45 protein-coding genes, 1 other RNA gene and 1 pseudogene (1 of these 47 running past the window's edge) are annotated in these 45511 nt (G+C 42.5%); 17 read left to right on the forward strand and 30 right to left on the reverse strand.

Features of this window, described 5'->3' with window-relative positions; translation table 11 throughout:
• The 3 genes from IQ230_RS06635 to def all read right to left on the reverse strand — a co-directional run.
• On the reverse strand, nucleotides 1–860 hold the 5' portion of the coding sequence (locus IQ230_RS06635) for a PrsW family glutamic-type intramembrane protease (protein ID WP_193931251.1). Its footprint begins 496 nt before the window's first position; 860 of the gene's 1356 nt are visible here — the first part of the coding sequence; its start codon is at nucleotides 858–860; its stop codon lies beyond the left edge, outside the window.
• A 135-nt stretch (nucleotides 861–995) separates the two neighbouring features.
• The gene (locus tag IQ230_RS06640; protein WP_228054651.1) at nucleotides 996–1196 is read right to left on the reverse strand and encodes a hypothetical protein; all 201 of its coding nucleotides are present in this window, start codon (nucleotides 1194–1196) and stop codon (nucleotides 996–998) included.
• 21 nt (nucleotides 1197–1217) lie between these two features.
• Nucleotides 1218–1781: a peptide deformylase gene (gene def / locus IQ230_RS06645; RefSeq protein WP_193931253.1), complete on the reverse strand. Its 564-nt coding sequence runs from the start codon at nucleotides 1779–1781 to the stop codon at nucleotides 1218–1220.
• A gap of 303 nt (nucleotides 1782–2084) precedes the next feature.
• Between def and IQ230_RS06650 the strand changes: the two genes are divergently transcribed.
• Both IQ230_RS06650 and IQ230_RS06655 read left to right on the forward strand, forming a co-directional pair.
• Nucleotides 2085–2720: a HEAT repeat domain-containing protein gene (locus tag IQ230_RS06650; protein WP_193931254.1), complete on the forward strand. Its 636-nt coding sequence runs from the start codon at nucleotides 2085–2087 to the stop codon at nucleotides 2718–2720.
• A gap of 147 nt (nucleotides 2721–2867) precedes the next feature.
• Nucleotides 2868–3698 (forward strand): DUF3598 family protein, encoded by an 831-nt coding sequence (locus tag IQ230_RS06655; RefSeq protein ID WP_193931255.1) that lies wholly within the window; start codon nucleotides 2868–2870, stop codon nucleotides 3696–3698.
• Here the strand turns inward: IQ230_RS06655 and IQ230_RS06660 are convergent.
• Complete coding sequence (locus tag IQ230_RS06660; RefSeq protein WP_193931256.1) at nucleotides 3695–4588, reverse strand: phosphatase PAP2 family protein; 894 nt, start codon at nucleotides 4586–4588, stop codon at nucleotides 3695–3697. The two genes, IQ230_RS06655 and IQ230_RS06660, sit on opposite strands and share 4 nt — an antisense overlap.
• Nucleotides 4589–4661: 73 nt before the next feature.
• On the reverse strand, nucleotides 4662–5237 hold the full coding sequence (gene aat / locus IQ230_RS06665) for a leucyl/phenylalanyl-tRNA--protein transferase (protein WP_193931257.1): 576 nt from the start codon (nucleotides 5235–5237) through the stop codon (nucleotides 4662–4664).
• Nucleotides 5238–5434: 197 nt separating this feature from the next.
• Between aat and IQ230_RS06670 the strand changes: the two genes are divergently transcribed.
• Entirely contained in the window at nucleotides 5435–5764 is a 330-nt protein-coding gene (locus IQ230_RS06670; RefSeq protein WP_193931258.1) for a hypothetical protein, read from the forward strand.
• 87 nt (nucleotides 5765–5851) lie between these two features.
• Here IQ230_RS06670 and rpsN read toward each other — a convergent pair whose 3' ends face one another.
• Nucleotides 5852–6154 carry a 30S ribosomal protein S14 gene (gene rpsN, locus IQ230_RS06675; protein ID WP_015189741.1) on the reverse strand — a complete coding sequence of 101 codons (303 nt, stop codon included), beginning with the start codon at nucleotides 6152–6154 and terminating at the stop codon, nucleotides 5852–5854.
• A gap of 193 nt (nucleotides 6155–6347) precedes the next feature.
• Between rpsN and IQ230_RS06680 the strand changes: the two genes are divergently transcribed.
• Entirely contained in the window at nucleotides 6348–6884 is a 537-nt protein-coding gene (locus IQ230_RS06680) for a hypothetical protein (protein WP_228054644.1), read from the forward strand.
• A gap of 154 nt (nucleotides 6885–7038) precedes the next feature.
• Here the strand turns inward: IQ230_RS06680 and IQ230_RS06685 are convergent, their stop codons facing one another.
• The 6 genes from IQ230_RS06685 to IQ230_RS06710 all read right to left on the reverse strand — a co-directional run bounded on the left by IQ230_RS06685 (nucleotide 7039) and on the right by IQ230_RS06710 (nucleotide 12330).
• Nucleotides 7039–7782: an anti-sigma factor gene (locus IQ230_RS06685; protein WP_193931260.1), complete on the reverse strand. Its 744-nt coding sequence runs from the start codon at nucleotides 7780–7782 to the stop codon at nucleotides 7039–7041.
• Between the two features lie 8 nt (nucleotides 7783–7790).
• Nucleotides 7791–8372: a sigma-70 family RNA polymerase sigma factor gene (locus IQ230_RS06690; protein ID WP_193931261.1), complete on the reverse strand. Its 582-nt coding sequence runs from the start codon at nucleotides 8370–8372 to the stop codon at nucleotides 7791–7793.
• Nucleotides 8373–8470: 98 nt separating this feature from the next.
• Entirely contained in the window at nucleotides 8471–8830 is a 360-nt protein-coding gene (locus tag IQ230_RS06695) for a hypothetical protein (protein WP_193931262.1), read from the reverse strand.
• A 746-nt stretch (nucleotides 8831–9576) separates the two neighbouring features.
• Complete coding sequence (locus IQ230_RS06700) at nucleotides 9577–10455, reverse strand: DUF4394 domain-containing protein (RefSeq protein WP_322742301.1); 879 nt, start codon at nucleotides 10453–10455, stop codon at nucleotides 9577–9579.
• Between the two features lie 89 nt (nucleotides 10456–10544).
• Nucleotides 10545–11678: an extracellular solute-binding protein gene (locus tag IQ230_RS06705; protein ID WP_193931263.1), complete on the reverse strand. Its 1134-nt coding sequence runs from the start codon at nucleotides 11676–11678 to the stop codon at nucleotides 10545–10547.
• 10 nt (nucleotides 11679–11688) lie between these two features.
• Nucleotides 11689–12330 (reverse strand): phycobiliprotein lyase, encoded by a 642-nt coding sequence (locus IQ230_RS06710; RefSeq protein ID WP_193931264.1) that lies wholly within the window; start codon nucleotides 12328–12330, stop codon nucleotides 11689–11691.
• A 437-nt stretch (nucleotides 12331–12767) separates the two neighbouring features.
• Between IQ230_RS06710 and IQ230_RS06715 the strand changes: the two genes are divergently transcribed.
• Complete coding sequence (locus tag IQ230_RS06715; protein ID WP_099699319.1) at nucleotides 12768–13139, forward strand: hypothetical protein; 372 nt, start codon at nucleotides 12768–12770, stop codon at nucleotides 13137–13139.
• A 22-nt stretch (nucleotides 13140–13161) separates the two neighbouring features.
• On the opposite strand, the gene cobT is transcribed toward IQ230_RS06715, so the two are convergent.
• The 4 genes from cobT to surE form a co-directional block, all read right to left on the reverse strand.
• Nucleotides 13162–14271 (reverse strand): nicotinate mononucleotide-dependent phosphoribosyltransferase CobT, encoded by a 1110-nt coding sequence (gene cobT / locus IQ230_RS06720; RefSeq protein ID WP_193931265.1) that lies wholly within the window; start codon nucleotides 14269–14271, stop codon nucleotides 13162–13164.
• A 34-nt stretch (nucleotides 14272–14305) separates the two neighbouring features.
• Entirely contained in the window at nucleotides 14306–15010 is a 705-nt protein-coding gene (locus IQ230_RS06725) for a DUF2232 domain-containing protein (RefSeq protein ID WP_193931266.1), read from the reverse strand.
• 106 nt (nucleotides 15011–15116) lie between these two features.
• Entirely contained in the window at nucleotides 15117–15815 is a 699-nt protein-coding gene (locus IQ230_RS06730) for a Crp/Fnr family transcriptional regulator (protein WP_193931267.1), read from the reverse strand.
• 56 nt (nucleotides 15816–15871) lie between these two features.
• Entirely contained in the window at nucleotides 15872–16549 is a 678-nt protein-coding gene (gene surE / locus IQ230_RS06735; protein WP_193931268.1) for a 5'/3'-nucleotidase SurE, read from the reverse strand.
• Between the two features lie 480 nt (nucleotides 16550–17029).
• On the opposite strand from surE, the gene psb32 reads away from it, so the two are divergent.
• The gene (psb32, locus tag IQ230_RS06740) at nucleotides 17030–17677 is read left to right on the forward strand and encodes a photosystem II repair protein Psb32 (RefSeq protein WP_322742302.1); all 648 of its coding nucleotides are present in this window, start codon (nucleotides 17030–17032) and stop codon (nucleotides 17675–17677) included.
• Here psb32 and IQ230_RS06745 read toward each other — a convergent pair whose 3' ends face one another.
• Nucleotides 17678–18061: a DUF4346 domain-containing protein gene (locus tag IQ230_RS06745; RefSeq protein ID WP_193931270.1), complete on the reverse strand. Its 384-nt coding sequence runs from the start codon at nucleotides 18059–18061 to the stop codon at nucleotides 17678–17680.
• 277 nt (nucleotides 18062–18338) lie between these two features.
• On the opposite strand from IQ230_RS06745, the gene IQ230_RS06750 reads away from it, so the two are divergent.
• The 3 genes from IQ230_RS06750 to IQ230_RS06760 all read left to right on the forward strand — a co-directional run bounded on the left by IQ230_RS06750 (nucleotide 18339) and on the right by IQ230_RS06760 (nucleotide 23102).
• Complete coding sequence (locus tag IQ230_RS06750; protein ID WP_193931271.1) at nucleotides 18339–19334, forward strand: helix-turn-helix domain-containing protein; 996 nt, start codon at nucleotides 18339–18341, stop codon at nucleotides 19332–19334.
• A 182-nt stretch (nucleotides 19335–19516) separates the two neighbouring features.
• Nucleotides 19517–22066: a TonB-dependent receptor gene (locus IQ230_RS06755; RefSeq protein WP_228054645.1), complete on the forward strand. Its 2550-nt coding sequence runs from the start codon at nucleotides 19517–19519 to the stop codon at nucleotides 22064–22066.
• A 31-nt stretch (nucleotides 22067–22097) separates the two neighbouring features.
• Nucleotides 22098–23102, forward strand: a complete 1005-nt coding sequence (locus tag IQ230_RS06760) for an ABC transporter substrate-binding protein (protein ID WP_193931273.1) — start codon at nucleotides 22098–22100, stop codon at nucleotides 23100–23102.
• 368 nt (nucleotides 23103–23470) lie between these two features.
• Here IQ230_RS06760 and IQ230_RS06765 read toward each other — a convergent pair whose 3' ends face one another.
• Nucleotides 23471–24649: a GNAT family N-acetyltransferase gene (locus IQ230_RS06765; protein ID WP_193931274.1), complete on the reverse strand. Its 1179-nt coding sequence runs from the start codon at nucleotides 24647–24649 to the stop codon at nucleotides 23471–23473.
• Between the two features lie 126 nt (nucleotides 24650–24775).
• The gene (locus IQ230_RS06770) at nucleotides 24776–25483 is read right to left on the reverse strand and encodes a RibD family protein (protein ID WP_193931275.1); all 708 of its coding nucleotides are present in this window, start codon (nucleotides 25481–25483) and stop codon (nucleotides 24776–24778) included.
• A gap of 381 nt (nucleotides 25484–25864) precedes the next feature.
• Between IQ230_RS06770 and IQ230_RS06775 the strand changes: the two genes are divergently transcribed.
• A complete protein-coding gene (locus IQ230_RS06775) occupies nucleotides 25865–27832 on the forward strand; it encodes a sensor histidine kinase (protein ID WP_193931276.1) in 1968 nt (655 codons plus the stop codon).
• Here IQ230_RS06775 and rnc read toward each other — a convergent pair.
• The 5 genes from rnc to IQ230_RS06800 form a co-directional block, all read right to left on the reverse strand.
• Entirely contained in the window at nucleotides 27822–28553 is a 732-nt protein-coding gene (rnc, locus tag IQ230_RS06780) for a ribonuclease III (protein WP_193931277.1), read from the reverse strand. The two genes, IQ230_RS06775 and rnc, sit on opposite strands and share 11 nt — an antisense overlap.
• A gap of 148 nt (nucleotides 28554–28701) precedes the next feature.
• Nucleotides 28702–29192: RNase P RNA component class A (gene rnpB / locus IQ230_RS06785), an RNA gene on the reverse strand.
• A 34-nt stretch (nucleotides 29193–29226) separates the two neighbouring features.
• On the reverse strand, nucleotides 29227–30420 hold the full coding sequence (gene corA, locus IQ230_RS06790; RefSeq protein ID WP_193931278.1) for a magnesium/cobalt transporter CorA: 1194 nt from the start codon (nucleotides 30418–30420) through the stop codon (nucleotides 29227–29229).
• 177 nt (nucleotides 30421–30597) lie between these two features.
• Nucleotides 30598–32256 carry a chaperonin GroEL gene (gene groL, locus IQ230_RS06795; RefSeq protein ID WP_193931279.1) on the reverse strand — a complete coding sequence of 553 codons (1659 nt, stop codon included), beginning with the start codon at nucleotides 32254–32256 and terminating at the stop codon, nucleotides 30598–30600.
• A gap of 388 nt (nucleotides 32257–32644) precedes the next feature.
• On the reverse strand, nucleotides 32645–33304 hold the full coding sequence (locus tag IQ230_RS06800; RefSeq protein ID WP_193931280.1) for an L-threonylcarbamoyladenylate synthase: 660 nt from the start codon (nucleotides 33302–33304) through the stop codon (nucleotides 32645–32647).
• A gap of 77 nt (nucleotides 33305–33381) precedes the next feature.
• Here IQ230_RS06800 and larC point away from each other — a divergent pair, with 77 nt between their 5' ends.
• On the forward strand, nucleotides 33382–34605 hold the full coding sequence (larC, locus tag IQ230_RS06805; RefSeq protein ID WP_193931281.1) for a nickel pincer cofactor biosynthesis protein LarC: 1224 nt from the start codon (nucleotides 33382–33384) through the stop codon (nucleotides 34603–34605).
• A 143-nt stretch (nucleotides 34606–34748) separates the two neighbouring features.
• Here the strand turns inward: larC and IQ230_RS06810 are convergent, their stop codons facing one another.
• Together IQ230_RS06810 and IQ230_RS06815 are read right to left on the reverse strand one after the other, a co-directional pair.
• Nucleotides 34749–35555 (reverse strand): hypothetical protein, encoded by an 807-nt coding sequence (locus IQ230_RS06810; RefSeq protein ID WP_193931282.1) that lies wholly within the window; start codon nucleotides 35553–35555, stop codon nucleotides 34749–34751.
• 133 nt (nucleotides 35556–35688) lie between these two features.
• Nucleotides 35689–36252 carry a DUF6658 family protein gene (locus IQ230_RS06815; protein WP_193931283.1) on the reverse strand — a complete coding sequence of 188 codons (564 nt, stop codon included), beginning with the start codon at nucleotides 36250–36252 and terminating at the stop codon, nucleotides 35689–35691.
• A 462-nt stretch (nucleotides 36253–36714) separates the two neighbouring features.
• Here IQ230_RS06815 and IQ230_RS06820 point away from each other — a divergent pair, with 462 nt between their 5' ends.
• A complete protein-coding gene (locus tag IQ230_RS06820; RefSeq protein WP_228054646.1) occupies nucleotides 36715–37644 on the forward strand; it encodes a lysylphosphatidylglycerol synthase domain-containing protein in 930 nt (309 codons plus the stop codon).
• On the opposite strand, the gene IQ230_RS06825 is transcribed toward IQ230_RS06820, so the two are convergent.
• Entirely contained in the window at nucleotides 37637–38866 is a 1230-nt protein-coding gene (locus IQ230_RS06825) for a hypothetical protein (protein WP_193931284.1), read from the reverse strand. The two genes, IQ230_RS06820 and IQ230_RS06825, sit on opposite strands and share 8 nt — an antisense overlap.
• Nucleotides 38867–40046: 1180 nt before the next feature.
• On the opposite strand from IQ230_RS06825, the gene ndhL reads away from it, so the two are divergent.
• The 3 genes from ndhL to trpA are packed head-to-tail and all read left to right on the forward strand — an operon-like array spanning nucleotide 40047 to nucleotide 41470.
• Nucleotides 40047–40298 (forward strand): NAD(P)H-quinone oxidoreductase subunit L, encoded by a 252-nt coding sequence (ndhL, locus tag IQ230_RS06830; RefSeq protein ID WP_193931285.1) that lies wholly within the window; start codon nucleotides 40047–40049, stop codon nucleotides 40296–40298.
• 3 nt (nucleotides 40299–40301) lie between these two features.
• A complete protein-coding gene (locus tag IQ230_RS06835) occupies nucleotides 40302–40628 on the forward strand; it encodes a DUF3007 family protein (protein ID WP_099699341.1) in 327 nt (108 codons plus the stop codon).
• Nucleotides 40629–40672: 44 nt separating this feature from the next.
• On the forward strand, nucleotides 40673–41470 hold the full coding sequence (gene trpA / locus IQ230_RS06840) for a tryptophan synthase subunit alpha (protein ID WP_193931286.1): 798 nt from the start codon (nucleotides 40673–40675) through the stop codon (nucleotides 41468–41470).
• Here trpA and IQ230_RS06845 read toward each other — a convergent pair.
• Complete coding sequence (locus IQ230_RS06845; RefSeq protein ID WP_193931287.1) at nucleotides 41460–42440, reverse strand: aldo/keto reductase; 981 nt, start codon at nucleotides 42438–42440, stop codon at nucleotides 41460–41462. The two genes, trpA and IQ230_RS06845, sit on opposite strands and share 11 nt — an antisense overlap.
• A gap of 167 nt (nucleotides 42441–42607) precedes the next feature.
• Nucleotides 42608–43003, reverse strand: a complete 396-nt coding sequence (locus tag IQ230_RS06850) for a MerR family transcriptional regulator (RefSeq protein WP_193931288.1) — start codon at nucleotides 43001–43003, stop codon at nucleotides 42608–42610.
• 193 nt (nucleotides 43004–43196) lie between these two features.
• Here IQ230_RS06850 and IQ230_RS06855 point away from each other — a divergent pair, with 193 nt between their 5' ends.
• A complete protein-coding gene (locus tag IQ230_RS06855; protein WP_193931289.1) occupies nucleotides 43197–44468 on the forward strand; it encodes an MFS transporter in 1272 nt (423 codons plus the stop codon).
• 18 nt (nucleotides 44469–44486) lie between these two features.
• Here the strand turns inward: IQ230_RS06855 and IQ230_RS06860 are convergent, their stop codons facing one another.
• Nucleotides 44487–44978: a DinB family protein gene (locus tag IQ230_RS06860; RefSeq protein ID WP_193931290.1), complete on the reverse strand. Its 492-nt coding sequence runs from the start codon at nucleotides 44976–44978 to the stop codon at nucleotides 44487–44489.
• Nucleotides 44979–45123: 145 nt separating this feature from the next.
• Between IQ230_RS06860 and IQ230_RS06865 the strand changes: the two are divergent.
• A pseudogene (locus IQ230_RS06865) lies at nucleotides 45124–45384 on the forward strand (DUF29 family protein); the annotation flags it as partial.
• Between the last annotated feature and the right edge of the window lie 127 nt (nucleotides 45385–45511).

A 45511-nucleotide genomic window follows, 5' to 3' on the forward strand; every position in this document is an offset into this window, starting at 1 on the left:
GCCCAAAGTACTGGTAACGCTTTAAGCAGTTCTTCCATCAACCCAGCACCAAAAAACATCCGTATCAATAGTTCAGGGAAACTTACGGATTCAGCAGTTAAAGGAATCTGACCAGGAAGTAGTCTACGAAAAACAAAAATAAATAACGGTAAAATAGGACTTAGTAAAATTAGAAGAGAAGCGATTGCGACTCCTAAAATTGCCCACCAAGGCTTACGCTTACCACAAAGCTGATAAATGAAGTAATACGCAGCACCCGCAAGGTAGATTGCAACAAGTATCTGATTAAAATATGCTGTTTCAGGTCTGCCTACCGTGGCAAACATCAAAACAACAAAGATAACCGTTAGTACTCCTGGAATGAGATATGCCTTACTTGTTAAGTCCTTTGCCGTAGTTGCAATGGGAAATAGCTGAGTAAAACTGACTGAGTGCTCTGAGGATGACGTCTCAATGAGTTGCGGTGTTTCTTCTGGTGCAGATTGTAGTGTGTGTTGTATGTGAGTTGTATACTCAAAAACAAATTCAGCACCGTTATATCCCAGCGTAATGCGATCGCCTGCGCGTAACTCCTGACATCGCTCCAAACGACGCCCATTGACGTAAGTACCATTAGCACTATTCAAGTCACAGACAAGCCAACGTCGCTGAATGCCACTATTCAACATTGGTCGGAAAACTACATGACGGCGAGATACCATGCCATAAATACTAGAATCTAGTATGATTTGACAACTATGGTCGCGCCCAACAACAACCTCTTGAGTTCTAGAGAGGGGATAGCGGCGATCAATATCTGTTTCCCCTACACTATTACGAGGTAATTGCTGCAAAAATCCCTCAGTGTCTTGTCCGGTCATGAGTTGGAATACGGTGTTGGCAACAGCATACAGCAGTTATGACTGACTGCGATCAAAATTGCCATAGTTGACTCACTACTACATCAGTAGTGAGCTTATCTATATTGAGGATGCTACCTAAATTGCCTAAGGCTTCTACTTACCGTTTGCAGCATTGGTATCACGCACCGCTGCATAAAACAAAAAGCCAGTTAGAGGAATACTCATTGCTAGAATAACACTTGTCACAGTTACTCCTAAATCTGGCTGCCCAGAAGAAAGTTCAAACACTGAACCTACTGCCGCGATCGCTGCTATACATGAGCCACCAAGAAACAGCCCACTTTTAGGGGTCATTGTATTCATTTTGTAATTTTCCTAAGCGAATGGTTTAACAGCTTTTGCTGAGAAGCCGTGCTTTGATAGCTCAGCATTCAGTGCGATTTGATTTTCTACTCGATCAACAAATAATACTCCATTGAGGTGATCGATTTCATGTTGAATGCAACGCGCTAGTAACTCATTAGCTTGTAATGTCCGAGGACGCCCGTTTTCATCCTTGTAGCTAATCTCAACAACTTGAGGACGTACAACATCCAAATAAACGCCAGGAATACTCAAACATCCCTCTTGCATCACGCACAGTTCTGGGCTTAGTTTTTTAATCGCTGGATTCACTAAAATTAGTGGTGGATTAGCTGGGTTGTCTGGTTCGCAATCGATAACAATGACTTGTTTTTGGAGTGCTACTTGCGGTGCTGCTAAACCAATACCATCTGCACTGTACATTGTTTGCAGCATTTCTTTAGCAAGTTCTCGGAGTTCTTGATCGACTTTCGCAACTCGCTTAGCTGACTGGCGTAAAGCGCGATCGCCTAAGTATCGAATATCTAACGGAGGATTTTTTAATTTTTGTTTTTCAACAACAACTTCAGAAGGCATGGAATTATAACTCGCTTTTTTCCGCTAACTTTCTCATTTTCATTTTATCAAGCCTCGATTCTCTCTATTCTCGCTTGTTCTCAAGATAAATATCATTTGGATAATAGAGTTTCGCTCAATTGCTTTCTATTGGGATGGGATCTTGGTTGATACACAGTCGTGCTACAAGGCAATGGATAGAAGCACTACACTAATACACTAAAGTTATCGGCTGATGTTCAAGCTTAAGCAACAATTCGGGGTTTAACTAGGCAGTATTTCCAAATTGTCGGTGAAGCAAAGGCAAATCAATTCCAAATTGTGATGAAACAACTCGATTGGCAAAATCTTCTTGAGAAATTGAGCCAAGCCTCTGATGAAGATGCTGTCGAGGCTGCTAAGTTACTTTCCCAACAATACCACGAACAGAGCATTCTATCTCTGATTCAGTTTGCGAGATCAAAACAGCCGCCACATAGGAGAGAACTTGCGCTTTATGCTTTGGCTTGGATGCATAACCCTCAGTTTGTTGACACCTTTATTCAAATACTAGGAGATCTTAGCGAGGTGGAGAATGTGCGTGGTCAGGCGGCAGAGGCACTTGGAATGTTATTTGATCAAAATTCTGGACAGATATACTACCACAAAGCCGAAAGTGCATTGCTTGAGCATGTTTCGGACTTATCCCCTGTTGTTCGATTTTGGTGCTGTTATGGATTAGGGAATATGAGGTCACATCGTGCTGTTGAGCAACTTAAAGCGATTCAAGCACAAGATCATGTGCTGTGTCCTGGGTGGTGGTACGTGTCTAAGGAAGCTGAGGATGCTTTAGCGCGTATTGTGGGGCAAGGCAATAATGACCCCACTTTGGCTAACCTTGCGACTTTTGCTGAGGAAGATCGTGTACTTGCTGAATTAGGAATGAGTGATTATACAGCAATGCTTGAGCAAGAAGACTAGCTTTGAACAGAGCACTGTGTTAGTTGGTATGGTTTGAGTAGCTATCTGGAGTGATGTTATTTTGTAGCTATCAAACTTAAGTTGAATTTCAGGAAGATTACGACTAAAGATAACATGATGAAGGAAAAGCAATCATCAAGTTGAAGTATGCGATCGCAGTGGGAATGTTTACTACAAAACGTTGGTGAATGGCAGGGTTCATTTACTCGTTTTTCACCCAAAGGAGATTTACTTGAAGATACTCCGACTGTCGTTTCCTTGGAGGGGATCGACAATAATCAGGTAATGCGCCAAATTATTCGGCGTACTTTACCCAATCAAACTGTAGACGAGAAAGTTTTACAATACAGCACATTAGGGAAGCAGATTTTATTTTTTGAAAATGGGGCTTTTTCTCAAGGTTCGATCCAACTTGCTCCCTATGCAGAGTTTGGTGCAGAACACGGTTTGATTGTTGACGATCGCCGCTTACGCTTAGTACAGTTGTTTGATAAAACTGGAAACCTCGATAGAATTACCTTAATTCGCGAGAAACTTCCTGATGCGACAACACCAGAACGCCCAGTGCTGAAGGTTGAGGACTTAGTTGGAGAATGGCATGGTGAAGCTGTAACGCGATATCCAGACGGGCTTGCTGATACTTATCCCACCAAGTTACGTGTAGAAAAAACAAGCGACACCCAACTTGTGCAACACCTGAGTATTATTCAGCAAGGTTCGCAGCATACCATCAGTTCGACTGGAAAAATTTCAGGCTCAATTTTATCGTTTGAAACAGGTTCGCAGTGGAATCAAGTATTACTTCTTCCCGATGGCGCTTCTGCTGCTTCTCCTCAACACGTCCGCATTGGACAAGCCTTTTTTTTGGAACTCGGTTGGCTAATTGATTCAGGTCGGCGTCAAAGAATTATCCGTCGTTACAACGAAAAAGGTGAATGGTACAGCTTGACGTTAGTAACAGAGACGAAAGTCAGTTAGCGCACGCGCCTACTTGTTAAAGGTGTAGCTGAAAGTCGCATCCAAGCAAATACTATTGGTGCAAACAGCAAAGTCCATAATGCAGCAGCAAAGAACAGTAACCCTTCTAGCACCAGCTGATCGTCAACTAATAGTGGAACTAATAAAAGTGGAATCAACACACCTAGTCCAATCAATAGCTTAAATGATTGTCCAGTACGCGAAATTGGTGTAGGAGAAAATCGAATATAACGATATTCAGTCAAGCCACCAACAATAAAACCCGCAACCGTTCCCATTACGTGCCAAACTCTTGCTGAATCTCCGGCAAAGGGAATTGCTACAAGCACTGCAACAAATATTAAACCTCCCCAAAATTGAAAAAATTTGAACGATCGCCTAGTCAAAAAATCTTCCAGCGTTGGTAACATCCGTAAGTAAGCAACGGTAAGTACTACACCAATCAACACACCACCAATCACATCTCCTAAATAGTGAACGCCAAAGTACAAGCGGGATAGCATAACACCTGCAACAGCGATCGCTACAATCATTTTCGGCATCCAGTTCAAAGTTGCTAGCATTCCCCACATTGAGGTTGCAAGTACAGTATGTCCACTGGGGAAAGAGGATGTGAACTCATCCTTCCAGACAATAATGCGTGGATCTTCTGGGCGCGGTAATCCGATTAAAGTTCCAATAACTAAGTCAATAGTCATGGAAAAGACAACAATGCCAACTAAACTATAGGTCAGTCGCCGATCAGAAATCCAAAATGTCAACGCTGCTAGCAGTAATACGCCTTGAGTATCGCCCAGATAGCTAAACAACTCAAATACCCAGTACCAGCTAGAGCTAAAAACCTCTTGTATCCTAACAATAAGGTCAGTTCCCCATAATAAGTTTCCCAACACGTTTTCGTCAGTAGTAAATCGCCAATGTATGGCAATTATCTGACTTTTGCTGCAGAAGTAGTCATGTAATTTACATCAAAGAACACTGTCGCTGGAGTGCTTGCCTAAGCAGTACTTGATACTCGCGCTGATTAACTCGATAAGCACCAAACCGCTCTAAGTGAGGATTCATCATCTGGGCATCAAAGAAGACAAAACGGCGATCGCGCAGTCGTTCTACCAACTTCACAAGTGCAACTTTTGAGCCATCAGAGATGCGATAGAACATGGATTCTCCAATAAAAGCTCCTCCGATAACAATTCCTAAAACTCCCCCTGCTAACCCATCACCTTGCCATGTTTCAAAGCTATAAGCCCAACCAGATTGGTAGAGTTGCCAATAAATTTCTTGTAACTCTGGAGAAATCCAAGTTTGTTCTCGATTTGCACACCCAGCGACAACACCGGAGAAATCGCGGTTCACTGTAACAGTAAATCTTTCAGAGTTCAGTACTCGTCGTAATGACTTAGGATAACAAAACCGTTCATCTAAAGGAATTAGCGTGCGATCGCGGCTAGTATACCATCTCAAGACGTTTGCTTCATCAGCCATCAGAAAATAGCCTTGAGCGTAACCCTCAATGATCGCAGAAACATCATATTCCATGAAGCGTAAGCAACAAGTCAACCTGTACTATACGTAAATATATTTAAACATCGTACCTTTCTTAAGAGAAGCGCATAAATATTCTTATTCAATTACCTTCTCTGCCACCAACATTGAAGTTTGGGACGCTTGGTATTACTTTAGAATCTAAATAATGCTTGAATAATCGACTAACTATTCTTCAGCCGAGCGTTATCATGTCTGAGCCAATTCCACCGATTACTCTGCCTCCAGCAGAAAACCCGCAAACTGAAGGAGAGTGGTTGCAACAGGTTTTGCAGCGGTGGCTTGATGAAGAATTTTTACCAGAACCAGCTAATCAGCAAATTGCCCAACGTGCTGCTCAAATCTTTGTCCGACAAAGAATGGAAGGCGAAAATGACTTAGGTTCGCTGGTGCTTGCGATTGTGACTGAAATGCAAGCTTTTGATTTTTCGCAAAGTTTTTATGGTGAGTTTGCGATCGCTAATGCAGTCAGCGACCTCCTTTTAGATAGTTTAGGTATTGATCGCTGTTGTGGTCAATAAAGAAACAAGGATCGGGGAGCAGGTTTTAGGAGTTAAGAGTTTTTCACCCTTAACCCTTTTCACGCTTTATCATTCCCCGTTGTGCTATTACCAGCTAGATTTGACAACTCCAGGAAGTAATCCTTGGTGCGCCCATTCGCGCAATACGTGACGAGATAGACCAAAATCCCGATAGACTCCTCTAGGACGCCCTGTCACCCAGCAGCGATTATGTAAACGTGTTGGAGCACTATTACGTGGTAGCTGTTGAATTTGCCGATGAATTTCCAACTTCTCGCGTTGTGAAGTTGCTTGCTCAAACTGCTCAATTAAAGCTTCCCGCTTTTGTGCATATTTTGTAACAAGCTTTTGGCGCTTTTTCTCGCGCTCAATCATGCTTTTTTTAGCCATTTACAGTTTTTTTGATTCCTAATTAAAGACACCATTCTCTATTGTAACTTTTTGTAGGGCATTGACAACAATTTGAGTTCACTGAATTGTGTATTTCCAGTAATAAATCAATGAGAAATCTGGAATTTTAGACTACAATAAGTCGCCAGGAAGCTACGAATGAAACTATCTTAAAATGCGATCGCTTCTCTTAATGAGTCTAAGCATTGTTACTTGGCTCGTTCCATTACCATCATCAACCGTGCAAGCAATACCACAGCCTTCGACAGAGCCATTGGAATTAAGCTTGTTAGAACCAGGTGCGCCTTTAAGTAGTAGATACGTCATCACAGCAAACACAATTTCTCAAAGCGATCTGACTGTTCCCAGTTTATGGTGGGCAAGAGAACAGTTTGCAAGTCAACTCTTAGACAATTGGATTGCATATCCTGCTGATGGTACCAATGCTGGACGCATTGACTTGATTGTCAACCGCCGTCTTTGGAATGCACTTGACTATCTACAACGTTATGAGTTTGTGAATCACTTTGGTACAGTAGGGAGAGATTATGGTTACAACATTCGGGTATTTAACTATCGACAAGAGCTATTAGCAACATATACTTGCGAGTTTACCGCAACTCCCCAATGCCAAATTGACTATCTCAGCACGACAGGAAGATCGGGATTGCGGCGATTAGGTGAAAGTCAAAATGGTACTATGCTGCAACTAGATACAGAAGCAGAGTAGACATAACAGAAGTGTTAACTAATATCAAATCCGGTTAATTAGTGATGATGAAGATGGTGAGTAAAGGTAACTAGTGACTAGTAACTAACCACTAACTACTCTACCGATAGTCTGGTTGTTTAACCGGAGAGAATATAACTTCTAGTGTTAGATTTTACACTTTCACAATCAAGACTGGTGCTCCTTCGTGTCTTTGAGGAGCGCTAGCATCTTCTACGGTGATAGCAACTGCTGTAACCAAGGCTTTATTGCGATAGACTTGAGGCACCTCAATATTTTCTGAAGCATTTCCATTAGCATCCACTGCAAATACTGCCGTTAATACTGCGTCTTTGTCATCAGTTGTAAAGGGCGCACCTTGTTGTAAAACTGTCCACAGGGCATAAACTTTTCCAGGTGGTAGTGTAGGCAAGTTTTGAGCGTTTAGCTCAGCTTCTAGAGTACTGGGATCGACTGTCAGGGTAGCCGACGCAGAGACATTTGGATCTTGAGCTTGAAGAACAAAAGTTAAAGGTTCAGTTTGTTGAACCTCAGTTTGTAAAGCGTGTAGAGTTTGCCACAGGCGATAGTTACTAATCCCTAACGCAGCAACTAACACTGCTGCTGCAACTCCCATTGCTTGAATCCAAGAAAACGAACGCTGTGACTGTGGGCGCAAGGGTTTATCTTGCTGCTTATTCGCCTCCAAGATGGCTGCACGTAGATGACTTGGAGGTGCTACTTCAGGAGGAGCATATGATATTTCTAATGCCTTTTGCATCTGGGCAACTTCTTGAGCGATTGCAGGGTCATTTGCCAAAAGTTGCTCAAACTCTTCTATTTCCTCTGGACTCAGATCGCCAAGGACGTACCCAGCAATTAGTAACTGTAACTGTTCTGACGGCATCGACCAAACCATAGTTGGGGCTATCTAATGTAATCCGTGAGAGTTTGACGCAGTTTGAGAAGTCCCCGCCGCGCTCTAGCTTTCACAGTACCTAGAGGAATTTCTAGTTGCTTGGCAATTTCTGATTGGCTAAGACCATCATAGTAAGCCATGTGCAGAATTTGCTGTTGAGTGTCTGATAACTGGGAGAGTGCTGCTTGTACCTCCTGAGACTGTTCGCTACGAAAAACTTGTTCAAAAAGAGAATCAGTAACATGCTCTGCTTCACTGTCTCTCCACTGTCCAAAAAACTCGCGGGCTTTACTACGCGATCGCACTCGATCAATGGCTCGCGAGCGTGTCAAAATTGCCAAGAATGTTCTTAATGATCCTCGACTTGGATCGTAAGAAGACGATTGAGCAAGCTTGAGAAAAACATCCTGAGTGAGATCTTCTGCTTCTTGTGGATGACCAAGGATTTTGAGTGCTATTCCATAAACTAATCCAGCATGGCGATCGTAAAGAATGCCTAAAGCAACATCCTGACCAGCTTGTAGTGCGCGATATAGTTCTACATCTGTTTGGATTAATTTTTCAGTGTTGCCAGGTTGCTCAGAAGGCATTGTACCTACTAAGAAGGTGTACTGTATGAGGTGATTGTACGATTAATCTCATCTAAATCGAATTGAAATGGAAAGGCTTGTCCAATAGGCATATTCACCTACAGATCGATTGATAGATTAGATGTTTCTGGTTGAAGTGTGTAGTTTGTAAGTCGCCAATCATTAGTTGTTGCTAGTGAAGTGCTAAGTGAACCATCAGCTTGTTTGTCAAGCTTCATCCAAAGCGTACCATGCTCGCCACAAACAAATTCTTCAATCCAGGAGTTACCATCCACACATACCTCTTTAGTAGTTACCAGTAATGCTCCTTGGTGAGATATTTTTACACATCTTTGGTTTTCTAATACTCCTGTATGAGATAAAAAGTACTTGAGGCTGCCTACGCGCCACAATCGGCGATCGCATTTAGGGCAATAAAACCGCTGTACATTTTTCTGCTTACTACGTTTACTAGGCATTAGAAACCTCTTATCTAGAATGGTGCTTTCAACAACCTAGTTTTTACACTGCGTAAATAGTGAATCATTAATTGTGTTCTTGCCTGACTTCATGAGGAACTTCTCAGCATGAGGAAGTCTTGTTTAGAAAGCAATTAACATTTAATAGATTAATTCAATCAAACGTCAGATGTGGAATAGCTATCTTCCCTATCCACGGCGCACTCAAATTTACCTAACAAGCTTTCTTCTTATAAACTCATGTTTTTTCACCATATTTCTCACAGCAAGCCGGAATTGATTATTAAACACTGAGTCAGCGCTAACATCAGGTTCAATTAATGAGCTATACTTTGCTATGCAAATCTAGATTGATAATCAAGCTAAAAGCCCTATAAAGGAGTTCAATACTTTATTCTGTTTGTGTAGTAATTAGTAAACCAGTAAGACATCAAGATAGTATTACTGTCCCTTAAACACAATAAATTTTTATCAGAAAACTTTTTCCTTATAAGGCTTATAGCTCAAATATTGTATTATTTCGATAAACTGTTGTTGTACTACTGCACCTCTTAAAATGCATCATCTAGCAATATTTGCAACTCACTTTTACTTTTGTAGACGATGCATCTGAAGTCTCAAATTACAATTTTTTCTCACTTCCATCATCAAGAGATGAACTAATATAGTCATCCTTAAAAAAGTTGGAATTTGATTGCGTTGCTTTTGAGAATTTTTTCTTAGTGACAACTTCAGGTTAAAATTTGCTATCTACCTCTGGAAGTGATGGTAGCAGCAATACCAATTAAATTACCTTTACGGAAGTTCCCTATAAAAGTAGCTCTTCCTGTTGATAGATCTACGGTATACAAAGATCTAGCCGCAGCAATAAATCCGACATTCTCTCCATTACGAGTAGTCACAATGTCAAATCCTGCAATTGGTGGTAGGTTAAAACCTAGCGATCCTACTGTCGTTAAAACACCATCATTGGGTGGATTCTGAAGAACTAAAGAATCAGAATCATAATCTAAATTATAAAGTGTGGTACTGCTAACTCCTGGTCTAGAGTTAGTATATGCAGAAGCAGTTACTCCTATTGCTTGAGGGGGATTGTAATTAAGCGGTTGATCGACGACGACTTCTCCAGTATCAACGTTGATTCTAAAATTCTCACCATTGTTTGCCACCAATCTCAATCTGTCAGCAACTGGATTGAAATCAACGCCGGATTGAAAGCCGCCACTAAAGCTTACTGATAAAGTGCTTACCAACTTAGCAACACCAGTGTCACTATTGATTGTGTATATCTTATCAGTGTCTGTAATTGCGTAAAGTTGACCATTCGCAGGGCGGATGTCTATTCCTAAAACGTTTCCGTCCACTCCTTGAATTTTGGTCTGATTAGAACGGCGAGAATTGTATTCATACGTAACTAATGTATTATCGGTCTTTAGCCCAATGATTTTGTACGCTGGTCTACTCAGCGCTGGGGCAAAAGCAGAAACCTGAAAACCTGCGGCTAAAAGTACTACTACTGCAGCTTTACCCAATCGATTAATCATTACCCCTCCATCAACTTCTCTTTGTCGTAGTGAATTGGTTTGAACGACTCTAGTACGTCGCCAACAACGAATTGGATGCACTCACCTCAAAAAAATTTCTACATTTTTCTTGAAGTCTTCACTAGAGACAAGCTAAGCGATAGATTCTATAAGGGTTCTATAGAAATGATCTATGTTCTGATTGTTTGCCACAGAGCATCATATTGTTGCTGTACGCTAGCAGTAAGTGGTAGCAAAAACTCACTGCGTTGCAATTGAGCATTAGTAAGTCTGATTTGCTCTCGATGCGTATTTCCTGATAATTCTGTGGCAATAGGTGAAGTTCCATTACTTCGTAACGAAATTTGCTTTGCAATTTGGGGCTGCCAACAAAAATCGATCCATTGTGAAGCTAAAGTTGGTAAAACTGCATTAACTGGATTGACCCACAAATCTGCCCATAGTGCTGTTCCAGATTGAGGAACAACTGCCGCAATTTCGCGATAGCGCTGCATTACCGGTAAGACATCAGTTGACCACCCAACTGCTACCCAAGTATCACCGATAATTAACGGCTCAATATATCGATTAGAACTGTATAGTCGCACTTGTTGATGTAAAGCTTGCAGTTGCTGTTCTAAGTTTGGGATTTCATCAAGGTTTTGCGCATTATAAGATTGACCTAATTTTTTCAGTGTTAAACCAATGATTTCCCGCGACTGATCGATGACAGAAATTCGCGATCGCAGTTCAGGACGCCATAAATCACTCCAATCAGTCGGCGTCCAACCCAAAGAATTAAATTTATCTCTGTTGTAGAGAATGACTGTACTACCCCACCGATAAGGCGCTGCCCATATTTGTCCTTGGGCATCAGGTACACCTTGCTGATTGCGTCTGACTAATTCTTGCCAGCGACGCGGTAAAGCATTCCAATTTTGCAGTTGAGTAATATCTAAAGGTTGAATCAGTTGCTGTTCAATGGCTGCTGTTAACCAGTAGTCTCCCAAAGTAATTAAGGCAGCAGGATTCGGTGACTGAGATTGCTGAGTCAAAAAGGGAAGCGATCGCGACTGCGGTGTCTGATTGGCTTGCTCGTGCCAAGCTTGTAATTGGTCAAATATCTCTTCTAATTGAGCAACAGGTGTAAACTTTACTTGTGGATTTTGCTGTATCTGCTGATGAAATCGATCAACAATAATAGGTGGTATTGAACCACGCAAAAATTGCACTTGCAGAGTCTCACTTGCCTGTGCATTACACCCTGATAACATCTGTGACAGTGCTAAAGTCCCTGTCCCGAATAAAAAAGTCCGTCGATCCATAATTGAATTGTTACACGCTGCGCTGCTCTACACCAAAGCCTACCAAATCGATTGTCGTGGGTATTTCATCAACATTGTCAGGTCGTTGGTAAGTTACAATTGTACGCAAGCGCAAGTTCGGCGCTACCATGCGCATCTGATCAACTGCGACTGAGCGTCGGTAGTAAGTTGTCATCTCTAAGGTTTGACGTGTAGATTGATATGTAAATCGCCCTACTGCTGTTCCCGCTTCAGAATAACCTTCATCTCGCAAATAAAATCCTTGAATCACCTCTCCTTGGCGTTCTGTAACAACTTGCGCAGCTACAGGAGATGGTAGCTTAATTGCTGTGCTTTCAGCCGAAATGTACGCATCTGACACAAATAAAGCTTGTAAACTCATCGACACAGTTTCACCAGTTTCTGAGCGAGTATCAAATGAAATCGCAAATCCTGGTAAGTTTTCTTGTTGCATTGTCGCTAATTGTACTGCTAGTTTTATCCCTGCTTGAGCTGATAATGTTAAAATCCGCTGCTTATCTGCTGATGTAATGGGTTCTACTTGATACTCAGTATAAGACCGTTCTATACTGCCTTGTGGCATTGAATGATAAGTGCGTTCTGTAGTCCATTTCCCGCTACAAGCAGTAAAAAATTCTGGGAAACTAAGCATTATTTCTTAAATATATTGCTGCCTATCTATTTTCCCTCAATAGCCCATAGCTGGAAGATTTACTTTTATAAACTGTGCTATCTGGGTTGATATTCTAATAGCGTGAGTATTATTACTAATTAGGCTTATTCATTGAGGCGATCGCTTCTTAAAATTTTACTTACCTAACAGCAAATATTTATATTGCATAAATCCATAAAAATCAGCATTTATCAGGATTTTATCGACTGAATTTGCTGAAAAATTTACCGATCTACATAAATCAAGAAGTTACTGCTTTATGCTGATATTTATTTCTATTGAGAATCACAGATTAATGTATCGCTTCAAAATCAACATTATCAAAAGTTAAATGTTTCATAAGTAGCGTTAACTTTGCTATTTTGTTGCCTAGCATAGAGAGATATATTCCTTCGGGCAATGAGGCAGTTAATTTTATGGAACCGTTACAAAAACAAGTCGTTACCTTAAGCCACAAAGTCGATACGTTATATCAAGCAATTGAAGCACTCAACGGTAGAGTTTCTGAAGCATTGTCAGAGTGTCGCTTAGCTCCTACACAAGAAACACAGCATTCTCTACACAACATAGAAGTCCGTTACCCAAGCCAGGGATATAAAGCTTCAAAATCAACAATGGGACACAAAGACGTGCTAGAAGACAGTAACAGTCTCGACAATCAGCGTCAAAGTGGTGAGAAGGAACTTGCACCAGAAATTCAAATTCAGCGCCTGACAGCACAGCTAACAGCTGCATACAATCGAATTGCAGCTTTGGAAGAGCAACTACTAGCACAAAGAATTCACTAAAACTAACGCTAATTACTAATCGCTAACAGCTGAAGGTTGTTGAGTAACGGTCTAGTAAAGCTTCGATTATCTGTAAAAGTTGAATTTGGTTCCAATTTTGAGTTAAGCAAGCAGCAATGCAGCAACCGCCAGCTGCGACACCTTCCTTGACATAACCCTGTTCATAAACCTGTAGTTGAGGATATCGAGAATTTTTAAAACTTAGTTCTGTAGCAAGCAAAGAGACTCTGCCAATAAGTTGTGCTAACTCAACGGTATTCCCAGTAGGATCTTCTGCAACCCAACGAGTAGTTCCGACAACGACTTCTTCAGGCTGCCACGAGATCTTAAACGTTTCGGCTAATGCTTGCATCAAGGCGTATACAGCCAGCATTTGTGTACCACCAGCAAGAAGCACACCTTTAGAACGACTCAGTGCGATCGCCATCCCAGCTACCGCAATTTGCATCGGATCGCCCACTGCGGCGATTAGTGCTAGAGGATCTTGCAGCGATATTTCGTCTGTGAGTTGGGCACGTTGTAACCCTAATTGAACCAGTGCCAACTTCTGTTCGTGATTGCAAATGGGGTGACTACTGTTCACTTTTCCAGCTGCGGCAATACCCAATCCTGTCAAAACTGCAAGTGCTGTTGTTGTGCCGCCGACGACGCACTCGCCCAAAATAACATAGTCCTGCGAGTGACGTGCTAGTTGTTCGCCCCAGTACACGCCTTGTTCCCATAGATGTTTAACTGTTGCTAGTTCCAACGCACAGCCTTGACTTAAACATTTGGCGACAGTACCACCTAAATCGATCGTCGGTACGCTAGGGAGGTAAGGTAATCCAGCATTAAAAAGATAAATTGGTAATGCAAGTGCTTCTGCAACAGCACGCGAAATAAAGACGGGAGAAGCACCTGCTTGTAGCGGCGGTAAAGGATATTGCGGCTGAGGCTGGGGACCATTAAATAGAAATTCTGCATCTGCGATCGCAGTATATTTCCGCGCTTGTGGAGTACTGCCAGCAGCAGAAATCCCTGAAATTAATCCCGTTTCAGTAAAACCTAAAACACAAGCTAGTACAGGAGAACAACCACGATACCGCCGCAGCCACTCTTTACCTTGCTCTTCTTGGGTGTAAACATGAATCATGAATAATAATTAGCAATTAGCAATCAGCGGTTAGCTACTCTTCATAATCCATTAAAACTTGCACCCATTGTGGCGGACGCGGAATTGAATTGCCTAAACGATCAAGAAGGAACCAGGCTGCTAGGTGGACGACAAATAAGTAAACGATATTTTGAACAAATACAAGGGCGATCGCGCCTGCTTCAATTAATAAAACACTCGGTTGAACTAGTATTCCTAATCGCAAAAATGCCCATTCTGCAAATCTTGTCACTTGGGTAATTGTATATACCCAAAGATCTTCACCTGATAAAACCGATAATATCCAAAATCGAAAGAAGAAACCAATTGTCCCTAATAACGCACCTAGGACGATTGAAACGACCCAAGGAGCGCGACGATGCCATGCCGCACCAAGCAATACCCCCATCAAAGCAAACGGCATAATGTATAAAATACCGCGAGTTGGCCCTAAAAGTACCGATAGCAGCAATCCTGAAACTCCAGTTGCCATCCATGCCGCCCTAGCTCCCCATCGCAGGTAAACTAGTGCAATAGGTACAGGGAAGAAGATTCGTAAAAGTGGTCCTAGCGATATGTAGTAATTGATAAACCAAATTAAGCTTGCGGCACTAGCGAGAAATGCAGTTTCTACCATTTTTAAAGGAGCAGAATTGCTTCGGGCTGCTAATGGTTGACTCACAGATACTTCTGTATGTGGTAAAGCATTTTCCTCGTTGCGACTGACAGAATCACTCATGTAATTTCTTATAAAAAGATAACCATAACTCTATTCAAAAGGAATTGGGGATTAGAGATTAAGGATCAAGCTTATTTTCTGACCTCTGAACCGTAGCCTCTGATCCCTACATTATCAATCGTTCTAGTGCTTTTAGACTCGGAATAGAGAGTATTTGTTGTTGACGCAGGATTAACCCTTTTTTTTCTAATTTTGTGAGTACTCTTGTCACTGTTTCTCGTGCCAAACCACTCAAACTACTTAATTCTCGATGCGGTAAGTTAGGAATTTGGATTCCTGTTTCATCTTGTATTCCTTGTCCTTCTGCCAAAAATAATAGAGTATCGGCAACGCGTGAAACACTGTCAGACTCCCGCAGTCGTAAGCGGCGATTAACTTGCCGCAAGCGTCGTGCCATTAGTTGTGATAATCGAATTCCTGCCAAAGGTTCGGTTTGAATTAAAGCAACAAAATCGTGTGCGGGCATACTGCCAATAATAGTAGGAGTCAGTGTAATTGCATCTGTTGAGCGGGGGGCTTCATCCAAAGCAGCCATTTCACCAAAGATCTCTGCTTTACCTAAGATGTTAAGCGTGACTTCCTTGCCATCGAGATTGTAAGTCCGGATTTTTACCCAACCCTCGAGAATAAAATAAACTGAATTGCCCCAGTCATTTTCTAGTAAAATAACTTGATTTGCTGGATGTGTCCGCGTAACAAGATGAGCAGTCGCTTTTTCCACAGCTATTGTAGGCATTCCTCGAAAAAAAGGTGCCGAGTAGATTGATGGATTGACAGGTTTGTGAGAGGTGTATTGGTCATCCATAAATTGATTTTGCGAGCGGCTTGCTGTGGATTTGCATTTGAATAAAGAGCTTGGAATTAAAGTTTGATCTGAGTCACAGCGATGCGTCCTGAGAAACAAACATCAACGTCGCTTCCAGGAGTGCGATCGCGCATAGCATATTCTCCTACATAAAATAAATTTTCTCCCTCAACACGATATTTTAATGGTAGTGGTTGCTTGCATGGTCCACAAAATACGACCTCTGGATCGGGTTCTCCTGGCTCTAAGTGAGGCAAATTCACATTCCAAAAAGTTCCTGATACCCAAGGGCGCTGTAGCAAATCTGCTAAAACATGAGCTGTCCAACGGGCTGCAACATCCCATTCAACATTTTTTTTTCCTTTACGATAATGAGAAATCGCAATACCTGGAACTTGATGAAACGCTGCTTCCCTAACTGCAGCGACTGTTCCAGAGATGTAAGTGTCTGCCCCCATATTTCCTCCAGCATTAATTCCCGACAAGACAGCCTTGACATCACAAAATAAATGTGATAAGGCAACACGTACGCAGTCTGCTGGAGTTCCGGCGATCGCATATTCGGTTTGAGATCTTTGCTCGATATGAATTGGTTGAGTTGTCGTAACTTGATGACCACAACCAGAAAGATGTGCTTTGGGAGCAACTAAAACTCCTTGACCATTCACTGCTTTAAGTAACGCTCGAATTCCAGGGGCGTCAATCCCGTCATCATTTGTGAGAACTAAAGTCATTTGGTAGGGATATATAACAGAGGTTAGGGAGATTATTGTTTTTAAGGGTGGAAAATTTAATATTAACGTTTTGTTGACTTGTTACATTTGCAGTTTTTCAACAATTTTTGACTGAGTTTTTTCCTAATTTGTTAGAAATCTCAGAAATTAAATTCATGGAGCAGTTAGTGAGTTTTTAACCTCTGACTTCTGACCTGTGAACCGAAGGTCTGCGAAGCGCGTCCCCTAACCCCTTCTGTTGCGGTAGTATTTTGAGATGAAAGCAATTGGTAGTTGGTGAATAGCTTAAACAAAACATGTGAACTCGTAAATGGATAACTTGCTGCGTTTAAATTTAGTGTATGTCGGTTTTCTCACAAGCTAAAGGCTAACAGCTAATTGCTTTTTTATTCGTCGTCTATCGGGTTTGTTCCGATGAAACTCCTCAATCAATTTTTTAGTTCAATAAACTACTTATCACACTTGGTTGTGCTACTCATAGTGCTGTTACTCTCATTGACACTAGGGATAGCACCTGTCAATGCGACTGGCGTGTATCAAATGCCACAAGTAACCGCAGGCGATCGCAACTGGGTGATCGATCAAGCTGAAGTCATCAGCCGAATTAATGAAGGCAAAATTGGTGACGCTTTGGAAGATCTAGCGCAAGAGACAGGTAATGAAGTTAGATTAGTCACAGTTCGTCGCCTCGACTATGGTGAAACCATTGATAGCTTTACACAAAAGTTGTTCGCCAAATGGTTCCCGACACCAGAAGCGCAAGCCAATCAAACTCTACTGGCAATCGACACGCTGACAAATAACACTGCAATCCGTACTGGGGACAAAGTCAAGACATTGTTATCTGATGATACGGCTCAAAGTGTGGTGACAGAAACTGTGCCAGCACCGCTCCGCGAAGGTGAAAAATACAATCAAGCCTTCTTAGACGCGAGCGATCGCTTGGTTGCCATTTTGTCAGGAAAAGAAGATCCAGGACCGCCACAAATTGCTCAAACAGTCAGTGTCGAAGGTACGTTTAAAGCAAAAGACGAAACTGACACGAACAACGCGACGATTTGGGTTATTGGTTTATTACTTGCTGCAACAGTTATTCCTATGGCAACTTACTACTTATATGTCAGATAGTTAGTCCTGAATATATTCTTGCCCAGATATTAAAGCATTCTCAGCTCGGACAAACTCGCGCCCAAGATAAGCCGCATGGTCCAATAGAGTCACTGGACAGGGCTGAGTTTGCTCAAAGATTTTGACGCAAAGTTCTTTTGCAGTTCTACCAGAGTAAACTGTAGTATGAGTTCGTTCAACCTTACCACGTGCTGGAATAACTTTACCTGTTTCGGGATCAACAGCTAAACCGCGCTCGTCAATGATATTTGTAAAATGTTTAGCACAAATGGATTGAGCTTCGCGATCCAAATAGATAATGAAGTATCCTGATGGGTCAAGGTCAATATGACGCTGTGAAAGTTTGTTATCGATTGCTGCTAAAGATTCAATCGTTTGGTTCATCGTGTGTTAACTGCTTTACTTTTACCCTATAACCAGTGTAATTCTTCTGACAGGAGTACAAACTTAACACGCGTGTCTTCAAGGGGGACTTGTCATGTTTCTTGTGTTTTATCGCGATTGCACGAAGCGCAGCGCTAGAAATGCGATCGCTCTTTTTTTTCGGATTTAGCACAAATTATTGAAGTCGATACAGATTTTACCAAACCGTTGAGAAATATTATCAATTAAGCTACTATTTTGAAGCATCAACACTCGACTGCTGATTTGACTCAAGCCAATGACCATAACGATCTCGGAGCAAGCGTATCGGGAGTTATTTCAAGAAATACAGGAAAGCGATCCTTCATTAGCGCTCCTCGATCAGAAAAGCGGGAATTTTGTTGGTCATGACATCATTTGGAGGTATCCATCGCGGTTTGGTCAGGGCTTTGTGCGCGAGATTAGCTTGCGAGATGGGTTAGACTTGGCGATCGCCAACTATCAGCTTCACGACGATATCATCAGCGAGTCTTCTGATTTTGAACATCCTCTGGAATACACATTCAATATCGCAGATGGTTATCAAAACTCGGCTAATACGATTCCTTACCATCTTTATGGTAGTGGTGTTGCACCTGGAGAGTGTTGGAAACAATTTGCGAAACAGCGAAGTATGTGGGTGAGCGTTCATATCGAGCCGGAGGTGTTTCAATCATTTGTAGGAAACACAACTGAACAAGTTCCTGAGGCTTTGCAACACTTGATTGGTAATCCCAATCAAAAATACTACGTCCGTCCAGGTCAGGCAACACAAGCAATGCAGAGTGCTTTGCAGCGAATTTTGCACTGTCCTTATCAGGGATTTACCCAGCGAATGTTTCTCGAAGGCAAAGTTTGGGAACTGATGGCACTGTTGCTGGAACAGGAAGTAGAAACTCAACAAAGCAAACAAACCCCTACCTGCCTGAAACCTGATGATATTGAACGGATTCATCAAGCTAAAGCCATTTTGTTGCAGCGGTTAAACAATCCGCCGTCTTTGAAGCAACTCGCACAGCAAGTTGGGTTGAATGAATGTACCCTGAAGCGAGGCTTTCGTCAGGTATTTGGCACTACGGCATTTAGCTATTTGCATCACTATCGACTGGAACAAGCTAAACAATTTTTAGCTAGTGGAGAAATGACAGTCGCACAAGTTGCGCAGTCTATAGGATTTGCTCGCAACTACTTTACTAAGGCATTTTGTCAAAAGTTTGGCTGCACGCCTGGAGCCTACCGAAAAAGACATAGATAGCTCACTTCAGGATCAGTTCGAGTAAAAATTCCCTCTAGTTCACAAAAATATTCCGTCTAGGAGACATTGCGATCGCCTACCTAACTTCACACTCTGATAATCTATTTGAGAAATATTTTTATCAATTTGAGTTAGCAAGCAAAGCAGCGCTAGCTCTAATATCGTTCCAGGTGTGTGGAGTTATGGTGAATCGACTGGTGCAAATCGTGATTTTTTCGGGTATTTCCCTGCTCGTCGCCCCCCATGTTTTGGCAGAATCAGCGATCGCTGAAACAAAACGCAAGACAAATAATGACCAGTATTCCTTAACTACAGAAATCCTCCACATCAACGATATTGAGCAACCCGCAACTACAGTAGATGAGTGGATAGCTCAAATTGACCAATCACAGGTGCAGGTGACAGGAGTGCAGGTCATTGCAACTGATGTGGGGCTAGAAATCACCCTAGAAACATCTGAACCTTTAGAGACTCCTACCACATCAATAGTAGGAAATGCTTTGATTGCCGATATTCCCAATGCAGTGCTGGCATTGCCAGATAATAATGTCTTTCAGCAGGTGAATCCGGTGGAGGGGATTGCGCTGGTGAGTGTAACAACTTTGCCAAATAACCGCGTTCGGGTAGTGATTACAGGAGTTGATGCTCCGCCAACTGCCAATTTGAGCGTGGCACCATCGGGATTAGTGTTAGCGGTTCCTAGAACGGAAGCGGCAGAAGATGAAATTCAAATCGTGGTGACGGGGCAACAGCAAGAAGGATATGTAGTAGACAATGCAGCGACTGCAACTCGGACAGATACGCCTTTGCGCGACATTCCGCAGTCAATTCAAGTAGTTCCGCAACAGGTTTTGGAAGAGCAACAAATTATTCGTGTCAGAGACGCATTACGCAACGTCAGTGGTATCGGTGAAGGGAATAGTTTTGGCAATTCACGCGAAACATATGTTATTCGTGGATTTTTTACAACCGATGTTCTCCGTAACGGATTTTTGGAGCGCAGCAACTTTCGCGCATTTAGAGAAACTGCCAACTTAGAGCGAGTTGAAATTCTCAAAGGACCCGCCTCAGTGCTGTATGGCAACCTCGAACCAGGTGGCATTGTTAATCTAGTCACGAAGGTGCCCTTAGCCGAACCGCGCTATTCGTTTGAATTACAAGCCGGAAGCTTTGGAACCATTCGCCCTAGTATTGATTTGACAGGACCATTGAACACCGATCGCACTTTACGCTATCGCCTGAATGCTGCGTATGAACGGTCAGACGATTTTCGCGATTTTGACCAAGACATCGAGCGCATCTTTGTTGCGCCTGTATTGAGTTGGCAGGTTAGCGATCGCACTGATTTGATTTTTGAACTCGAATATTTACGCGATGAACGCCCGTTTGATCGCGGAATCATTGCCTTTGGTGATGGAATTGCGGATATTCCCTTTGATCGCATTTTGGGCGAACCAGATGATGTAGTGAGACTTGAAGAATTTAGTGCGGCGTTGCGGCTTAACCATCAACTCGACGAAAATTGGACGCTGCGCAATGGCGTGCGCTTCTTTACTACCGACAACTCTTTTCGCTTTGCGAGAGTCGATACGCTTGACGAGGCAACGGGGGAATTGACCCGTTCTGACTGGAGTGATAATGAATCATCATTTTGGAACTATGCGCTGCAAACGAGTATTCAGGGGCAATTTTCAACAGGTGCGCTCGAACATACGTTGTTAGTTGGAGTTGATTTATTTCGATTAACGGATACTTTTGATAATCGTTCCTCAATTGAACCAATTGAGCCGCCGCCTCCAATTAACATTTTTGCTCCAGAATACGGGCTGGGCGATCGCCCCAGTCGGGATGACCTGACAGATATATTTCGATTTGAGGACAAAATAGATAATTTGGGCATCTATCTCCAGGATCAAATTACAGTTACCAATAGTTTGAAATTTTTGCTTGGCGGACGGTTTGACATTATCAACCAAAATTCTAGTTTCAACGGTGAAGAGTCAGAACAGCAAGAGCAAGCTTTTACCCCGCGCCTGGGCATTGTCTATCAACCGCTCGAACCATTGTCTTTGTATGCCAGTTTCAGCCAATCGTTTACACCCAATTCAGGCACAACCGTCGAGGGTGATTTGCTATCACCAGAACGCGGAACTCAGTATGAGGTTGGTATGCGAGGCGAATTGTTTGACGGGAGATTAACCGCAAATCTAGCTGCCTATAACCTAACTAAGCGCAATATTGCCGTGACCGATCCCAACAATATCGATTTCAGCATTGCCATCGGAGAGCAACGCAGCCGAGGAATTGAGTTGGATGTGATTGGTGAGATTTCGCCTGGTTGGAACATTATTGCGTCTTATGCGCATACGGATGCTGAAGTCACTGAAGATGGTGGAAGTTCACTAGAAGGCAATCAATTAGCCGATGTCCCTCGCAACGCCGCCAGCCTGTGGACAAGCTATGAAATTCAAAGGGGCGATTTACAGGGTTTAGGATTTGGCGTGGGGCTATTTTTTGCAGGCGATCGCTCTGGAAACTTAGAAAATGACTATGAAATTCCGAGCTACGTTCGCACTGATGCTAGTATTTTCTATCGCAGGGATAGCTGGCGGGCGGCAATCAATTTTAAAAATATTTTTGACGTTGATTACATCCAAAATGCCGGTTTTGGGAGAACAAGCAATCCTGGCGCTCCCTTCACAGTTTTGGGATCAATAGCAGTCGAGTTTTAGGCTGATGTAAACCAAAAGGCATAAATTTAAAATGCTGACGCTCAAAGTGCAACGCACAAGACCTATCATCCGACAAATTGCACTGGGACTCCTGACATTTTTATTAACTGCATCGTGTGGGATTAATTCATTTCAACCTGGAAATCAGGCAAATGGTCTAAACACCGCAGATACAGCTTCCTCAAACTGTCGGATAGTACAACACGCAGTGGGCAAAACTTGTGTACCGCTTAATCCTCAACGTGTTGTCACGCTCGATCCTTTCTCGCTTGAGAATGTCTTAGCACTTGGAGTCCAGCCTGTCGGGTTTGCAATTTCTCCAGATTGGCTAGAAAAGCGCGAATATCTACGCGTTCGCCTATCCGGTATTGAGAATGCTGGCGATCATAGCCAACCTAGCCTAGAGAAAATTCTCGCCTTAAAGCCTGACTTGATTTTAGGTCTTGAGCTTAATTCTAAAGCCGCTTATCGCCAGCTAACGCAAATAGCTCCCACTGTTTTACTCAATTTTAAAACGAGCGGGCAATGGAAAGAAATTCTGATGCAAAACGCCGATGCCTTGGGTAAAACGGATGTCGCTAACGAATTAATGGCAAACTATTACGCTCGCTTAAACGACTTCAAAGCTCAACTGGGTAATAACCTTCAGCAGCTTGAAGTCTCTATCGTTCGGATTTATCTCAACACTATCTCAATTTACACCAGCGACACATTTATTGGCTCAATTATCAAAGATGCTGGGTTAACACGCCCGCCTACACAAACTCAGGCGGGAACGCTAGATATTTCTAAAGAAAGTCTACATTTAGCTGATGGTGACGTGATTTTTTTATGGAGTAACGAAACAGGGCAAGTTCAGCAAGATGTGAAAGCTGAAATTGCCAAACTAAGAACTGATCCACTCTGGAAAAAACTTAAAGGTGTTCAACACAATCGGGTTTATGAAGTGCCTAGTTATTGGATTGGTAGTAGTATCCTCACCGCCCATGCTGTCATTGATGACCTATTCAAATATCTTGTTGATGAGGCGTCATAGAAATGCTATCACTAACTGTGAAAGAAAGGGATGGAATTACAATAACAGAAATGGTTGTAATATTGAGCAGGATTAGTTCATTTCATTTTCTACAACTTTAATTATTAAAAATTGTTAAATTTGTATTTTTTCGTTAAGGAATTTGCATCTCGCCAAGCATCAAATCAGATCCTGCTGGCAGATTTTCTTGAATCACTTTAAGCATGACCTATCGGTATTGAATTAATCAATAGTTTTTGGAAAACTCTAACAAAAACTACTATCAATAGCCTCTTAATACCAGTACTCAAATTTGTTTGCTTGGAAAGTTGTTGATTTATGTAGAATAGACTTCTTGCAGTCAGCTAAATAATTTTTCCAGTTGATACTTAAACTTTTTGACTGTAAGGCAATTCCGCATTGATTGCTGCAATTTCTTGCATCTCCCATTGATTTGCTTCACGGATATAAGAAGACAAAATTTGCTCTAGACGACGATTATAAAAGCGGTGCAAACTGTAATTTGGACTTGCTGGGAAACCGCGACGTTTTTTGTGGCGTCCCCCCGCACCAGGGTCAAAGATTTGAATATTGTGAGAAATTGCCCACTCGATTGGCGCGTAGTAGCAAGCATCAAAGTGCAAGCAATCAATTTCTTGGAAACTTCCCCAATAACGTCCATACAAGCGATCGCCCTTGGTTAAACAAAAAGACATCCCTAATGGTTGACACGGATCGCGATCGCTATACGCCGCAAAAAACACAACTCGGTGCCGATAATTTGAGTGTAATTGCTCAAAAAACTTTTTTGTTAGGTACTTGCTACCCCACCAGCCAAACTTGTCGCAAGTATCCGCATAAAAGTTGTACATCAACGGAAACATCGATTTTGGAATTTCATCTGCCGTGAGTGGTTGCAGTCGTAAGCCATTGGTTGCTACAGCTTTACGTTCGCGTTTGATATTCCGTCGTTGATTTGCATTGAACACTGCTAAATAATCATCAAAAGTTTGAAAACCTTGATTTTGCCAGACATAACTATGGTTAATCCAAGTCGTGAAACCATGCCGTTCTAGCACACTTTGCCATTGGGGATCGACGTAAAGAAAATGACAACTGGAAATGCGGTTTTTAGCACAAAAAGTATCAATTGCGTGCACCATCAACTCAGTAATTTCGTCTTCATCTTCTCCTGGAGCGATTAAAAAGCGATAACCTGTTGCTGGTGTAAATGGTGACATTCCCAAGAGTTTTGGATAATATCGCACGCCGATTCGTTGAGCTAAATCTGCCCATTGATGATCGAAGACAAATTCACCGTAGCTATGACTTTTCAAATATAGTGGTGCGGTGGCAATGAGAGAGCGATCGCGCCACACTGTTAAATGATTGGGCAACCAACCCGCTTGGGCAACAGCACTACCCGAACTTTCAAGAGTGTGCAGCCATTCCCATTCAAAAAATGGTGTCGCAAGCGGCATTGCCAGAGTATCCCATTCAGTCTGAGGAACTTCAGCAATATGATTAATCCAGGCAACAGAATAGCGAGGTTTAAGTTGTTCCACCATTGTCAAATGAGAGGCTAGGGACTAAGGGTTGTTAGGGGTGAGTAGTCAGTGGTGAATCGAGTTCCACATCTCAAGTCTCCTCGAATCCCCGACTCCTGAGCTTGAACCCCTCCTAAATAGGGTAATCTAATCTTCTACACGCTGCCGCCGATAGTGTAAAAAGACCTCTTGGTTGACGACTTCCGCTGAGAGTAGCTTGAGACGAGGAGCTAACTGCTCTGAAACAAATCCTGTTCCCTCTACAGGAGTAGGAGCATCAGCGCCACCTAAAATGAGCGGACAGACAGTGAGCCAAAATTCATCGATCAAATCGTCTGCAATCAGAGAAGCGACTAATTCACCGCCACCGATCACTGCTAAGCGTGATATCCCTAAGCTAGCAAGTTGTTGTAAAGCACTAACCCAATCAATTCCGTTTGCAGCAGGTGCTTCGCAGACCAATATCCGTGCAAATTCGACACCTTCGTGCCAGTGTCTAGCACCAGGAGTTGTAGTGAGTAACCAGCGGTTGACGTCTTGGCGAAAAAAACGCATTTGAGGATCAATTTCAGCTGACAAGGAAGCTACAATTTGCAATGGCTGTGGTGGTAAATTTTGCTGTAAGCGTTGTTGTAAAAGCTGGGGATCAGAAACACTCATTGTAGTGCCATAAGTCCGTAGAGTTCCGGCACCAAATAGTACAGCATCCGCCGCAGCCAGTTGTTTTTCTAAATGTGCTTGATCGACTAAGGAGGAAAAACGGGCAGGAGATCGCTTCACATCCGCGATTTTGCCATCTGCACTCATTGCTAAAACTACAGTAGTTTGAGGTCTTTTTTGATTGCTATCCGCCATGACTTCTACTTACTTAAGAACTGCTTGCGCAAGTGCGATCGCTTGCTTGTGCTGCTATTTTGCTAATACGTTAGTTGTAACAGTCAGTATGATGAAATTCCATACTGATTGCAGAGATACAGGTTATTATTTATACATCAATTAATAAAAATACTCTGTAACCTGATGGTATAGCAAAAGCTGACTTAGGATTAGACGTCATAATGTAAAGCATTGTACTTTAGCCAATATATGGGATAAAACATCTGGTGTGAGGTAAAAATGCTTTTCTCCACAGAACGATGTTTTTACTATTCATAAAAACACGTTTTGTTTAGCGGTCTGTAAGTAGGTAATTATTGCTATTACGCTGTTGGGTTTTCCTTCCCAGTGAGAATCATTATGGCTAAGCCAGGTCAATCTTCGTTTCGCCGCATTTTATTGTCGAGAATTTTATTATTGAGTGTACCAGTTCTCTTAATTGGCGAGGCTGTCGCTTATCGGAAAGCACGCTCTATTTTATTGGAAACTGCACGCCACAATCTTACTGAAAGCGCAATCAAAAAGAGCGAGAGTATTGAAGATGCGATCGCCGCTCTAAAAGCTATCTCAATTATTGCTAGCCAAACACAGATTCTACAAGCAGGAACAGCAACGCAAGGGCAGCAGTATCTTAATCAATTGGCAGGGCAACTTCCAGATTACGTTCAGTGTGTGCGCCTGGTAGAGTCAAAAACTCAAAAACAAGTTGCAAGTACCTGTGGAAATACTTGGGCTAATACGGATGCTTCGCTACCGGAAACACAAGTGCAATTGCCTACGAGTACTAACCTGGTTAGTGTCAGTGTATTGTTACCTTCAGTGCCTACTGAATCTCAGAAACTACCACTAGATAGTCATAATACACGCGGTCAACTGCATCTACGCTTATCTACTCCTGTCTACACTCCCATAGGTCAACCTCGCTACGCCTTGAGCATTCAAGCAACTTTAGAACAAGAACGGACGGGGCGTGGTTCATTAACAGGTTATACCGTTGTCATTGCTCAGAATGGCACAATCTTGGCACATCCGCTCGCAGAGTGTGTGGGACGAAATATTCAGCAAGAACCTGATGCTCAACGACTGCAAAGAATTGTGGAAAATGCGATCGCTGGGCGTCAAGATATACAAAATGTCTCTTTCACAAATAATGGTACAAAATTTTTGGCTGGCTACAGTGCAATTTCTAGCCCAATTGCAAACGAAACAAACCAGTCATGGACAATCTTAGCCATCACTCCTCTAGACAATGCGCTATACGGTCTACGCGAAATTAAAATTATTCTGATTGTTCTGACAGTCGGGTTACTTGGTGCGAGCTTACTTGCAACACGCTATTTAGCTCGCGATTTAGCGCGACCATTAGAAAGATTACGCGACTATGCCTTAAATCTCCAAAGCCATCATGTTGTAGAACGAGTACCCCACAATTTCAGAATTCGGGAATTTCAACAACTTGCAGAAGCTTTAGAACGAATGGTAGAGCGATTGACTGCATCTGCAGAAGAAATTGAAACAGCATGGGAAGAAGCCCAAGCAGCTAATCAGCTCAAAAGTGAGTTTTTAGCTACGACATCTCACGAACTAAGAACGCCGCTGAATGCCATTATCGGTTGTATTCGCCTTGTTCGCGATGGTTGCTGCGATGACCGTGAAGAAGAAATGGAGTTTTTGCTCAGAGCTGATGAAGCCGCAATCCACTTACTGAGTATTATTAATGATGTCCTTGACGTCGCCAAAATTGAGGCGGGTAAACTCTCCGTGATTTTGGAACCAACTGATTTACGGCAACTCCTCAAAGAAGTCATTAATTTACAAACAGTTCATATTCAACAAAAAGGCTTACAGCTTGTTGTACCTCAAGGAATGGAACCAATTCCTGTGCAAGCAGATCCAGCGAAGCTTAAGCAAGTATTACTCAACGTTATTGGGAATGCAATTAAGTTCACAGAGCAAGGCAGTATTACAATCAGCACTCGACTAGAGTCAGTTGCGGAACTATCATCTAGTAGTCAATCACGCGTAACAATCACTGTAGAAGACACTGGAGTAGGTATCGATCCGACACTACAGCATAAACTTTTTCGCCCCTTTGTTATGGTGGATGGGACAACAACACGCAAGTTCGGCGGAACTGGTTTAGGACTTGCCATTTCGCGCAATTTAATTGAGTTAATGGGGGGAAGTATTATCTTGTATAGTGCTGGCACTGGTAAAGGAACAACGGTTGCCATTACTATGCCTGTGATGGATTTATCACCGTTTCACTCACATCATGTTGTTGAAGAATCACGAATATTTGAACACTCGCATCCTACTAGCTCTTAACCATTTCGGTTTCTTGGCTACTAAGTGCTAAAAAAGCAGCTTGCGCAGCAGCTTGTTCTGCTGCTTTAATTGATCTCCCTGTACCTTGCCCTAGTTCTCGCCCTTGCAGCCACACTTGAGCAGTAAACCGATCGTGAATATTACCGCGATGATTGATTTCCTGTACGCGATACTCTGGTAAAACTTTATAGTAGGCTTGCGTCCATTCTTGCAAAGCAGCTTTATAGTTGAGTCGAGCTGGATCAGAACGAATTTGAGCTGCTAGCTGTTTGAAATGAAGATCTAGCCAAGGGCGTACCAACTCTAAATTATGAGTGCTGAGATATAAAGCTCCTAAAACTGCTTCAAAAGCATCAGCTAAACGCGATTCTTCTCCTGCTTTGTCTCCTGTCGCACTACCCGCAACTAACAAGTACAATCCTAAGTCATATTCGTCAGCTAAAGTGGCTAAAATGCGATCGCTCACTAAAACTGAACGAACTGCCGCAAACTCTCCTACAGGACACTCAGGATACGTTTCCCACAGAACTTCAGCAGCAACAAGTCGCACCACTGCATCTCCAATAAATTCTAACTGTTCGTAGTTTGCCTGCGCGGAAACACTAGGATGAGTTAATGCTAAATCTAAAAGACGCCATTTTAATGGCGCTTGTGCTGATAGCCCTAGTTTTTGGACAAGATTTTGTAATTGTTTTTGACGACGTGGATAACTTAAGCTCATTGGAGGAAGTAGGCTGCAGCGTTGAGGGAATAAATCAGGCGAAAAACAAGAAGCTATCAATCAATTCTCTACTGATTATTTATATTTTCCCATCTTCCCTTCTTCGTATCCTTAGTAAATATATAGTTTCTAACTCAAGAGCAGGAGGGGAAAGAGCAAGACATAAGCCGGGTTCTGTTGCTTCCTAACAACAATGTTGCTAGCGAAGTGCGGTTATCTATCTGGGACGCCTGTTACCAGACGCCTCTAGCGGTTCTCCAATAACGGAACTGGTAAAAGACCAACCATAGTTCCTCCGACCTTGCTCCCAACTGGGGTTTACCGAGCCAGCGCCTCTCGACGCTGCTGGTGCGCTCTTACCGCACCTTTGCACCCTTACCTTTAAGAGGGGTTAGGAGTTAGGGGTTAGGGTTTAATTTGTACCTCGCTCCTCACTCCTCGACGCCAGTTGCTACAACGGGGGACACCCCCGCACCGCACTGGCTCCTCCTCGCTCCTCATTCATCGGCGGTATGTTTCTGTGGCACTATCCTCACGGTCGCCCGCACTGGGCGTTACCCAGCAAGTTTGGTCTTTCGGGAGTCCGGACTTTCCTCAGAACAGCAGCTAAAACTGTTCCGCAACCGCTGCGCCTACTCTTTCCCTAAATCCAGTGTAATCCTTGGCGGAGTTGTTATCTACGCGATCGCCTTTGGAGAAGATTAATTTTGTTACCATCGAACCCTTCAGGATCGTCAACAACTGTAGAAGAGTTCTCAAACCAACCACGCCGCCAGAAAAAAGCCACTAGTAAAGTAGCGATCGCTCCCATTGTTACTAAACACAGTGGATATCCCCAATACCAGTTTAATTCTGGCATATTCCAAGGCGATCGCTCAGTATTAAAATTCATCCCATACACTCCAGCAATAAATGTTAACGGGATAAATATAGATGAAATAACTGTCAGCAACTTCATAATTTCATTCATCCTATTGCTGACAGCAGATAAATAAACATCCATTAAACCTGCAGCTAATTCGCGATAGGTTTCTACCATATCCAAAACTTGTACTGCATGGTCATAACAGTCACGCAGATAAATTCTGACGCTTTCGCTGATCTGCGTACTGCCATCTCGAATTAAAGAATTAATTGCATCTCTTTGTGGCCAAATTGCTCGCCGCAATGTTAATAAATCTCTTCTTACTCGATAAATTTTTTCTAAGGTTTTACGTGTTGGGTTACTAACAACTTCTGCTTCTAAATCTTCAATTTCTTCACCGTAATCTTCTAATACTGGGAAAAAACCATCAATAATTGAATCTAAAAGCGTATAAAGCAAGTAGTCTGCTTGCTGTTTGCGAAGTGTTCCTTTATTCTGACGAATGCGCTGTCTTACAGGTTCAAAGCAATCATGTTCTGGTTCTTCCTGAACTGTCAGAAGATAATTTTTTCCTAACACAAAGCCTACTTGCTCGCTGTAGAAGCCAATTTTGTGTTCTTTAGGAACAACCATCCGCGCAATCACAACTAACTGGCTTTCATGATCTTCTACTTTCGGACGTTGCGGAACATTCACGACATCTTCCAACAGCAGGGGATGCAGCTTAAATACGTTGCCCAACCTTTGCAAAATATCTTCATTTCCTAAACCTTGGACATCAACCCATGAAACCGAATCACTATCTAGATAAGAAACACATTCTTCTGGCATTGTGATTTGTTTACGAGTAGCATGGGCTTCATCATAGTCAATCAGCACAATAACAGGAGCAGGCGCATCTTCTTCAATACTCAAAGTTCCTGGTAAACTACCAGGTTGCTCGTAGAAGAAATCTTCGCGGGATTTTGTGTCAGGAGAAGATTGAATTTGTATTTTGACCATGCAAAAGAGGGGGTATACCCTTGATTTAAGGTTGATACAAATGGAGAGCAGAGGAGCGGAGGATCAGGGGAAATACTATTGCATGATACTAGCCGCTATTTTCTACTTTTGTAAAAAAGCAGCTTGTTATTTTCAACAAACTGCTTGTAGTTATTAATTTATGGTACTGGAGTGAAATTACATCATGCCCATACCACCCATGCCGCCCATGCCGCCCATGCCGCCCATGCCGCCCATATCAGGAGCCGCAGCAGCTTTCTTTTCAGGTTTTTCAACGACTAATGCTTCTGTTGTGAGAACCATTCCAGCGATCGAACCTGCATTTTGCAAAGCTGAACGCACAACTTTAGCAGGATCGAGAATTCCAGCAGCAATTAAGTCTTGGAACTCGCCAGTAGCAGCGTTGTAGCCAATATTGAATTCTGAGTCTCGTACTTTCTCGACGATTACAGAACCTTCGACACCAGCATTGTCTGCCATCTGACGCAGAGGAGCTTCGAGCGATCGCTTAACAATTTCGGCTCCAATTTTTTCTTCTTCATTTAAGCTGTTTTTAATTTCTTCTACTTTGGTAGAAAGGTGGATCAGCATTGTTCCACCGCCAGGTACAATACCTTCTTCTACAGCTGCTTTTGTTGCGTTGAGTGCATCCTCAATCCGCAGTTTACGATCTTTAAGTTCGGTTTCTGTTGCTGCACCAACTTTAATGACTGCAACTCCACCGGCAAGCTTAGCGATGCGTTCTTGCAGTTTTTCTTTATCATATTCTGAGTCAGATTCTGCGAGTTGCCGACGAATTTGACCAATACGCTTTTCGACGTCGCCTTTATTGTCACCACCAGCAACAATTGTTGTTGCTTCTTTATCAACTGTAACTTTACGTGCCACTCCCATCATTTCTAAGGAAGCATCATCTAAACTCAGTCCAACTTCCTCTGAGATGACTTGTCCGCCAGTTAGAACTGCAATGTCACGCAGCATTTCCTTGCGGCGATCGCCAAATCCTGGTGCTTTAATCGCACAAACGTTCAGTACTCCTCTGGCTTTGTTAACAACCAAGGTTGCTAGAGCCTCACTGTCAACATCCTCGGCGATAATGAGTAATGGTTGACCTGCACGAGCAACTTTTTCTAATACAGGAATTAAATCTTGAATTGTACTGATTTTCTTATCAGTGAGCAGAATGCGAGGATTTTCAAAATCAACGACTAACCGTTCGTTGTCAGTGATGAAATAGGGTGAGATATATCCTCTGTCGATTTGCATCCCTTCCACTACTTCTAGGTCTGTTGTAAGTGATTTTGATTCTTCAACGGTAATCACACCATCTTTGGTGACTCGCTCCATAGCCTCTGCAATCATGGCACCGACTTCGTCATCGTTACCAGCAGAAACGGTTGCAACTTGAGCGATCGCACTGCCTTCAACTGGCTTGGCTGCTGCTGCAATTTCCTCAACTAACATATCGACGGTTTTTTCCATTCCTCGACGCACGGCAACAGGATTTGCACCTGCTGCAACGTTTTTTAAGCCTTCCCGAATCATCGCTTGGGCTAAAACGGTGGCGGTGGTTGTACCGTCTCCTGCAACGTCCTTTGTCTTGGATGCAACTTCTTGAATAAGACGCGCACCAGTGTTTTCTAGTGGATCTTCAAGTTCAATTTCTTTGGCAACAGTAATACCATCGTTAACAATCTGAGGTGTACCAAATTTTTTTTCTAGTAAAACATTACGACCTTTTGGTCCCAAGGTAATTTTGACGGCATCAGCAAGAGCGTTAACACCTCGTTCTAACGCCCGCCGCGACTCTTCATCAAATGCAACGATTTTTGCCATGTTTATTTTCTAGCGCTTCCAATTTTCCAATTTAGCACTCTCAGACGCAGAGTGCTAACCTTGCAGAGAAAAAAAGGCTCTTTTTGTGGTAAGTAAAGCTTAAGTGTTGTGTAAATAACTGATAATATCAAGTTCAGTTAATTTTATGATGAAAGTAGCTAGAAACTGGTAACTCAAAGTTATTCAGGTTATGCAAGCCGGAAATGATATTAAGCTCGGCGCTAAGAGGATGTGGAAACATACTTGTTAAAATTGCCTTGCCTTTGAGTCATAGTTGTGGCATTCAGTCTCCAGACTTAGTACTACAGACGATGTTGTTCTTTTAAAGAAAACTAAGCTCAAAAAATAGGAGATTTCTGTCTACTTCACTAGAGTTACCAAAAATTCATCAAACCCAAGTTGCTGCTTCTTCCCAACCTAGACCTTTGCGCGCGATCGCAGGTTCACTTTCTGTGAGATCTAAGATTGTAGAAACTTGGTATCCAAGTTCAGAACCATCATCAACAATAATATCTACTAGCTTATCTAGACAGTCAAATAGTTCTGCTTGTGAAATACTAGCTTCTGTTTGTGCAAAAGAAGTGAATTGACCATTGTCATCTTGAGGTAAGTGCGCCGATGTTGAGATAATTGGATTTCCCAAAGCATTCAATAAAGCTTGTGACACTGCATGATCGGGTACGCGAATTCCAGTTGTTTTCCGTTTAGAATTTTGTACCAAGCGGGGAACTAACTTAGTTGCTGGGAGGAGAAAGGTATATGGTCCTGGAATCAAGTGCCGCATAATGCGATAAGCGGTATCGCTAACTCTGGCATAAGTTGCAACGTTGGATAACGAAGGACATAAAAATGTTAGCGGCTTATCGTTGGATTGTTGCTTAATTTGTCGGACGCGTTGTACTGCTGATTTTGAATTCAAATCGCAGCCGATCGCATAAACTGTATCCGTAGGGTAAAGCATCACTGCTCCATCACGGAGCATAACAACAATTTGTTCGACTGTACGTACTTGCGGAGATTCGGGATGAATAGTGTAAGTTTTAGCCATTGCGATTTCGAGTATTAAATGCTGGCAGTATTCTTAACAAGTATCACCTGTTACCTCTTACCTATTACCTTTTACCTATGACAAAGCTAGCGTATTTAGAGTGTCCTACTGGTATTGCAGGAGATATGTGCTTAGGAGCACTTGTTGATGTTGGTGTTCCTTTGGAGTATCTAATAGAACAGCTTAAGAAATTAGGTATTGCTCAAGAGTATGAGTTACAGGCACAACCAGTTCACCGAAATGGGCAATTAGCAACCAAGGTTCACGTAAAATTGCAACATCACCAGAATGAATACACTCACCATCACGGACGACATTTACCAGAAATTGAGCAAATTATTATAGATGCTAAATTACCATTGCGGGCGCAAAAGTGGAGCCTTGAAGTATTTCGCCAACTGGCAGTAGCTGAAGGAGCGGTACATGGTATTGCACCAGAAAAAGTACACTTTCATGAAGTTGGTGCAGTTGATGCAATTGTTGATATTGTTGGTACTTGTTTAGGGTTAGATTGGTTAGAAATTGATAAATTGTACTGCTCGGCGCTGCCTACAGGAGGCGGCACAGTAAAAGCAGCGCATGGACGATTGCCAGTACCCGTACCAGCAGTATTAAAGTTATGGCAAATGCGGGGCTGTCCAGTTTATAGTAACAACATTGAAAGAGAATTAGTGACACCTACCGGAGCTGCGATCGCAACAACTCTTGCTCATGGTTTTGGCGCTCCACCTGCTATGACGATACACAAAATAGGGTTAGGCCCTGGTTCGATTGATCTGCCAATTCCTAATATTCTACGCCTGTGGTTAGGTGAAAGTAGAGATCAGGGAGTTAACATTAGCGATCCAAGTTCATGTGTAGAAACAATTGCAGTGTTAGAAACGCAAATTGATGATTTGAGTCCTCAAGCGATCGGGTATGTTTTTGAGGCTTTATTTGAGGCTGGCGCTGTGGATGTGTTTACACAGTCAATTGGTATGAAAAAGTCCCGTCTGGGAATTTTACTCAGTGTAATTTGCCATCCTGAACAGTTGAAGGCTTGTGAAGCGGTCTTATTTCAGGAAACAACAACTTTGGGTATTCGTCATTCATTGCAGCAACGTACTATTTTGCCACGAGAAATTCAAAAAGTTGGTACTAAATATGGCACAGTACGAGTTAAGGTTGCCTGGATGGGAAAAAAGTTGGTTAATATTCAGCCAGAATACGAAGACTGTGCACAACTAGCAAAAAAACATCAAATTGCTTGGCGCGAAATTCACCGACAGGCGTTATCTAGCTGGTATGCACAACATGAATAAAACTATTGACGGCAAGCGATCGCTTCATACCATATTGCCAATTACAAAAAAGTCAGGCGATTGGTGTGTATCAAATCCAAACTTCCTGACTTTGTAGCGTTAACCACTTAATAGCAGTTTTAATTAAGCGCGATTCAGTTTGATTATTCTACAGTTTCACCAACTTTATCGCCTGCTTTGTAAAGCGATCTTTGAGTAGCTTTTCCTGCTTGATATGTTTTGTCTTGGACGTAGTCAGAAGTGTTGCCAGCAGCACGCTGTGTTTTGTCTGCTACGTCTTTACCTGCTGCTTTCACATTCTCAGCTGTACGGCTAGCGCTTCGATTGACATCTTTAGCCGCTTCTTTAGCGTTTTCTTTAAGGTTGTCTGCAGCACGGCTAGTACCGCGAGTTACATCATCAGTTGCATCAAGGGTATTTTCCTTGACATTTTCAGTACCCCGCTTTGTTGCTTTGCGCAATTCTTCTGCCGTACCCTGTGCTTTATCTTGAGCGGCTTCAGTGCTACGCTGTACATTCTTACCGAAATCTTCTGCGTTCTCGCCTTTCTTGTCAAGAATGCGCTTGGTGTTTTCGCCTACACTACCTGTTTGATCAATTACGTTTCGCTCAGCGTTTTCCTTGAGCGCAGCTGCGCGATCAGCCGCAGCCTTTTCTAAGCCTCTTGCTCTCGGATCTACATCACTGAACTCATTCATTGACCCTCCTTCAAAGGGAGAAGTCACAGCTTCGTCAGGAACTTCGGGTCTTGGATTTGAGCTATTTCTTAGCTGAGTTCGAGACTCAGATTGCATTCCAGATGGAACTGCTTGTCTATCGCCTGATAAGCCAGGTGTGCGAGCTTGCACCGAGTTACAAGCTGTGCTAGCAAATAGCACAAAGCTTGCTGCCACAGCAATTAATATTTTGCTCAGTTGGATTCTTTTAATTGCAGTAATGATTCTGCTCATACTGGATACTCCGTGCGATTCTGTTTAGATGAAAAGTTAACTGAATGCCCTAACTGCTTGTAAGCCTTATTTACTTTCTAAATTTTGACTTAAACTTCAAATTAAGTCAGGGCAAGTTGTTTGCGAATTGCTCTTACTTGCTTCTCAGTGCTGGATTACTTGTTGCTTCTGGTCTTCTGCTGGCTTCATTTGCTTTATCACCAACAAACTCAGAGGCTTCTCCGAAAGCTTCTTGCACTTTCTCTAAACGCTTCTCAACACGCTTTCCTAAGTCGGGATCGCGTTGAATTAGCCCGCCAGAAGCAGGTTGTTTGAAATCTTCCGCAGTTTTAACTGGCAATTGTGACTCCTTACTAAGCCTACCTTCTGGTGTTTCCGCGCCAGGATAAAGGATTTCGGAGTCGTTAGTTGCGACTAGTTGTTCATTGAACTGTACGCTAGCTTGATTGCGCCCCGACTTAGCAGTTTTGTTGTTTACCTTAGTATCTGGAGATAAGTTATAGTCTGTGTACGCATCTCCACCACCTTTGTAAGGATTGTTAGCACCACCGGCTTGAACTGCCGGATTATCGGGGTTAGCACCGCGCACGTCACCAGGACTACATGCTGTGCTAAATACTACTAAAATTCCAGCAAGTAATACTGTCAGAATTTGCCGTAGTTTCAGTTTTTTGATAGTCTCCACTAACCTATTCACAAAGTCCTCCTTTCGTCTTCAAGCAACCGAACTTTTAAAGTTAACAATTTTTTAACCGTCGCGTTGGGTTTTCATAACAGTTTTTGAACACCCATTGCGCTGCAATCAACACACTAGATATACAGCAAAATGAGTCGCTTTATTGATTTTGATAGTTAACTTTAACCACTAATTGATGATGGTAAAAAACAATTAGCGATCGCTGCCTCTAGCAAAGGTCACATTATTAGTTCACTAACACGCCGTTGTTATCTAACTGTAGAGAGATTTTGCTCAACTTACGTTTCTCTGTGTTAAGACTTGTTGAGCAAAAAAAACATTACTTGTATTATTTGAACTATTACTATATGCAAAATGTAAATAATACTGAGATCTGAGTTCGACTACACTTAAAAACTGAGTGTGCGAGAAAATGATTTTAGCGGTAGGAGGCATCTAATTCTTAAGTTACTAAAGTACTCTTTGGCATACCTTAAACCATATATTCGATGGTTTATTGTTGGTGCAACACTATTCTTTCTTCTACAAGCGTTAATTCGTCACTGGCAAGAAGTTACTACGATTCAAATTTCTGCTGCAGGATGGGCAATTTTAGCAGGTGCTTTATGTGTAACTTTTCTTGCGCATGTATGGTCAGGTTTGGTGTGGACTTGGATTTTAAGAGAGCTAAATCAACAAGTCAATAACCATTACTTTATTCGTGTTTACTTAAAAACAAATATTGCTAAGTATTTGCCTGGTAACGTTTGGCATTACTATGGTAGGATTACCACTGCTAAAGATGCAGGTATTTCTACTAGCGTAGCCACTTTAAGCGTACTGCTAGAACCTTTACTCATGGCAGCATCTGCTTTAATAATTGTTTTATTAGGTGTTTCTTTAGAAGCGGGGGATCGCCATCTGCTATTAATATTATTATCCGTTTTAGGTTTAGCTGCTGTTTTAATTGCTATTCATCCGTGGTTTTTAAATACAGCAATTCGCTTTTTAGGCAAATTAAAGCTAAAGAAGAACTACACTAATACAATAGACCTTCATAGCGGTATGGTAGTCAATTATCCCTTGAAACCTTTGATAGGTGAACTAGGTTTTGTTCTACTGCGAGGCATGGGTTTTTTACTAACACTGCTAGCTTTTACTTCATTGCAGTTAGAGCAATTACCTTTAATACTAGGGGCTTTTAGCTTAGCATGGTTACTGGGTTTAATCGTTCCAGGAGCCCCTGGAGGCTTGGGAGTTTTTGAAGCAACTGCGATCGCGCTATTAGAACATCGATTATCTCCTGGCATTGTCATTAGTGCGATCGCTTTTTACCGGTTAGTGAGCATTCTTGCTGAAACTTCTGCTGCTGGATTTGCTTGGCTAGATGAACGTCGTTTAGATTTTAATTAAGTTTTACAGGAATATTATCTATATAAATTGCACACATTACATTAAAAATATCAAGAAAAGTCGTCATCTTATTTCGCTCTTTTTCGGAAAAATTTTCATAATATCTAATCAATTCTGCGATACAGGTTTCAAGATGAGCGCGGCAACCTTTACAAATCAATAAAATTTTAATTAAAAGCATGACTAGTGTTAATGGAGTTCCTTGAGATATCAGAGTAAGGAACATTGGGGAAGGCTCATGATGGTTTTCAGTTATTAAGTATTCGATTATTTTATTACAAGTTCTCAGAATTAATGCATCTGTTGGCTCTTTTTCATTGTAATTAGTATTCAAGGTAATTAGTTTTTTCGATAAGTTGATTCCTGAAGTATCTCCTACTTCACTATTAGTACTTGAATAAACTAAAAACTTTTCTAGTCTTTCTTTAAACTGGCGATAGTTAAGATTCTTTGTTTGTTTGAGAAAAAGATTGGCATTGCTCGCATAGCTGGTAGGATCGCGCTTGGCTACAATTAACTTAATTAAACGTAGTACTTCATCTGGTAAGTTAGTAGGGTTTTTATGCTTATCTATCTTAGAAGACTGAGAAGACGCCATGTACATTGCTAAATCAAATTTAAATTGATATTTTAGCCTGCTCGCCTCATTTCTTGCAGCTTCTCGTTGTTCTATTGGTTTCTTAATATCATTAGATTGAGCCATCAAGATATGTGATGTATAACTCTTATTCCAACGCGCTTGTCCTTGCACCTGACACTTATCAGCAAATGCTTTAACTTCTGTGTAATTCTCACTACTTACAAAATCTTTTACCCACATTCTGAGATGATTTTGTGTAGGTGTTGTAGTAGGTTGATTATCTGAAATATTTTCAAAAATGGCAATTAAATGTTCTACATATTGTGTTTTTTTTGTGATTTTCCAATTATTGAGTAGGATGTAGCAACAACGCTTAATTGTATTATAAAATTCTTCTTTATTATTACTAGCAATAATTTCTTGTATTGCTTGAAGATGATCTAAATTGGTTATTTGTGGAGGAAATATGAATAAATCAGTGAATTGCTGTAGTACTGTCTCTGCTGAATACTGCTTGACGTTTTCTAACAAAAAGCTATAAACAGTCTCTTGAGATTGTGTCAGACTACGAGGTTGTTTATCTGACTGACCAACCGCATTATTAGTAAATTTATAGTTTGCTGAGCGTGGAGAATTCAACATACAGGTTTTTAACGGTAAAGATCCTCCTCTACATAGAGAGGTAGCTTGTTTTACGTATATTTTCTTATATTTAGAAGTTGAACTGTTGATAATTTGAGACTTCGATGCACAATTTAAATGAAACTTGATTGAAAATATGGCATATCTACCTGATGTAGTTCCTCAGTAAAATTAGTGATTTATTAACTTATCAATCACTTACTGTTTTCTAAAGCTGAGTACAGTCAGAGATCTTTCTAAGCTGTTATTTTACTTGAAGCTGAAAAATGTAGCTTCTTTCCTCAGCCATCGGGTGTTGGGTAAGGAAATTGCACTAAAATAGACCGTTAACTCGACTAGTTTGGACTTTTTCAAACAGCGGAGGGCTGAATTTCTTGTCGCTTCTCGATTGAGCGCGTCGATCATCTACACAAGAAAGTCAAAATAGGCTACTGATATAGGCGATCGCGTTATAACTTCTAGTGCTAACAGCAATAAATACCGTATTTGTTTCGCCACTCATCAAAGCATTGAGTGCTACGTCACCTGTTGGTGGGTATCCATTACGTATCTAGTTAGCCTCTAAAACCTATTAACTTCAAAATAAAAGCCCCTGACAAAGGAGCTTTCAGCTAACTATAGTTAAGGTCTTTAGGTATGGGGGCAGAGAGACTTGAACTCTCACGACCTTTTACGGTCAACGGATTTTCATTCTCCTGCAGCTTTCGCTACTACCTTACTAGGCTTTGAGAATTGGACTCTCTCTTTACCCTCGGCTTGACGTTAGGGTAGCTCCCGTCGAGTCTCTGCACCTTCCGAAAAATAGTAGCTAGTAGCTAGAAATTGTAAGAACTCTAGATTCACTTTCTCATTGTCTACTTTTCGGCTTGGCTCAGGATTGCCATATCTGAATTAGATTTAGGTTTCCCTGAGTTTGAGAGCGGTCACTTGACAAGTTTCTTTGTCAAGGCTCAATTGTTTAAGTCCGTAGCGTCTACCATTCCGCCACGCCCCCTTTTGAGGTTTGGGTGTTGGGTTAACAACCATCCCGTTTGTCTATTGCACCATTAAATTGCAATCTATGCAACAACTTTAGCAAAAAAAATTGGCGATCGCCTATGAAGTTCTCCCGTCAACTGAGCGTAGCAGCTAGGGAGAAAAGCGGTAGAATAGCTAAAAACAAACGATTCACGCGGGTTCAATGGATAACTTACTACAGTACCTTAACCAAAACCAACCGATTGCGATCGCGCTGCTGTATCTTGTACTGGCGGGAGCATATCTGCTTGTCATCCCTTTAGCCATCATGTTGTACCTAAAACTGCGTTGGTATAACGCTACGTCGTTTGAGCGGGGCTTTATGTATTTCCTGGTGTTCTTTTTCTTTCCAGGGTTATTACTACTAGCACCGTTTATGAATTTTCGCCCTCAGCGTCGGCAAATTTCTAGCTAAACCATGAATAGAATTACGGTTATTGGTATTGGGCTTGGCGTGTTTGTGGCAGGTGGTGTTGTCTATGTTATCTTGCAGGTAGTTGGTTTAGATAGCTTAACAGCAGGCGTGTGGAGCCAAGTTTTGTTGGTTGGTGCTTTAGTGGGATGGTTAGTCACTTATCTCACCAGAGTGTTGCGACAAGACATGACGTATCACCAGCAGCGGCAAAACTATGAAGAAGCTTTTTTGCAAAAAAGGTTAGATGAACTCACACCAGAAGAATTAGCCAAACTACAAGCAGAGATTGAACAAGAAAACAAATCTCGCGATTCCTCCTCAAAGGTGTAAAGTGTTGGATGTTGTCATTTGATCGCCGACACTATCGTTGAAAAATGAACTCAATTTCTGATTGCTTCAAGTCACTGCGATCGCGCGGTACTTGTGCTTTAATTCCCTTCATTACTGCTGGCGATCCAGACTTGGAAACAACTGCTAAAGCTTTGCGGGTTTTAGATGGTGCTGGAGCAGACATGATTGAACTCGGAGTACCATACTCCGATCCTCTAGCAGATGGACCTGTGATTCAAGCCGCAGCAAGTCGGGCGCTGCAAAAAGGAACGCGCCTTGAACAAGTCTTGGAAATCGTGCGCGAGGTAAGTCCTACACTGCGATCGCCAATTATTTTGTTTATGTATTACAACCCAATTTTGAATCGGGGAATTGAGACATTTTTACAACAAATTGCAGATGCTGGGGTCGCTGGTTTAGTTGTGCCTGATTTGCCGTTAGAAGAAGCTGAAGGGCTGCTGAAACCCGCTCAAAAGATAGGGATTGAAGTTGTATTATTAGTCGCTCCAACCAGTTCCCTAGAACGAATTGAGGCGATCGCCCGTGCTTCGCAAGGATTTATTTATTTGGTTAGCGTGACGGGCGTTACGGGAATGCGATCGCAAATGGAAGCGCGAGTCCCTGAATTACTCAAACAAATACGTAGTTACACCGACAAGCCCATTGGTGTAGGTTTTGGCATTTCTGCACCCGAACAAGCGCGACAAGTACGCGAATCAGGTGCAGACGCTGTAATTGTTGGAAGTGCGATTGTGAAACGCTTAGCAGATGAAACCCCCCAAGCAGGATTGCAAGCAATTGGGGAGTTTTGCCAAAGTTTAAAAGCGGCAATTAGCGATTGACACTACTCATATCCGCATAGCGATCGCCTGCAGCAACTCCTTTGGGGGCAACTTCAGCAATGCGTTGGAGTTCTGCTGATGTAAGTGTAATATCAACTGCGGCAACGTTTTCCTCTAGATATTTCTGCCGTTTTGTGCCAGGAATCGGTACAACATCGTTTCCTTGGGCGAGTAACCAAGCCAGTGCTAATTGTCCTGGGGTGACGCCTTTTTCGGCAGCAATTTCCTTGACTCGCTCCACGAGTTGCAGATTTTTATTAAAATTCTCACCTTGGAACCGAGGTAGATTCCGGCGGAAGTCATCAGGCGCAAAATCATCAGGGCTGGTAATTTGTCCTGAAAGAAATCCGCGTCCGAGGGGACTATAAGCAACAAACCCGATTCCTAATTCACGGATGGTAGGTAAAATCTCGTCTTCAGGTTCGCGTTGCCACAGCGAGTATTCTGATTGTAAAGCGCTAATGGGTTGCGTAGCGTGAGCGCGGCGAATTGTTGCAGGTGCGGCTTCTGAAAGTCCAAGATAGCGAACTTTACCTTGTTGGACTAATTCTGCCATTGCGCCGACAGTTTCTTCGATGGGTACATTGGGATCGACGCGGTGCTGGTAGTACAAATCAACGTAGTCTAGTCCTAAGCGTTGTAATGACGCATCACAGGCTTGATGGACGTATTCAGGACTACCATTGACGCCGCGAAAACTACTATCTTCGCCACGGATAATACCGAACTTGGTTGCGAGAACTACTGCATCGCGGCGATCGCGAATCGCCTTACCGACAAGTTTTTCGTTGGTACCAGAACCGTACATATCCGCAGTATCAAGTAAGGTGACGCCCAGATCTAGTGCGCGGTGAATTGTAGAAATTGCTTCAGCTTCATCACCTGTACCGTAGAATTCCGACATTCCCATACATCCAAGTCCCTGTTCAGACACAGTGAGTCCTTGAGTTCCGAGGTTTCGTGTTTTCATTTTGTCTCTCAGATTTACTGCAATTAATGTGAGTTAGTATCTCTTTCGCGCCCCCTAAATCCACGCCACTTGCTACAACGGGGGACACCCCCGCAACGCAGTGGTTCCCCAAAAATGGGGGATAACATCAAAACTTTCCCTAAAATTGGCAAGCCAGTCTAAAGTGATCAGCTTTTAGCTGAGTAGTTAGGTGAACTAGTTTGTTGTGCTTCTATCTCTTGATAGTGTTGAATTTTCCACTGAATCACTTTTAGGTTCTGCTGAAGTTCGGCAATACGTTTTTGAACCTCAAGTTCATGCGCTTCTAGAATTGCGCGGCGATCGCTGATTGCTTCTGGATTTTCCCGTAACAAGGTAGCGAACTGCTGCATTTGACGAATTGGCATTCCTGTAGCCCGTAAGCGAGTCAAAAATTCAATTCGAGCAATATCTGCTGCTGAGTAACGGCGATGTCCATTGCTTCCCCTATTAACTGGCTCAAGTAGCCCATTACGCTCGTAATAGCGCAGTGTATGCACACTCAAACCCGTTCGTGCTGCAACTTGTCGAATGTCCGTGTCCATGAATATCACCTTAGAACTTAGAGTGCGCTCTAAGTCAAGCCTTTTATAGAAAAAATTGGGCACACTCAATAACAGACTAACGATGACTTGTAAAATATACGGGTTATGCAATTTTTGCATAGCAGGGCTAAATCGTATAGGAAACACGCTAGCTAGCGCAGCCCGCAGACTACCCGTGGCTTAGAGGAAGATTATGGTTGATCCTAGGGTTCATGTAGAAGAGGCAAACCGCAAACAAAGGCTAAAGCAACATCATCGCTTGTTTTTATGGCTTTCTCTTGCAGCAGGCTTAATTTTTTTGCAGGGATATATGATCGCACCACTTATCCCTCGGCTGGCACAAATTTTTCAAGTTCCAGAGCAAGAGATCGGCTTTATTGTCCCAGCATATATGCTTGCTTATGCCCTAGCAGCCCTCTTTTACGGAATTCTTTCGGATCGCTTTGGTCGCTGGCCCGTTATGCGTGCTTCAGTCTGCATCTTCATCATTTGTACAGCACTGACAGCAACAGCTCAATCTGCCTCGCAGATGGTTCTCTGGCGACTTTTAACTGGACTAGGTGCTAGTGGAGTTATACCACTAACGTTTGCCTTGATTGGAGATTTATTTCCCTTTCGCGAACGAGGACAGATGTTGGGTATGGTGTTTGCTTATATGGAGGGTGGCATGGCATTTGGCTCTGCGGGTGGAGCGATTCTTGAACCCTTTGTGGGCTGGCAGGTACTATTTATTGGGACTTCAGTTGCAACAGCAATCATTCTCTGGCGCTTGCACCGCTATGAAGCACTGTTCGATACTCCACAGGCTGCTGAACCACTACGCTCGATTCGTCAGGTTTTTGCAGGCTACCGCAGTGTTCTGTCAACTTGGCGCGGAAAGCGGACTTACATCTATGTCTTTTTGAACGCGATCTTTCACTCAGGGGTTTATACCTGGCTAGGACTTTATTTGTCGCAGCGCTACAACTTGGGGGAGGCTGGAATCGGGCTAGCAATTTTTGGATACGGCATTCCAGGTTTAATTTTTAGTCCGATGATTGGCAGAGCAGTGGATCGTTGGGGACGCAGATGGCTCATCCCGCCAGGACTTGGCATAGCTGCTATAGCAGGGTTTATGATGATTTTCCAGATTCCCTTGACTTTGACCACTATTGCTATTCTGATTTTGTCTCTTGGCTATGACCTCACTCAGCCTTTGTTTGCGGGAATTGTGACAGATTTAGGTTCCGCCAGAAGTCTAGGGCAAACAATGGGGTTCAAAGTTTTTACACTATTTACTGGATTTGGAATTGGTAGTCTCTTATTCGGTGAGGCGCTTCGTTGGGGCTTTGGTCCGACACTCGCTATTTTTAGTACAATACAATTGCTGGTAGCAGTTGCTGCAATTCCTTTATTCCGCTCAGAGGCTCCCAAAAAAGAGGCAGAAATTAAAGCAGCAGAAGCTTGGGATGAGCAAGAGGAATAGGCTTGGAGGAATGCAAAGCTAAGGTCGAATGACACGATGCATATCCAGTGATGGTGGAGCGATTTCCGTTTGGCTGATCATGTCGTGAATTTGCCCTCGATGATGTGTTTGGTGGTTAAAAAAGTGGGCGACAAGTAAATCGACAGGATCGTTACAAACTCTACCAGAATTATTTGTATACTCAATTGTACTGCTTAAAAACTCCTCAGTTAAACTTGCAGCAAAGTTTTCAATCCGCTGATCTTCGGCTTGACGTACTTGCCATAATTCGTCAAAGTTCTCGAAGAGAATCGCATCTAAATTAGTTGATGACATCGATTTACCCTCAAACCGCCCTAACCAAATGCGATCGCCTACCATAATATGATTTAGCGTTCCGTGGATACTTTTAAAAAATGCTGGACGGATTTGTTTGCGTTCATCATCACTTAATTGAGCGCAAGCTTCGTAGAGTTTGCGATTTGCTAATGTGTTGTATTTTGCTAATAATTGAAAATGCTTGGTAAGCATATATTCCCCTTTAAGCTTGGCGAATGAATTCGCTGCTAGGCAAACAAAGTCCACCTCCGTGGACTGACAACCAAAACTCTTACTTTAGTGGGAGAAGGCACACTTTGTTTATATAGCCCCGACTTTAGTCGGAAGGCATCTCATTATAGAAGAACTGCTGACTCTCAAAGAAATGCTGCTTAAGGATAATATTCCTGGTGCCTTAGCGATTGTCGAAGAACTCGAAGAAATGGGTCGTAATGACATTATTAAAACAATTCGGAGTTACGCAGTCGTCCTGTTGTTACACCTGATCAAACAGCAAGCAAAAAACCGTACAACTCGTCCTTGGGAAGTTTCAATTCGTAATTCTGTGCGAGAAATTCAGCGAGAAAACAAGTGTCGTAAGGCAGGAGGTTACTATCTTATACGAACTTGCGTTCTAAAGAACAATTAGGGTAGGGTGCAGTTAACCGAGAAACGAGCACTGTTATGGCAAGAGTCAGTCGAGTTGTAGCCCACCAGAGCGTTGAAGAAGTTAAGCAGAAGCTGGC

Source organism: Gloeocapsopsis crepidinum LEGE 06123, assembly GCF_015207655.1.
GTDB lineage: Bacteria > Cyanobacteriota > Cyanobacteriia > Cyanobacteriales > Chroococcidiopsidaceae > Gloeocapsopsis > Gloeocapsopsis crepidinum.

Bases quoted from the DNA above. Each gene is read 5' to 3' on its own strand.
- corA (WP_193931278.1), bottom strand. From the start codon at position 30,420: ATGGTCAAAATACAAATTCAATCTTCTCCTGACACAAAATCCCGCGAA.
- IQ230_RS06640 (WP_228054651.1), bottom strand. From the start codon at position 1,196: ATGACCCCTAAAAGTGGGCTGTTTCTTGGTGGCTCATGTATAGCAGCG.
- IQ230_RS06825 (WP_193931284.1), bottom strand. From the start codon at position 38,866: ATGTTGAATTCTCCACGCTCAGCAAACTATAAATTTACTAATAATGCG.
- IQ230_RS06750 (WP_193931271.1), top strand. From the start codon at position 18,339: ATGACCATAACGATCTCGGAGCAAGCGTATCGGGAGTTATTTCAAGAA.
- def (WP_193931253.1), bottom strand. From the start codon at position 1,781: ATGCCTTCTGAAGTTGTTGTTGAAAAACAAAAATTAAAAAATCCTCCG.
- aat (WP_193931257.1), bottom strand. From the start codon at position 5,237: ATGGAATATGATGTTTCTGCGATCATTGAGGGTTACGCTCAAGGCTAT.
- IQ230_RS06855 (WP_193931289.1), top strand. From the start codon at position 43,197: ATGGTTGATCCTAGGGTTCATGTAGAAGAGGCAAACCGCAAACAAAGG.
- IQ230_RS06755 (WP_228054645.1), top strand. From the start codon at position 19,517: ATGGTGAATCGACTGGTGCAAATCGTGATTTTTTCGGGTATTTCCCTG.
- rpsN (WP_015189741.1), bottom strand. From the start codon at position 6,154: ATGGCTAAAAAAAGCATGATTGAGCGCGAGAAAAAGCGCCAAAAGCTT.
- IQ230_RS06770 (WP_193931275.1), bottom strand. From the start codon at position 25,483: ATGGCGGATAGCAATCAAAAAAGACCTCAAACTACTGTAGTTTTAGCA.
- IQ230_RS06655 (WP_193931255.1), top strand. From the start codon at position 2,868: ATGCGATCGCAGTGGGAATGTTTACTACAAAACGTTGGTGAATGGCAG.
- IQ230_RS06690 (WP_193931261.1), bottom strand. From the start codon at position 8,372: ATGCCTTCTGAGCAACCTGGCAACACTGAAAAATTAATCCAAACAGAT.
- cobT (WP_193931265.1), bottom strand. From the start codon at position 14,271: ATGATTCATGTTTACACCCAAGAAGAGCAAGGTAAAGAGTGGCTGCGG.
- IQ230_RS06765 (WP_193931274.1), bottom strand. From the start codon at position 24,649: ATGGTGGAACAACTTAAACCTCGCTATTCTGTTGCCTGGATTAATCAT.
- IQ230_RS06680 (WP_228054644.1), top strand. From the start codon at position 6,348: ATGAGTCTAAGCATTGTTACTTGGCTCGTTCCATTACCATCATCAACC.
- groL (WP_193931279.1), bottom strand. From the start codon at position 32,256: ATGGCAAAAATCGTTGCATTTGATGAAGAGTCGCGGCGGGCGTTAGAA.
- IQ230_RS06685 (WP_193931260.1), bottom strand. From the start codon at position 7,782: ATGGTTTGGTCGATGCCGTCAGAACAGTTACAGTTACTAATTGCTGGG.
- IQ230_RS06745 (WP_193931270.1), bottom strand. From the start codon at position 18,061: ATGAACCAAACGATTGAATCTTTAGCAGCAATCGATAACAAACTTTCA.
- IQ230_RS06710 (WP_193931264.1), bottom strand. From the start codon at position 12,330: ATGCTTAGTTTCCCAGAATTTTTTACTGCTTGTAGCGGGAAATGGACT.
- trpA (WP_193931286.1), top strand. From the start codon at position 40,673: ATGAACTCAATTTCTGATTGCTTCAAGTCACTGCGATCGCGCGGTACT.
- IQ230_RS06835 (WP_099699341.1), top strand. From the start codon at position 40,302: ATGAATAGAATTACGGTTATTGGTATTGGGCTTGGCGTGTTTGTGGCA.
- larC (WP_193931281.1), top strand. From the start codon at position 33,382: ATGACAAAGCTAGCGTATTTAGAGTGTCCTACTGGTATTGCAGGAGAT.
- IQ230_RS06775 (WP_193931276.1), top strand. From the start codon at position 25,865: ATGGCTAAGCCAGGTCAATCTTCGTTTCGCCGCATTTTATTGTCGAGA.
- IQ230_RS06650 (WP_193931254.1), top strand. From the start codon at position 2,085: ATGAAACAACTCGATTGGCAAAATCTTCTTGAGAAATTGAGCCAAGCC.
- IQ230_RS06695 (WP_193931262.1), bottom strand. From the start codon at position 8,830: ATGCCTAGTAAACGTAGTAAGCAGAAAAATGTACAGCGGTTTTATTGC.
- IQ230_RS06670 (WP_193931258.1), top strand. From the start codon at position 5,435: ATGTCTGAGCCAATTCCACCGATTACTCTGCCTCCAGCAGAAAACCCG.
- IQ230_RS06760 (WP_193931273.1), top strand. From the start codon at position 22,098: ATGCTGACGCTCAAAGTGCAACGCACAAGACCTATCATCCGACAAATT.
- ndhL (WP_193931285.1), top strand. From the start codon at position 40,047: ATGGATAACTTACTACAGTACCTTAACCAAAACCAACCGATTGCGATC.
- IQ230_RS06705 (WP_193931263.1), bottom strand. From the start codon at position 11,678: ATGGATCGACGGACTTTTTTATTCGGGACAGGGACTTTAGCACTGTCA.
- IQ230_RS06860 (WP_193931290.1), bottom strand. From the start codon at position 44,978: ATGCTTACCAAGCATTTTCAATTATTAGCAAAATACAACACATTAGCA.
- IQ230_RS06850 (WP_193931288.1), bottom strand. From the start codon at position 43,003: ATGGACACGGACATTCGACAAGTTGCAGCACGAACGGGTTTGAGTGTG.
- IQ230_RS06800 (WP_193931280.1), bottom strand. From the start codon at position 33,304: ATGGCTAAAACTTACACTATTCATCCCGAATCTCCGCAAGTACGTACA.
- rnc (WP_193931277.1), bottom strand. From the start codon at position 28,553: ATGAGCTTAAGTTATCCACGTCGTCAAAAACAATTACAAAATCTTGTC.
- IQ230_RS06810 (WP_193931282.1), bottom strand. From the start codon at position 35,555: ATGAGCAGAATCATTACTGCAATTAAAAGAATCCAACTGAGCAAAATA.
- IQ230_RS06845 (WP_193931287.1), bottom strand. From the start codon at position 42,440: ATGAAAACACGAAACCTCGGAACTCAAGGACTCACTGTGTCTGAACAG.
- IQ230_RS06725 (WP_193931266.1), bottom strand. From the start codon at position 15,010: ATGAGTGATTCTGTCAGTCGCAACGAGGAAAATGCTTTACCACATACA.
- surE (WP_193931268.1), bottom strand. From the start codon at position 16,549: ATGACTTTAGTTCTCACAAATGATGACGGGATTGACGCCCCTGGAATT.
- IQ230_RS06730 (WP_193931267.1), bottom strand. From the start codon at position 15,815: ATGGATGACCAATACACCTCTCACAAACCTGTCAATCCATCAATCTAC.
- IQ230_RS06715 (WP_099699319.1), top strand. From the start codon at position 12,768: ATGGAACCGTTACAAAAACAAGTCGTTACCTTAAGCCACAAAGTCGAT.